We start from the raw sequence: 57,119 nt of genomic DNA on the forward strand, positions 1-57,119 counted from the left end.
TTAAAATAGATTTCAAATAATTTTTGAATTCTCAAATTTTCTTTTTCAATTTTTTCATCTTCTTTTGTAAAACGATATGGTTGCATTCCAGCTCTTTGAGCAAGCATTTTTACCGCTTCTCCAAAATTTAAATTTTCTAATTTCATAATGAAATCAAAAATATTTCCATGTTCCGCTGTACTGAAACAATGATAAAACCCTTTTTCATCATTGACAGTAAAGGAGGGAGTTTTTTCATTTTTAAAAGGAGAGAGCCCAATAAATTCTTTTCCTCTTTTTTTTAAATTAACTTTTAATCTAACTACATCAGAAACTTTTAACCTATTTCTAATTTCATCAATGTAAGTTTTTGGATACTTCATTAACCTTTGAGCTTATCTTTTAATATCTTGCCGGCTAAAGAAAAATCCATTTTGCCCAAATATTTTTCTTTTAATACTGCCATTACTTTTCCCATGTCTTTAAGGCTTGATGCACCGATATTTGAAATTGCCTCATTGCAAACTTTCTCAACCTCTTCTTGGCTGAACTGTTGTGGTAAAAATTCTTCTATGATCTTGATTTCAGCATTTTCTTTATCGACCAAATCTTGTCTGCTTGCTTTTTGGTACATTTCTATTGACTCTTTTCTTTGTTTTAGCATTTTATTTAAAATAGAAATCATATCTTCATCTGTAACCTCTTTCTTATCCTGAGTTCTTTTTTCGATTTCTTTGTCTTTTTTTGCTGATACTATTGCCCTTAAAGTGAGCACCCGATCACTTTGCTTGCTTTTTAGCGATTCACTTAAAGCGTTGTTCACATTTTCAAAAATTGTCATGACGATTATTTAATTTAGTTTCTTGACGAGTGTAAGACTTTTTCATAATTAACGCCAAAGTTTTTTTGTAAACTTTGATTCTTAACCTATGAGTTGTATTTTTGTTTAATAAGGAAAAAAAGGCAGATTTAAATTTTTTATCATCACAACCCACAGGTATTTTAGTTTTCGAAAATGGATTATCTATTTCTGCAATAGGGATAGGTCATGAAGGCCATTCTATTGGAGAGGTTTGTTTTAATACTTCAATGACTGGCTACCAGGAAATTATAACTGACCCATCTTATTCTGATCAAATCATAAACTTCACTTTTCCTCATATTGGAAATGTTGGGACAAACTTTGAAGATATAGAGTCAGAAAAAGTTTGGCTAAAAGGAGTTATATTTGCAAAGGAAATAACTGAACCTTCAAATTATAGATCATTTGAAAAACTAAATGATTGGTTAAAAAAAAATGAAGTTGTAGGAATTGCAGGCGTCGACACCAGGGCTATTACAAACTTAATTAGAAATAAAGGCGCTTTAAAAGCAACAATTGTAAATGGTGATACCAATGAAATAAAAAAATATCTTGAAGAATGCAAAAGCTGGCCTGGCTTAAAAGGAATGGAACTTACCAAGAAAGTTACCACACAACAGATTTATAATTGGAATGATGAAGGATTATGGTCAAAAGAAAAGGGTTATAATAAAAATAATGAACATAAATACCATGTTGTAGTTTTGGACTTTGGCTGTAAAAAAAATATTTTAAGAAATTTCTCTAATTTAAAAACAAAATTAACAGTTGTGCCAGCCGATACAAACTTTAATAAAATATCAGAATTAAAACCTGATGGAGTTTTTCTGTCAAATGGACCAGGAGACCCTGCAGCTACTTCAAAATTTGCAAATGAAACTATAAAAAAAATATTAGAGAGTAATATTCCAACTTTTGGTATTTGCTTAGGTCATCAATTACTTGCACATGCTTTAAACTGTAAAACAAAAAAAATGCATCAAGGACATAGAGGAGCAAATCATCCTGTAAAAAATTTAAATAATAATCTTGTGGAAATTACATCACAAAATCATGGTTTCGAAGTTGATAAAGATAATATTCCTAATGATGTAGAGGTAACCCATATATCTTTGTTTGATCAATCTATCGAAGGTATTAAATCAAAAAAATATAAAGCTTTTTCAGTACAATATCATCCAGAAGCAAGTCCTGGTCCTCATGATAGTCATTATTTGTTTTTAGAGTTTATTAAAGAAGTGGATAAAAATGCCAAAAAGAACTGATATCAATAAAATCATGATTATTGGCGCTGGTCCTATTGTGATAGGACAAGCTTGCGAATTTGACTACTCTGGATCACAAGCATGCAAAGCATTAAGACAAGAAGGATATAAAATTATTTTAGTTAATTCTAATCCTGCAACCATAATGACCGATCCTAATGTTGCAGACATTACTTATATTGAACCTATAAACGATCAGGTTCTAGAAGAAATTATAAAAAAAGAAAAACCTGACGCAATACTGCCAACCATGGGTGGTCAAACTGGGCTTAATGCTGCAATGAGTTTAGATCAAAAAGGAATATTAAAAAAATATAATGTTGAATTAATTGGAGCCAATGCTGAAGCTATTGATAATGCAGAAAATAGAGAAAAATTTAAAAAAAATATGAATGAAATTGGTCTTGAGTCGGCAAGATCATACATATGCAGAAATGAAGAAGATGCAAAAGAGGCTTACAAAAAAATTGGAGTTCCTTCCATCATTAGACCTTCATTTACTCTCGGAGGCACAGGTGGAGGAGTAGCAAACACAGAACAAGAATTTTTTCAAATTATAAAAAACGGTCTAGATTTATCTCCAACTAACGAGGTTCTAGTTGAAGAGTCTTTGGTTGGTTGGAAAGAATTTGAAATGGAGGTTGTAAGGGACAAAAAAGATAATGCAATTATTGTTTGTTCAATTGAAAACCTAGATCCAATGGGAATACATACGGGTGACTCGATTACAGTAGCCCCTGCCCTAACCCTTACGGATAAAGAGTACCAAGTCATGAGAAACGCATCGATTGCATGTCTTAGAAAAATTGGAGTTGAAACAGGAGGTTCAAATGTTCAGTTTGCCATCAATCCAAAGGATGGAAGAATGATTGTAATCGAAATGAACCCAAGAGTTTCAAGATCATCAGCATTGGCATCGAAAGCCACTGGTTTTCCTATTGCAAAAGTCGCAGCCAAGTTAGCAGTAGGCTATACATTAGATGAGATACAAAATGATATCACAAGGGTAACACCGGCATCATTTGAACCAACTATTGATTATGTTGTTACTAAAATTCCAAGATTTGCATTTGAAAAGTTTAAAAAAAGTAAAGCAGAACTAGGAACTGCAATGAAATCAGTTGGTGAAAGTATGTCAATTGGAAGAAATTTTAAAGAGTCTTTACAAAAGGCATTAGTCTCGCTTGAAGTTGGACTATCTGGTCTTGATAGTATTCACTGTGATTTAAATACCATAAAAGATCAATTGAAAAAAAATATACCTTTAAGAATTTTATATGTTGCTGAGGGATTTAGAAAAGGACTAAGCTTAGAAAATATTCATCAACTCTGTAAAATTGATCCATGGTTTTTAAGACAAATAAAAGAAATTGTAGATACTGAAAATGAAATTATTAAAAGCCAATTCCAAAAAGATACATTCAAATTAATTAAATCAATTGGTTTTTCGGATCAAAAAATTTCTGAGCTATCAAATAAAACTTTAGATCAAGTTGAAAAATATAAAAAAGATAACAAAATTAATATTACATATAAAAAAGTTGATACATGTGCTGCTGAATTTTCCTCATTAACACCATACATGTATTCAACTTATGACCATGGTTTAATGTCAGACGGAGAATGCGAAGCTAATCCATCTGATAAAGAAAAAGTCATAATAATTGGTGGCGGACCTAATAGAATTGGCCAAGGTATTGAATTTGATTATTGTTGTTGTCAGGCAAGTTTCTCATTAAAAGAAATGGGATTTGAAACAGTTATGATTAATTGCAATCCGGAGACGGTTTCAACAGATTATGATACTAGTGACAGACTTTATTTTGAACCTCTTATTGATGAATATATTATTGAAATACTTAAAAAAGAAAGTTCGTCTGGAAAAATAAAAGGTGTAATCGTTCAGTTTGGTGGACAAACACCAATCAAATTAGCTAAAAAAATTCATGAGTCTGGTTTTCCTATTTTAGGAACGCAACTCGAGTCAATTGATACTGCTGAAGATAGAGAAAAATTTAATCAAATTGTTAGTGAACTAAATTTAAAACAAGCAGAAAGCGGCCTAGCAAGAGGCAAGGAAGAAGCAAAAACTATTGTTGAAAAAATTGGCTACCCGATAGTAATTAGGCCTTCTTACGTATTAGGTGGTCGTGCAATGGAAATTGTTCACGATGACGAGCAATTTAATACATATATTGAAGAAGCTGTCCAAGTCTCCGGTGATAGTCCAGTATTGATTGATAAATTTTTAAATGACGCAATTGAGATCGATGTTGATGCTGTTTGTGATGGTCAGGATGTATTTATCGCAGGCATTATGGAACATATTGAAGAAGCTGGAATTCACTCTGGTGACTCGGCGTGTTGTATTCCTCCATTTTCATTAGATGAAAAATTAATTCAAGAATTAAAAAAACAAACGACATCTCTTGCTAAAAAATTAAATGTAATTGGTCTTATCAATATTCAATTTGCAATTAGAGGAAGTGATATTTATATTCTTGAAGTAAATCCAAGAGCAAGCCGAACTGTACCTTACGTTTCAAAAGCTCTTAATATTCCAGTTGCAAAAATTGCCTCGCAAGTTATGGCAGGTAAAAAATTAAAAGAATTTAAAAATTTAGACAAAAAGCTAGATATATTTGCAATCAAAGAAGCTGTATTCCCTTTCAATAAATTCCCAGAAGTCGATACGATTTTGGGTCCTGAAATGAAATCAACCGGAGAAGCTATGGGAATTGATAGTGATTTTGGAATGGCATTTGCAAAAAGTCAAATGTCAGCTGGAAATGACCTTCCAACACAAGGATCTGCATTCATATCTGTAAAAGATGAAGATAAAGAAAAGGTTTGTGAATATGCAAAAAATCTTTTTGATATTGGATTTAAAATTTTTGGAACAGGCCGCACTGCCGATACTTTAAATAAACATGGAATTGAATGTACAAAAATTAACAAAGTAAACCAAGGAAGTCCTCATATCGTTGAGTATTTAGATGATAAAAAAATCTCTCTCGTCATTAACACTACATCGGAAAAAAAGTCTATTGAAGACTCATGGTCACTACGTAGAGCAGCTCTGAATAATAAAATCCCTTATTTTACAACTCTTGCAGGCGCAAAAGTATGTACTCAAGCTATAAATTCTTTAAAAAAGAATTCCTTAAAAATTAAAAGAATTCAGGAATTATAATTATTTTTGAACAGGATAATCAGTTTCAAAAGTTACGTAATTGAGTTGTAGACAACGTCTTTCATCTTTAATTACTTTTTTATCCAGACCATGCCAACTATTCTCATCAGTTGTAAATATATAACCATAGTTATCTTTATACGGAACAGTATAAACTTTTTCCAATTTCTCATTATAAAAATCAGTTCCAAGTTCTTCTGACTCTCCATTTCTATTTACAAATAACATCGAAGACATTAATTTTTCTTTGATATCGCAATGAGGCTTAAGCCAAAAACCTTTTCTATCACAACAAATTTCTACTCTTACAAAAGATTTTGATAAATCTTTTCCTATCATTTCACCTATGAATTGATGAGTTTCTTTTTTTTGAAGATCTTTTACTAATTTTAACAATTCGGGATAGTTTTGTTCATTTTCTTTACTTATGAAACATCGAAATTTTAAAGCTTTTCCACCAGACTTTATTCCCTCTCTTAATTTTCCATCTCCGCCATCAATTGCTCGAGTACCATCATATTCGATGTCATGAGCCGTTGGATCATCAAGTTTAGCATCGTAAAGTTCTTTGATCATATCTTCGGTCAATGGTTTATCAAATTCCCAATATCTAAATGGTTTGACACCATGTTTGCTTGTTTTCAAAGAATTTAAAATGCTCATTTATTCAAATTTAATTTTTCTATAATTATTTTAGCTATTCTTTTACTCTCATATAATTTTTCATAAGTCCAGTGTTCTAAATTACCATTGAACTCCTTTATGATGTTTAAATCTTTAAAGCTTTGTAAAAATTTTTCAAAACGATAGTCATTCCTAAAATTGGGTAATTTAGCTACATATAATGGTTTTCCAGTTATAGCCGCTTCAGAAATCATTGAAGTTGAATCACAAGTTACTACTATGTGAGAAGCTTCAGCATAAGCATTTGTATAATTTTTTTTATTTAAACTAAAATCATAACAAAATTCTAGGCGATTAAATTTTGAACTTAAAAAATCAAAGACAGATTTAGGTGTTCTTCTTGATGCTATAACATTAATTTTTTTTAAATTTTTATTATTATCAATTTTTTCAAAATGAACTTCTAAATCTTCTTTTTTAAAATTATAATATTTATTTGGTCCACCTAGTACAAATGTAATAATATTTTCTCCATTATTTTTATTTATAACCTCCTCTTCATTTAGATAATGCAATGCCCCAACTGATCGAATTATATTTTCAGAGTTAATTTTATTATCGTGCTGTGGAGTGATAATAAGGTCAAAGTTTTTAGGTGATATCTTTGGGTCTTGAATATGAATATTTTTTAAATCTCTATCAAATTTTTTTTTAAAATATTTTTTTAAAACAATATTTGGAATTACACTCTTTCGTCCACAGGATATAATGATGTCTGGAACTGAGCTGTCATCTTTAACTATTTCATTAAAATTAAAACTTTGTTGAATTTTTGGAGTTAAGAATGGAGGTAAAAATTTAAATAAAACTGGCAGATCAATTGTATGATGATCGAAAGTTGTATTTAAAGATTTTGCTAAACCCTCAACTTGACTAATCATGCCATGGGCGCCCTCTGTTAATAACCAGCAGTGTAATGCTTTCATTATAATAAATTATATTTTATTAGATTGTTTCTATAAATTAATCAAATGAGTCAAAATAAAGAGTTTAAAACCAAAGTACTAATTATAGGATCAGGTCCGGCAGGTTATAGTGCGGCTGTTTATACATCAAGAGCAATGCTGAAACCTATAATGGTTACTGGTATGGAACCTGGTGGTCAGTTAACTACGACCACTGATGTTGAAAACTACCCTGGATTTGCGAAAGCTATTCAAGGTCCATGGTTAATGGAAGAAATGAAGAAACAGGCCGAAAATGTTGGTACAGAATTTGTAACAGATATAATTAGTGATGTTGATTTTTCAAAAAGACCATTTGTTTGCAAAGGGCAAAATGGAAATACATTTGTATCTGATACAGTAATTATCTCTACTGGCGCCCAGGCCAGATGGCTTGGAATTGAAAACGAGGAAAGTTTCAAAGGTTTTGGTGTAAGTTCATGCGCTACGTGCGATGGTTTTTTTTATAAAGGCAAAGAAGTAGCGGTAGTCGGAGGAGGAAATGCAGCTGTCGAAGAGGCAATCTACCTTTCTGGTATAGCATCAAAAGTATATTTAATTCACCGAAGAGATGAATTACGTGCAGAAAAAATGTTGCAAGAAAAAATATTTAAAAATAAAAAAATTGAAATTATTTGGAATACCGTTGTTGAAAAAGTAAACGGAACTGATAATCCAAAAAATTTAGAGTCCGTTACGATTAAAAATATAAAAGATAATCTGACAAAAGAATTAAAAATTCATGGTTTTTTTGTTGCTATAGGACACAATCCAGCAACAAGTATTTTTAAAAATCAAATTAAAATGGATGATGAAGGATATATCATCACAAATCCAGACTCAACAGCAACAAATATAGAAGGTGTTTTTGCAGCAGGTGATGTTAAGGATAAAATTTTTAGACAAGCAATTACAGCAGCAGGCATGGGATGTATGGCTGCACTAGAAGCAGAAAAATTATTAAATCATTAACTTAATTTAGAACAGAAATCAGATATTCTTTCGACTGCCTTTTCAAGGTTTGTCATTGATGTAGCATATGAAATTCTAAAAAAACCTTCTAAGCCAAAAGCTGACCCTTGAACAACTGCAACCCCAGTTGACTCTAGTAGTTTACTTACAAAATCAGTATCGTTTTTGATTTCTCCAAGCTCAGAGTGAGTTTTACCTATACAACCTTTGCAGCTTGGAAATACATAAAATGCACCTTGTGGATTTAAACATTCAATTCCATTAATTTTATTCAATTTAGAAACAACAAAATCTCTTCTCTCTTTAAATGCATCAGATCTATCTTTAATAAAAGATTGATCTCCATTTAAGGCTTCAACTGCTGCAGCCTGGCTAATTGATGAAGGGTTAGTTGTAGATTGAGATTGTATCTTTGCCATAGCTTTAATTAAATCTTTTGGACCACCAGCATATCCAATTCTCCAACCCGTCATTGCATATGATTTGCTAACACCGTTGATGGTTAACGTTCTATCAGTGACATTTTTATTTTGAGCAATAGTATAAAATTTAAAATTATCATAAACTACATGCTCATAAATATCGTCGCTCATTACCATAACTTCTGGATAATCTTTTAAAATATCTGCTATTGCATCAATTTCATCTTTTGAATAGCACGATCCAGTTGGGTTTGATGGAGAGTTTAAAATAATCCATTTCGTTTTACTGTTTAAGTTTTTCTTCAGTTTTTGAGATGTGATTTTGAATTCATCTTTCTCATCACAAATAACAATCTTAGGGGTACCACCTGCTAATAATACAATATCTGGATAAGATACCCAGTAAGGCGCTGGAATTAATACTTCGTCTCCTGGGTTTATAGTAGATAAAATAGCATTAAAAATTACTTGTTTACCACCTGCGCCGACATTAATTTGATCTTTTGAAAACTCTAGACCATTTTCTTTTTTAAATTTGTTTATTATAGCTTCTTTAAGCTTAGGAGTTCCATCAACAGCAGTATATTTTGTATCACCGCTATTAATTGCTCTGATTGCGGCTTCTTTCACATTATCAGGAGTGTCAAAATCAGGTTCTCCTGCTCCTAAAGAAATCACATCAACACCTTTTTCCTTTAACTCTCTAGCTTTTTGAGTAACAGCTATTGTTGGAGAAGGTTTTATTCTTGATAAAGAACTTGATAAGATGCTCATAAAATATGTCAGTATTAAATACAATTAATAAATCAGAAAGCAAGGATACAAATAAATTATCCTTAAACAAGCTTGAGGGTGGGAAAGATTTTAAAATAACAAGTAACTTCAAACCATCGGGTGATCAACCTATGGCTATAAAAGAGCTTTGTTCTGGTCTCAATGATCAACAAAAAAATCAAGTGCTTTTAGGGGTCACTGGATCAGGCAAAACTTTCACTATGGCTAAAATTATAGAAACATTAAATAGACCAGCGATCATTTTGGCTCCCAATAAAACTTTAGCAGCTCAACTTTATGGTGAAATGAAGAGTTTTTTTGCAAATAACTCTGTTGAGTATTTCGTATCTTATTATGACTACTATACCCCAGAAGCTTATGTTCCAAGATCAGATACTTATATTGAAAAAGAGTCATCTATAAATGAGCAAATAGATAGAATGAGGCACTCAGCTACAAGATCTCTTTTAGAAAAAGATGATGTAATCATCGTATCAAGTGTTTCTTGCATCTATGGTCTTGGATCAGCAGAGTCATACAGCAAAATGACATTTACATTTATCAAAAATGAAAATTATGAAAGAGAAAATGTAATCAAAGGTTTAATAGAACTTCAGTATAAAAGAAATGACCAAAACTTTCAAAGAGGAACATTTAGAGTCAGGGGAGAAAACATAGAAATTTTTCCATCTCACCTTGAGGATAGAGCCTGGAAACTTAGCTTAGATGAAGGTAAATTAGTCTCTATTAAAGAATTTGATCCACTTACTGGAGATAAAACTGAAAATTTAAATATAATTAAAGTATACGCTAATAGCCACTACATCACCCCTCGCCCTACAGTAAATCAAGCAATAAAACAAATTAGAGAAGAATTAAGACTAACCATTGATAAATTTAGAGGAGAAAATAAACTTTTAGAAGCACAAAGAATTGAGGAAAGAACAAGATTTGATCTTGAGATGATAGAGGCAACAGGATCTTGTTCAGGAATTGAAAACTATTCAAGATTTTTATCAGGAAGAAATAAAGGAGAGCCACCACCAACATTATTTGAATATCTACCTGATAATGCACTGGTATTTGTTGACGAAAGTCATGTTACTGTACCTCAATTGAATGGAATGTATAAAGGTGACTACACAAGAAAAAAAACTTTATCTGATTATGGTTTTAGATTGCCATCATGCATGGATAATCGACCATTAAAGTTTGAAGAGTGGGATTTGATGAGGCCACAAACAGTATTTGTATCTGCTACCCCTGGTCCTTGGGAAATGGAACAAACAAAAGGTGTTTTCGCAGAACAGATAATTAGACCAACTGGTTTAACTGATCCCGAAGTTGAAATACGACCCGCAAAAAATCAGGTGGATGATCTTTTAAATGAATGTCAGGGAATAATAAAAAAAGAGCAAAGAGTTTTGGTCACTACACTTACAAAAAAAATGGCTGAAGATTTAACAGAGTACTTTGACGAAAATGGTATTAAAGTTAGATATATGCATTCGGACATAGATACACTAGAAAGAATAGAAATAATCAGAGATTTAAGGCTTGGTCACTTTGATGTTTTAGTTGGCATAAATCTTTTAAGAGAAGGGCTTGATATCCCTGAATGTTCATTAGTTGCCATCTTAGATGCAGATAAAGAGGGTTTTCTTAGATCAGAAACTTCATTAGTTCAAACAATCGGAAGAGCGGCTAGGAATGTTGAAGGAAAAGTCATCTTATATGCGGATAAGAAAACAAAAAGTATAACTAAAGCAATTGAAGAGACTGACAGAAGGAGAACAAAACAACAAGAATATAATAAAAAAAATAATATAAGCGCATCATCAATTAAAAAAGAAATTGGGGATATACTAGAGAGTGTTTATGAAAAAGATTATTTAAATACAGATAAATTCACTAAACCTGGACATAATTTAAAAAAACATATGAAGGCATTGAAAAAAGATATGCAAAGTGCTGCTGATAATTTAGAGTTTGAAAAGGCAGCTGAAATAAGGGATGAAATTAGAAAATTAGAGCAGTCTGATATGGGTCTAACTGTAAATTCATTTACCAAGAACTATAAATCTAAAAATGCTGGTAGATCCACACAAGGAAGAGCTGGTACAAGAGCTGGTAAAAGGTACAAAAAAAAATGAATATACTGATTACAGGTGCCGGGAAAAGAATTGGTAAAGAAATCGCGGTTGGATTTGCAAAAAAAGGTGCAAATATAATACTTCATTATAATAAATCAAAAATAGATGCTGAAAATACAAAAAAATATATTTCAAAATATAGTAAAGCAATTCTAATAAAAGCGAATTTAGAAAAATATCAATCTGTAAAAAAACTTTTTCATGATGCTAAAAAAAAAGTTGGTAAAATTCATCATTTAATTAATTGTGCTTCAGTTTTTGAAAATGACGATATCCTAAAATTTAATGAGAAAAGTTGGAACAAACATCTAGATACAAATGCTAAAGCACCGGCAATTTTAATTTCTAATTTTGCTAATCAAAAGCTTAATAAAAGTGATAATGCGACAATAACAAATATACTTGATCAAAGAGTTTTTAAACTTACTCCTTATTTTTTTTCTTATACTGTAAGTAAATTAATATTATTTAATATGACAAAAACAGCAGCGATGCGATTGGCGCCAAAAATCAGAGTAAATGCTATTGCACCAGGTCCAGTAATTAAAAATACTAGGCAATCAACAAAACATTTTAAAAAACAGTATTTAAATACCTTGTTGAAAAAACAAGTAGATAAAAAAGAAATTTTTAATGCTTGTAATTTTTTTATTCAGAATCAATCTATAACTGGTCAATCAATAGCGATCGATAGCGGTCAAAGTTTAAATTGGCAAACTAAAGATTTAATAAATATTAATGAGTGAAAAAAAAGTAATTAAAATAAAAAATAACATCAAAACCTCTGAAGAGGTAATCATTATTAAAAACTTAAAATTAAATGCAAAATTTGGGTATTATCCTCATGAAAAAATTACAAAACAAGAATTAGTTTTTAATTTAAAAATTTTTACAAATGAAAATTTATATCAAGATAATTCTTTAAATGAAATTATAGATTATGACCAAATCATAAAAATTATAAAAAAAATTTTAAATGAGGATATTAATTTTCTAGAGACTTTGTCTGAGAAAATTATCACTAAGATATTTGACGATCAAAGAGTGAACAAAGTCAAAATTAGAATTGAGAAAACTCAGGCTGTAAAAGAATGCGAAAGTGTTGGCTACGAGATAACAAAAAAAAGAATTTAGAAATATGAACTCTTTAGAACAAGGTAAAGAGATATTTAAAAATAAATCTAAACTATGCTCTAATAGTCCTGGGGTTTATCAAGTATTTGATGAGAAAAATAAAATCATTTATGTTGGTAAAGCTAAAAACTTACCAAACCGATTATCGAATTATTCCTCCAGTTCTACACAGCCAATTAGAACAGAGAGAATGATAGCATCGACAAATAGAATAGATACAATTAGCACTTTAAATGAATCTGAAGCACTCCTTTTAGAAGCAAATTTAATAAAAAAAAATAAACCCAGATATAATGTCTTGCTTAAAGATGATAAATCTTTCCCATATATTCAGATTAGATCAAGCCATGACTATCCTCAGATAACTAAATTTAGAGGTAAACATAATGATAAGGATATTTATTTTGGTCCTTTTGCATCAATCGCGTCAGCTAATTGGACAATTAAAATGCTTCAGAAAGTTTTCCAGATAAGGGTTTGCGATGATAACACTTTCAAAGGAAGGTCACGACCCTGTATTTTATATCAAATTAAAAGATGCTCAGGACCATGCACTGGAGAAATTACAAAAAGCGAATATTCTAAAACTGTTGATGAATGTTCAAGCTTTTTAAATGGAAAATCAAGAGATATACAAAAAAAAATGTCACAAGAAATGGAAAAAGAAAGTGACAGACTTAATTTTGAAAAAGCAGCTATATTAAGAGATAGAATTAAATCCTTAACTTACATCCAATCATCTCAAAATATTCAAAAAAATAATTTAAAAGATGCAGATTTAATTGTTAGTTATAGAAAAGAAAATATAACGTGTGTAGTAATATTTTTTTACCGATCTAAACAAAACTGGGGCAGTCAATATTTTTACCCAAAACATGATCATGAGGATAGTGATGAGCATATCCTAAAATCTTTTTTAACTCAGTTTTACGAAAACAAAGAACCTCCGTCTGAATTAGTTCTAAATTTAACTCCTGAAAATCATGAGTTAATAAAATCTGCATTTGAAAAAAAATATAATAAAAAAATTTCAATTAAAATATCACCAAAAAATTCAATTGTGAAAAATGCTGTTAAAAATGCACAAGAACAACTTCAAATTAAAATACTATCACAGGAAAAAAATAATGATCTACTTATTTCAATGGGTGAAAAATTTAAATTAGGTTTTACCCCATCTTTAATAGAAGTATACGATAATAGTCATAATCAAGGAGATAGTAATATTGGTGCATTAATTGCCTTTGGAAAAGATGGATTTATTAAAAATAGATATAGAAAATTTAATATCAAAAATACTAAAATAAAATCAAACGATGATTATGGTATGATGACCGAAGTCATACAGAGACGTTTCTCAAAAGTAGACTCACTCACAGATGAGAATGTACCTGATTTATTGCTCATTGATGGAGGCAAAGGTCAGTATTCAGTTGTGAGAAATAAATTAAATGATTTAGGATTTCATGGTCTTAAGATTATCGCAATATCTAAGGGAAAAGAACGTAATAAAGGTAATGAAAAATTTATTAGTGAAGATGGTGTTATAGAGTTAGACAAAAATGATCCTGTGCTATTTTTAACTCAAAGAATAAGAGATGAAGCTCACCGATTTGCAATTACTACTCATCGAAAGAAAAAAACTAAACAAATGTTTAAATCTCCTTTAGATGAAATTGATGGAATTGGATCAAAAAGAAAAAAGGCACTTTTAAGTCATTTTGGATCTGCAAAAGCGATAGAAGGTGCTAGTTTAGATGATATCAAATCTATTGATGGAATTAATGACAGTTCAGCAGAAAAAGTTTATAATTTTTTTCATAAAAAGAAAAATATCCTTTAATGTTAAAAATACCAAATATATTAACTATAGGACGAATAATTTTAGTTCCCATATTAGTCTTTGTATTTTTTTTACCCGGTACACTTGGTGACTGGCTTTCATGCGGAATTTTTGTTTTGGCAAGCTTTACTGATTTTGTTGATGGCTTTCTTGCAAGACTTCTCAAACAACAATCTAGACTTGGAGAGATGCTAGATCCAATTGCAGACAAAATTATTGTAGTTACAGCTTTAATTCTATTAGTTAAAAATGATACGATTACAAATACTAACATAATCGCAGCAATAATAATTTTATGCAGAGAAATTTTAGTATCAGGTTTACGCGAGTATCTTGCTAAATTTAAATTAAAAATGCCAGTTTCTCAACTTGCAAAAGTTAAAACTTTTTTTCAAATGTTTTCGATTTCAATTTTGCTGGCGGGAAATTCTGGAGATAAATTATTAGGGGGTTATGGTTTGGAAATAGGTATTACTTTGTTATGGCTCTCTGCAATTCTTACTGTTTATACTGGTTATGATTATATAAAAAAAGGCATTGATCATGCCCTTGATTAAGCAAGAACTTTTCGATTAACTATTTCTAAGTACTTATCAAAAAAACTTCCTATAGAGTTCGTAACTTTAAAACTATAATCCCCAATTTGAGAAACAGGTGTTACTTCAGCTGCTGTTCCAGTTAAAAAGCAAGCTTCAAAATTTTTCAATTCTTCTAGCTTAATTTTTCTCTCTATAATTTTAAAACCTTTTTCTTTTGCAATATCAATTATAGTTCTTCTCGTAATCCCATCTAAAAAACAGTCAGGTATTGGGGTGTGAATTTCTTTAGTTTCTTCATTCAAGAAAAAAATATTTGCACCTGTTGCTTCAGCTACAAAGTCCTCATGATCAAGCATCAGTGAGTCATTAAATCCATCTTTTTCTGCTTCATGTTTTGAAAGTGTACAAATCATATACAATCCTGCAGCTTTTGTATCCCAAGGTATTGTATTTGGAGCTGGTCTTCTCCATTTAGAAACATTTAATTTAATACCATGCTCTTTAATTTTTGGATCAAAATAAGATCCCCATTCCCAAGTAGCAATTGCAAAATGGATTTTATTTTTTTGTGCGGATATTGCCATCATTTCACTACCTCTCCATGCAACAGGTCTTACATAACCATTTTGAACATTTTGAATTTTAATAATCTCATTACAAGCTTCATCAATTTGATCTACAGTGTAGGGTATTTCAAAACCCATTCTTTTAGCTGAATAAATTAAACGATTGGTATGTTCTCTTAATTTAAATATTTCACCATTATAAACTCTCTCCCCTTCAAATACACAGCTGCCATAATGTAATCCATGGGTAAGGACATGAAGCTTGGCGTCTTTCCAATCTATAACTTGGCCGTTAAACCAAATTTTTCCATTTCTTTTATCGTACGGGACAGGTTCCATATTGAGGTAGATAGAAATTATATTTGAATGTAATATATGTCAATAATACTGACTAATATCTTATGCTAAAAGATTTTCTTTACCTCAAAGAACAAAACCTTAAAGATGTTGTTGAGCTATTATTAAAGGCCTATACAGCCTCATTTTCTGACAGCGAACAAACATTAAAAAGAAATGCTTTAGGTAAAGCTCACCACAGATTAATTATTCTGATTAATAATAACCCGGGCATCAAGGTTACTGAAATTTTGAATAATTTAAAAGTTACTAAACAGAGTTTAAACAGAGTATTGCAAGATCTAATCAAAAAAAATTTAATTTTACAAAAGAAAGCTGAAAAAGATGGAAGAGAAAAAGAAGTATATTTATCGGAAAAAGGCTTAGAACTTACTAATAGCTTATTTAATTCTCAAAAAAATAGAATACTAAATGCATTCAAAAAATCGTCACCAGATGAAGTTAATTACTTTAAAAATGTGTTAAAAAGAATCATAGGATGAGTGAAGAAAAAAAACATATATTAATAATTGATGATGAAGAAGGTATTCGTGAACCATTAAAAGAATATCTAGAAAGTGAGAATTTTTTTGTGTCTACTGCAAAAGATGCTGAAGATGCAAAAAATAAAATTCAACTTTTGGAATTTGATCTATTAATTGTAGATATTATGATGCCTGGTCAATCTGGTTTAGAGTTAACCAAAGAAATTAGAAAAGATAAAGACACACCTATAATTTTTTTAACTGCAATGGGTGAGTCTGCTAGCAGAATTCATGGGCTAGAAACTGGAGCAGATGATTATGTTCCAAAACCTTTTGAGCCAAAAGAATTAGTCTTGAGAATTAAAAATATTCTAAAAAGAGTTAAAAATTTAAGAGAAGGCATGCATCTCATAAAATTTGGTGAAAGAAAAGTTGACTTAAAAAAAATGACTATAACTTTTAAAAAAAATGTTGAAAAAATTAATCAATCCGAAAAGCTGCTACTTGAAAAGATGATAATGTCTTTGGGTAAAGTATTTCAAAGAGAGGATATATCCAAAATTATTAATTTAAACAAAGAACGTGCTGTTGATGTAGTAATAACCAGATTAAGACAAAAAATAGAACCCGATCCAAAAAATCCAATATACCTTCAAACTGTTAGAGGTAATGGGTATGTTCTTTGGGCCGACTAAATGATTAAAAAGTTTTTACCTAAAACTTTATTTTTTAGATATTTTCTTATCATAATAGCACCCGTAATTTTATTTCAGATTTTGCTTTCTGTTGTTTTCTTTGACAGTCTATGGCTGAAAACAAATAAAGGCTTAGTTAATTCTTTATCAGATGAAATTGTAACCTTCATTAAGTTATATGAAAATGAAAAAGATACAGAAAAAAAAGGAATAATTCTAAAAGCATTTCAAGATAGTCAACCTTATGTAATAAAGGTATCGGTTGGAAAAATATATCAAGAACCAAATTATTCCAAATTTGCTTTTTATGACAGGTTGCTAAATGAAGAGTTTCAAAAAAATTTAAATTATAAATTTTGGTTTAATACCAAAATACATAAAGATTATGTTAAAATTTTAGTAGAATTTAATAATCAAATAATTGATTTAATTGTACCTAAATCAAGAATAAGAAATACTTCAGGAAGAATTTTTCTACTCTGGATACTAGTTCCAGCTTTTTTACTCATTATAATTTCCTTATTATTTTTAAGAAACCAAATTAGACCAATAACAAACTTGGCTTCTGCAGCTGAGAAATTCGGAAAAGGTCAATATGTTGCCGAAACAAAGCCATCTGGAGCAATAGAAATTAGAAAAGCAATAAATGAATTTGAAAAAATGAAACAACGAATATTAAGGCATATTAGCCAAAGAACATCTATGCTTTCGGGAATAAGTCATGACTTAAAAACACCATTAACAAGATTAAAACTACAAATAGAAATTTTAAATAAAGATGGAAAATTAAATAAAATAAAAGAAGACGTAAACGAAATGCAGAAAATGATTACTGATTATTTAGATTACTCAACATCACAATCTGAATTATCCTCAAATAAATTTAATTTATCAATTATGTTAAATGAAATTTTCCATAAATTTAGTGGTTCAAAAATAAAACTTGATTGTAATAAAAATTATTTTCTCACAGGCAGACAACACCTAATTAAAAGATGCATTCTCAATGTTGTTGAGAATGCTTTGAAATATGGTAATTCAGTAGAAATAAAGGTTAAGGATACTAAAGATAAAGTAGTAATTATAATCGATGATGACGGTCCAGGAATTCCAGATCGCGAAAAGGAAAGAGTTTTAAGACCATTTTATAGATTAGATAAAAGCAGAACTTCAAGCTCTGGGAGTGTCGGACTTGGATTATCAATTGTACAAGATATCGTCAATTCTCATGGTGGACAAATAGAGCTTCAGGACAATCCTAAAGGCTCTGGCTTAAGAGTAAATTTAATATTCCCATCATAATGTTTGTTAATAATTTTGATCCAGTTGCTTTTGAATTTTTTGGATTTGCTATTAGATGGTACTCTTTGGCATATATCTTTGGTTTAGTATTCGCAATTCAATATGGAAAGTATTTAATTAAAAATAATCATTATTTTAATTTTGAACCTAAAATACTCGACGACTATCTACCATTTGCAATTATTGGAATAATTATTGGAGGAAGGATTGGCTATGTATTATTTTATGATTTTCAATTTTACTTAACTAATCCAATTGAAATATTCTATGTTTGGCGTGGTGGCATGTCTTTTCATGGAGGTCTTATTGGAGTTATTTTAATTTCAATTTATTTTTCAAAAATTAAAAATTTAAAATTTTTAATTTTTACGGATTTGTTAGCCATCATTACTCCAATTGGCCTTTTTTTAGGAAGAATAGCAAATTTTATAAATTCAGAGCTAATCGGTTCACCCAGTAATTTGCCTTGGTCTGTAATTTTTATAAAAATAGATCAAATACCACGACACCCATCGCAACTTTACGAAGCTATTCTTGAGGGGCTAGTATTATTTTTAATTTTAAATCTAATCTATAAAATTAAAAAAACTACAGGTTTTGTATCCGCCTCTTTCTTAATTTTTTACAGTTGTTTTAGAATTTTTGCTGAGCAATTTAGGTTACCAGATGAACATCTGGGCTATATATTTGGATTGTTTAGCATGGGAACAATTTTAAGTTTATTTATTTTATCATTAGGATTGATACTTATAGTTAATGTTAAAAATAATAAATAATTTAAAGAAAAAAAAAATACCATTAGATGATTACATTAATACTTGTCTATACAAATATAAATCTAGTTACTACGAAAAGAAAAAAATATTTGGACCCAGAGGCGACTTTATTACATCGCCATATATTTCAAGTATATTTGGAGAAATTATAGCAATTTATATAACTAATTTTTTTTTAGAAAAAAAATTATATAGTTTTTCAATTCTTGAAATTGGTGCTGGAGAAGGTGTAATGGCAAGAGATATCATTGATACTATTAATAAATTTAAAAATATTAACTTCTCATATTTTATATTAGAAAAAAGTGAAAATTTAAAAAAGAAACAAAAAAAAAATTTAAATAAACTTAAAGTTAATTGGATAAAATCACTTGATGATTTAAAATGCAAAAACTTATTTATAGTATCAAATGAACTTTTAGATGCATTTCCAATCAAGCATTTAAAAAAAATTAAAAATGATTGGTATGAAAAATATGTATGCTATGACAATAATAAAAATAAGATTATTTCAGAATATGCTAAACTCAAAAACAAAAATCAAAAAATTTTCAAACTAGTAAGTAAGAATAATGATTTTATTGAATTTTCACCATTAGTAATTCAATTTTTAAATCAAATTATAAAAGTCTTAAAAAAAAATAAAAATAATTGTTTTTTAACTTTTGACTATGGTTACCAAGATAATAAATTTAAAAATACACTACAAGGACTAAAAGATCATAAAAAAGTAAGTATTTTTGAAGATCCTGGAAATGTTGATATAACCTACCTAATCAACTTTAATTTAATAAAAAAAATTTTTAACAACAAATCCTTTAATAACATAATTATGTCTCAATCAGAGTTTTTAACTAGGGCTGGGATTATTGAAAGGTTGAGGCAAGCAACTAATATTTTAACCTCTGAAAAAGATAAATTAAAACTAGAGATGTCAGTAGATAGACTAATTCATCCTAAGAAAATGGGGAGTTTATTTAAATGTTTAATTGTTACTAATGCAAATTAAGTCTCAAAAATTATCTAAAGTTAAAAATATTTCTCATGGTTTTTTTTCAAAAAAAGGAGGTTGCTCCAAGGGTATTTATGAGTCTTTGAACTGTGGTTTAGGATCAAAAGATAAAAAAATAAATGTCATCAAAAATATTGAAGTTATTAAAAAAAAATTTAGCTGTAATAACATAAATTTATTAAATCAAATCCATAGTAACAAAATAATACATTTGAAGAGAAAAAATAAAAATATAAGACTTGGATATGCCGATGGTATTTTTACTTCATTAAATAAAATTATTATTGGAGTATTAACTGCAGACTGTGTTCCTATACTTTTTTCATCAAGATGTGGAAAATTTATTTGTGCTGTACATGGAGGTTGGAGGGGTTTGCATAAAAATATCATAAAAAATGCTTTAAAATTATTTATAAAAAATAAAATAAAAAAAAAAGATATCATTTGCGCTATCGGACCGTGTATTGGATTTAAAAGCTATGAGGTAAAATCAGATTTTAAAAGCAAAATAATAAACAAAAATAGCAAATATCAAAAATTGTTTAAAATGAAAAAAGACAAGTTATTCTTTAATATTAAACAATACGCATTTACAAAATTAATTGAGCAAAAGATAAGTAGAAAAAATATTCAAATGATTGATAAGGATACATACTCAAGTCCTAAATTTTTTTTTAGTTTTAGGAGATCTGTGCATAAAAAAGAAGATGATTATGGAAGAAACATTTCAGTCATAGTAAAAGATTCGTAATTCATGAAAATAATATCTTGTACTAATAACGTTAGCCTATCAAAAGATATCGCAAAAAAATTAGGAAAAAAACTTGTTGATACAAAAATTACAAGATTTGCTGATGGTGAAGTCTATGTTGAAATTAATGAAAATATGAGAGGTCAGGATGTTTTTGTCATTCAGAGTACATCTACACCTGTCAATGATAGTATCATGGAATTATTAATTTGTGTTGATGCTTTAAGAAGAGCATCAGCAAAAAGTATTACTGCAGTACTTCCTTATTTTGCTTATGCGAGACAAGATCGTAAAGTGACACCAAGATCGCCAATTAGTGCTAAGTTATTTGCTAATCTATTAATTGGATCTGGTGTAAATCGTATTCTTACAATGGACTTGCACGCTAATCAAATCCAAGGATTTTTTGATATTCCAGTTGATAATTTATTTGCTGCTCCAACATTTGTAGGGCACATAAAAAAATATATTAAATCAAAAAATATAGTTTGTGTTGCGCCTGATGTGGGTGGGGTTGAAAGAGCAAGGGCAATAGGTAAAAGATTATCTGCAGATCTTGCCATAATTGATAAGAGAAGGTCAGGCCCTGGAAAATCAGAAGTTATGAATGTAATTGGAAATGTAAAAAATAAAACCTGTATAATTATTGATGATTTAGTAGATAGTGGTGGTACAATTGTAAATGCAGCTACTGCTTTAAAAAATAAAGGTGCAAAAGATGTTTATGCTTATGTTGTACACGGAGTGCTTACTGGAGAAGCCGTAAAAAAAATAAATAAATCAAAAATTAAAAAATTTGTAATTTCAAATTCAATTTTGAATGATAAAAAAATCGGGCGATCAGCAAAATTTCAAATTATCAATGTGGGCACTTTACTTGCTGAGGCAATTAAACGTATTTCTATATCAAAATCTGTTTCAAAACTGTTTAAATAGGTCATTTTTTTACAATAAATCTCACTTGTCTTTTTTATACTTTATTGTAAAAACCTGCCAATCATGAGTTCAGAAAACAATACTATAGAAGCTTTAGTAAGATCAACAAAAACTAAATCAGAGCTTAACAAACTTAGATCTGAAGGATTTGTACCAGGAATATTATATGGTGATATTGATAAGAATATTAATTTAAGCGTTAAAAAAAGCACTTTAGATCATTTTTTAAAAACAACAAATTTCAAAAGTAAAGTATTTAAAATTAATTTAGATGGAAAAGAGTATGAGGTATTGCCGAGAGATATAGAGTTCGAAAACATCTCTAATCAACCAATTCATGTTGATTTCCAAAAACTATCAGCCAACACTAAAGTTATCGTTTGGATTCCAGTGAAGTTTTTAAACGAAGAGACTTGTCCAGGATTAAAAATGGGAGGAGTGTTAAACATAGTGAGACGTAAAGTAGAACTTGATTGTCCTGCAGATAAAATTCCATCAGAATTGATTGTAGATTTAGCAAAAAGAGAAATTGGTGAAAGTATTCATATATCAGCAATTAATTTACCTGAAGGAGTTGTTCCTACGATTAAAGATAGAGACTTTACTATAGCCACAGTGGCTGCACCAACAGTAGTCAAAGAACCAGAGCCTGCTGCAGAAGGAGCTGAAGCTACAGCTGAGGGTGGCGAGGAAGAAAAAACTGAAGAAGCTAAATCTGGAGATGCTGATAAATCTGGTGAAGAAAAAAAAGAGAGCACTGACAAGAAATAATGTTCTTGTTGGCTGGCCTTGGTAATCCAGATCAAAAATATCAAAACAATCGACACAACGTTGGATTTGCGTTCCTAGACTTTCTAGTATCAGCGGAAAATTATAAAAAAAAATTTAAAGGTCTTCTTGCTGAAAAAGAAATAGATAGCCATAAAACATTTTTATTAAAACCAATGACATATATGAATTTATCTGGAGAATCTTTGTTTGAAATTAAAAAATTCTATAAACTTGATAATCAAAATATTTTTGTAATTCACGATGATTTGGATCTCGAGGTCGGTAAAATTAAAGTTAAAAATGGCGGTTCTAGTGGTGGTCATAATGGGATAGAATCTATCTCAGAACATATCGGTAATGATTTTAACCGAATTAGAATTGGGATCGGGCATCCGGGCGAAAAAAATTTAGTTGATAATTATGTTTTAAATGATTTCAAAAAAGAAGAAGTTAAACTTATTGAAAATTCTTTTGTGTCTATAAAACAAAACTTTCAATTAGTATTTTTAAAAAAATTTGGCGAATTTTCAAGCAAGGTAAATAATATTATATGAGCTTTAAATGCGGAATAGTTGGTCTACCAAATGTTGGTAAATCAACAACTTTCAATGCTTTGACAAAATCTAAAAACGCTGAAGCAGCAAATTTTCCTTTTTGTACCATAGAGCCAAATGTTGGTGTAGTTGCAGTTCCAGACTCAAGGTTAGATAAAATATCTAAAATAGCAAAATCTGAAAAAGTAATTAATACATTGATTACCTTTGTTGATATTGCGGGACTAGTTGAGGGCGCATCTAAAGGAGAAGGTTTGGGAAATAAATTTTTATCACACATAAGAGAAGTGGATGCAATAGTACATTTATTAAGATGTTTTGACTCAGATGATATTCAAAATGTAAATAAGACTGTTGATCCTAATCGTGATCTTGAAATTATTGAAACTGAGCTAATGTTAGCAGATTTAGAATCATTGGAAAAAAGATTAGACAAAAAGAAAAAAAATAAATCTGAAAATGAAGAATTAGATAGCTTACTATCAAGCGCTATGGAGTTACTGAAAAAAGGTGATTCAATAAATCATCTAAGAGAAAAATTCGATGAGAAAATTATCAATATGTCTAATTTATTGACGTTAAAACCAAAAATTATTGTCTGTAATACAGATGAGGGAAGTGTTGCAAAAGGAAATAAATATACGGAGAAAGTTTTAGAGAAAAACAAAAATAATGAGGTAGTACTAATATCCGCTGAAATAGAACAGCAAATTAACGATTTAAGTAATGCTGATGCAAAAGAATTTATGAAAGAAATTGGTTTAAGTGAAACTGGCTTAGATAGATTAATTAAATCTAGTTACAAATCACTAGACTTGTGTACTTACTTTACAGCAGGACCCCAAGAAACAAAAGCATGGACTGTAAAAAAAAATAGCAAAGCGCCAGATGCTGCTGCTGTAATACATACTGATTTTAAGAAAGGTTTCATTAAAGCTGAGGTTATTGCGTATGAAGAGTATATTAAGTTTAATGGTGAGTCAGGGTGTAGAGATAATGGAAAATTAAGAATTGAAGGCAAAGATTATAAAGTTCAAGATGGTGATATCTTACACTTTAGATTCAACACGTGACCAAATCTTTTTCATCGAAAAGAATACAAGAACACTAAAAATTAACAAATAAAGAATGGTTTTAAAGCCAATTCTTTTTCTCTTTTCTAAATGAGGCTCTGCCGCCCACGTTAGGAAAGCAGTTACATCTTGTGACATTTGAGAAACTGTAGCTTTCGTTCCGTCAGAATATTCTACGCTACCGTCGCTCAGCGGCGCAGCCATTCTAATTTTATTGCCCGCCATATATTTATTGTAGTAAACACCCTCCTCTATTTTCATATCTGAAGGTGGATTTTCATAACCCATTAGAATTGAGTAAATATAATTAGCTCCACCAGATCTAGCTTTTACTAGCACTGACATATCTGGAGGATATGCACCACCATTAACAGCTCTTGCGGCTTTCTCATTTGGGTATGGACTGATAAATTTATCTTTTGGTAATCCAGCTCTCTCAAACATTTCTCCATCTTCATTTGGCCCATCTTTAACAGTAAACCCGGCTGCAATTGCCTTTACTTCTGCATCTGAGAATTCAGGTCCACCTGTTTCACCTAGATTTCTATAACTTAGATATTTCATTGAATGACAAGATGCACAAACTTCTTTATAAACTTGATAACCTCTTTGTAGTTGAGCCCTATCAAACTTTCCAAAAAAACCATTAAAAGACCAGTCTACTTTCATAGGCTTTTCTGCTTCACCTGCCGCAAATGAATTAAATGAAATTAAAATGGATACAAATATTGATAATAGTAATTTCATTTACTGAAGGTCTTTATCTATCTTTTTAGCAAAAGCAGGGTTGCCTGAGCCTGTAAATATTGGATCAGCAATACTTGTAGGTATTGGTTTTGTTTTTTCAGTGAAACCTAAAATCGGTAAAATAATTAAAAAATGAGCAAAATAATAAACTGTTGCAACTCTACCAATTGCTACGTACATGCCCTCTGCAGGCATTGCACCGATATAACCTAGCACTAAAACATCTATCACTAATATCCAAAAAAACTGTTTATAAATTGGTCTAAAAACTGCTGACCTTACTTTAGATGTATCTAACCATGGGAGTGCTGCTAATATTAAAATTGCACTAAACATTAAAATTACACCACCTAACTTATCTGGTACTGATCTTAAAATTGCATAAAATGGTAATAGATACCATTCTGGCACAATGTGCGCCGGTGTTACTAGTGGGTCTGCTTGTATGTAGTTATCTGAGTGACCTAAAACATTTGGTGCATAAAAAACAAAGCCTGCAAAAACTATCATAAAAATTACAAGTGCAAATAAATCCTTAATTACAATGTATGGATGAAATGGAACTGTATCTGAACCATCTTTTTTTAAATCAATTCCAACTGGGTTATTGTTACCCGGAACATGTAGTGCCCAAATATGAAGTATTACTAAACCTAAAATTAAAAATGGTATTAAATAATGTAAACTAAAAAATCTAGTTAACGTTGGGTTGTCAACTGAGTAACCGCCCCAAAGCCATTGAGTAATACTTTCACCTACTAGCGGTATTGCACTAAATAAGTTTGTAATAACAGTAGCGCCCCAGAAACTCATCTGACCCCATGGCAAAACATAACCCATGAATGCAGCCGCCATCATTAAAAGATAAATTAAAATACCTAAAATCCAAATTACTTCTCTTGGTGATTTGTATGAACCATAAAATAAAGCTCTAAAAATGTGAATGTAAACTGCTAAGAAAAACATTGATGCACCATTTGCATGGATATATCTAATTAACCAACCGTAATTCACATCTCTCATAATATGTTCTACGCTAGAAAAAGCTAAATCAGCATGCGCAGTGTAGTGCATAGCTAATACGATACCTGTTATAATTTGTGTAACTAAACAAAAAGTTAATATTCCACCAAATGTCCACCAATAATTTAAATTTTTAGGTGTTGGATACTGCATTAAGTGTCCATTAAATAATGTTAATAATGGAAGTCTTTCATCAAACCATCTTCCAAGAGCTGATGTAGGTTTATAATTTGTATCACTCATAGTTATTTTTAACCTATTACTAATTTTGTATCTGAGACAAACTCATAGTTTGGGACTTCCATGTTTACCGGTGCTGGACCCTTTCTAATTCTTCCAGAGATATCATAATGCGAACCGTGACAAGGACAAAACCATCCACCATATTCTCCTTGTTGCTTTAAAGGAACACAGCCTAAGTGAGTGCAAACACCGACCATCACTAACCACTCGTCTTTGCCTTTTTTAACTCTCTCTTCATCCTTTTGTGGATCTTTAAGTTCTTTGAGACTTACCTGTCTAGCTTTCATCACTTCTTCATCTGTTCTTCTTCTAATAAAAATTGGTTTACCTCTCCACATTACTGTAACTTCGTTACCTTTATCAATCTTGCTGATATCAACCTCAACTTTAGCCAATGCTTTAACTGATGCATCAGGATTCATTTGAGTAACTAATGGAAGAGCTACACATCCAGCGCCTACTGCTCCAACTGTTGTTGTGGCAATATGAATAAATTCCCTTCTAGTAGGTTTATCTTTATTATTATCTTCTTCTGACATTTTTTAAATTTTGTGATGTAAGATATATATTATTAATTTAATGTATTTTTCTAATACAACAATGACGCAGATTGGATAAAATATGATCAATATTGCTTTATATCAGCCAGATATTCCTCAAAATACTGCAGCTATAATTAGGACTTGTGCATGCCTAGGTCTGAAACTAGAAATTATTAAGCCAGCAGGTTTTGTTCTTAACGAAAAAAAACTAGACCGAATCTATATGGATTACTTGAAAGATTGTGAAATTTTTTACCATGAAAGCTTTGATACCTTTGTGAAGAGCAAAAAAAAGGAAAGAGTAATATTATTTACGACTAAAACTAAAAATAACTATACTAAATTCACTTTTGAAAAAAATGATACCTTGCTTTTTGGAAGTGAAAGCAAAGGTGTAAGTGAAGAAGTTCATGAGACCATTAAAAATAAACTGAATATTTCAATTAAAAATAATACACGTTCGCTCAATTTAGCCACCAGTGTAGCAATAGCTTCATCCGAAGCCTTAAGGCAATTTGGGTAAATTTAATTAAGTTATGTCTTTTTTGAACTAAGACAAAATGTTAATATAAATCATGGATAAGCAACCAATAACAATATCAGGTTTACAAAAAATTAGAGTAGAACTTGATGATAGAAAAAATAATACAAGACCTAAAATTGTACAAGCAATTGCTGAAGCAAGGTCTCATGGAGACTTGAAAGAAAATGCTGAATATCATGCAGCAAAAGAAGAGCAAGGTTTGAACGAAAGAAGAATTAAAGAGCTTGAAACAACTATCGCGACAGCAAATGTCATTGATGTTACAAAATTAAAAAAAGACGATAAAGTAATTTTTGGTGCAACCATCACTGTCAAGGATTTAGAAACTGACAAAGAAAGTAAGTATAAAATAGTTGGCAAAGATGAAGCCGACGTAAAGAACGGACTTTTATTTTATCAATCACCTATGGGAAGAGGATTTATTGGAAAAACTAAAGGAGAATTTGCTGAGATAAAAACTCCCTCTGGTGAAAAAAATTTTGAAATAACAAATGTTCAATATATTTAATTATTTAAATAATTGAATGGCGTCGTCTATATCCTTATCTCTAATTTCATAATTATTTGCTACCCACCTTTGCTTTAAAAAATTAATTGCATTCCCTAAATTTGCATCTTCTTTAAAACCTTTTTTGATAAGGATATTTGCATCAAATTTAAATTCTGGAGGTTTTGTTTCCTTTATAACTTTAAGATTACTCTCATATAAATCATAGTGATATTTTTCATTAACCAAATATTGAAAATGAATAAAATCAATAACTGATGCAACTCCATATTTTAAAACAGCTTTTTTTAAATTTTCAATTTTTTCAATTGTATCTGTTGTTTTAAAAGTAAATTGCAATTGAAGATTATTTAAACGATTTTTAATTTCATTTGATAAATGAAAATCTTTTACAAATCTTTCAAAATTTCTTGTTTGGTCAATTAACAATAGCGATATTAAAACTACCCAATCAACTTCTTTTTTTAAAATTCTTTTTTTTCTTTTGAATTCTAGGCGTGTTAAATATTTTATTCCTTTATAAACTGATAAAAAAAGATCTTTAGAAAAATTATTTGAAAATAATTTATAACCAAGTCCACTTATTAAGATTTTACTCATTTCGCCAATTAATCTCTCTTTAGACAAATTCTCTATATTATCTTGATTTTGACTAATATATTTTAAGACATATTCTTCATGATCATGTTTTGAAAATTGGATATGAAATCTAAAATATCTTAAAGCTCTTAAATAATCTTCTTTAATTCTTTTGGCTGGATCTCCAATAAATTTTATATATCCATTTTTTATATCATCAACACCTTTAAAAGGATCATAAACCCTGCCATCAAGATCGCAATAAATAGAATTAATTGTAAAATCTCGTCTAAGCGCATCTTGTCTCCAATCTTTGGTGAACATTACGCTTGCGTGCCTGCCATCTTCATTAAAATCTTTTCTTAAAGTATTAACTTCAAAAAATTTATTATTGATAAATACTTTTATAGAACCATATTTTTCAAATGTGTCATCATAAGTAATATTAGATTTATTGAGTTTATTTTTTACTTGCTCAGGTTCTAATGAAGTTGCAAAATCAATATCAGAAAGTTCTTTATCAAAAAGCAAATCTCTTACACATCCGCCAACAAATAAACATACAACATCTTCTTCATCTGAATTAATTATATGAAAGACCTTTTTCGCTTCCTCATATTCATTCAATTTTATAAGATTAGAAATCATTTTTGTTGGCTGGGGCACTAGGATTCGAACCTAGGAATGGCGGTACCAAAAACCGCTGCCTTACCGCTTGGCTATGCCCCAATTAATTTAACAATTAAATTGTTTTAGCTATCGTAGTCCAAAAAGCTTTTTTCTGCTTTTTAATCATTTTTTGAATATTTAAAAGTGATTTTTTAGTATCGCAAATAACAAAAAAAGCTGAACCGCTTCCAGTCATTGAATAATATAAGATGCTATCAAGTTTATCTAGTATTTTACTCAAATCTATAATTTTTTTTGAAATTCTAGATGCTGGAGCAAATAAATCATTTTTATAAAGTTTGCATAAATTTATTAATGAAAGTTTTTTTGCCAAATTAATTTTTTTATTAATACTAATTTTTGAAAATTTGTTTAATTTGTTAAAAACTTTTTTTGTTGAGATGGATTGATTTGGAAAAATTATAAGTAATTTTAAGTTTAACTTATGATGAAATTTTACATATCTTTCCCCTGAAGATTTTATTAATTTTACTTTATTATCAATAAATAAAGGGCAGTCTTTTCCAATTTTTGCTAATAATTTAAGACTCTCTTTATATGAGATTTTTAGTTTATATTTTTTTTTTAAATGTTTAAAAACAGTTACTGCATTTGAGGATGCTCCACCCAGTCCAGAACCATTTGGTATATTTTTTTTTATTCGTACAATAAAGTTTTTATCTTTTAAATATAAAAATTTTTTTTTCATTAAATAAATTAAATTAGAAATAGTGTTTTTTTCTGATTTGATTTTGAAAGGTCCTGTAAATAAAAATTTACTTTTTTTTGCTGATGTTTCTTGAATTGATATTTCATCAAATAAGTTTATTTGAGAAATTAAACTATAGAGATTATGATAATTTTTAGATTTTCCGACAACTTTTAAAAATAAATTTACCTTGGCAAATGATTTAATTTTATTCACTAATTTTTAACCCATTTACAATTTTATCTTTTATTCTTTTTTCTCTCTCAGGATCAATATTTTCTAAATTTAGTGCATTTTTCCAAACGTAACGTGCTTGTAAATACTTATTGTTCATCCACAAAACATCACCGTAATGATCGTATACCTCGCTTTCTGATGATACTTTTTCATAGGCAATTTTTAATAATTTTTCTGCTTTATTAAAATCTTTTTGTAGAAAATAAGCCCAACCTAAAGAGTCTATAATATAGCCCAGCTCCCACTTGCTTAATTTTACGGCATCTTCCAACATCCTAGTTGCCTCATTAATATTTTTATTTCTTTCTAGCCAGCTGTAAGCTAAATAATTAATTACTGAATATTCTTTTGGAGAAAGAGATAAAGATTTTTTTAAGTTTTTTTCTGACAATTCCCAATTTTTTAATCTTTCATAACAAATTCCTACATAATAATAAAAAGACCAATCAAGATCTAAATTCATATTTTCAATTCTCTTATAATAATCTAAAGCTAGTTCATAATTTTTTTTTACTCTAAAATAATTTGCCAAATCAAAATATTTATCTTTCAAAAATAAATCATTTTTAACTATAGTTTTTTCTAAAAAATTTATATTTTTTTTTTCTTCTTGAACTGCCATTTGATAATTTACATACCATTTATATTCTGTTCCAATATTTTTTAGTTTGCTGACTGATAAATAATTTATTCTTTCCAAATTATTTTCTATTATATGGTTTTCAAAAGAAGCTAGATGATTTGATAAAAATCTTTCATTAAATTTTAATGATAGTGATAGAAGTAATTTTGAAAAATCGTCATCCCTCTGCATATATAAATTTGAAAATAAATAAAAAATTTCAGCGATGTTATCTTCAAATTTTTTTGGATCAAAAAAAAGTAAAACTTGATTATTATTTTTATTAAAATCAACTATTGACTGCTTTAAAAGTAAATTTCTATCATCATTAATAAAAGCATATTCTAATATGCTCAAAGCTTTTTTATTATTACCTATTTTTTTTTCATTCCAAGCAGAAAAGATTTGGTATCTTATTAGCTCATTTGAATTGAGAATTTTTTTGTTATAGTAATTGTATAAGTCTAAATCTTCAATGTATCTAGATGATAAAAATTTATTGATTAAACCTATACTTAGATTTCTCGATTTAAATTTCTTAATAGCATTAAATTGATTTTTGCTCTTATCTCTAATTTCAATCCAAAAAATTAACGAATTTTGAAATTCTTGAAAAACCAAATCATTACTCTTAATTTTTTTTATTTCTATTAACGCTTCTTTATATTTTTTTTGTTTCAAAAAATTAACTGACCTAATAAAATCAAATAAAAAAATACCAGAGTATATTTTTTCAGTTTCAGATATTACTTTTGCAGCTTCGCTTAGTTTGCCGCTAATTACTAAAGAACTTATATATTTAATGTCATATTCAATATGTCTTCCTGTCAGCTCATTTATTTTGTCTAAGTTTTTCGCTGCCAAGTTGTGTTTATTTTCATCGTATAAAATTGAACTATACAAATAATTTTTAATATAATCATCTGATTGAATAATTGTTTTATTTTTGAAAATAAAAGCTGTTGCCTCAATAGTGGATAATGCAAATAAAATACTACAAATTATTAAAAATTTTTTTAAGTTCATGAATATGATGCAAAATAAAAATATCTTTGATTTCTATCAATCATCGGGTGTTTATGACAGAGTTATTTTTAATAAAAAAATCAGCAATAGTTGTCTAACTTTAAATGACTTAAAGAAAAAAATTAATAACTTAAAAGACTTCTATAATAAAAAACAAGATCAACTTGTCTTTTCTGATGGAAATTCTAAATCTAAAATAATGATTATTGGTGATGCGCCTGGAGTTTCTGATGAAATTAATGGAAAACCATTTTCTGGTGAATCTGGTGAGCTTTTAGATAAAATGCTAATGGCGATTAATCTTGATAGAAACAAAGTATATCTTACAAATATAATAAATTTTAGATTGCAAGATAATAAGAAATTAGGTCCTGTCGAAATTAAAAACTACAGATCCATAATATTTGACCATATTACAATAATAAATCCAAAAATTATTTTTATTTTAGGATCTGTGACATTTAATTTTTTTTTTGAAAATACTCAGTCACTCACTAAATCAAGGGGTCATTGGAATAAAATTAAAATAAGTAATAATGAATATGATTGCTTGCCGAGCTATCATCCGGCTTTTTTGCTTAGACAACCCTCGCAGAAAAAAGCATCGTGGAAAGATTTAAAAAATTTAAAACAAAAGATTATCGAACAAAATTTGTGCTAAGCATCTTAGAAGAAAAAAAAATATCTAATTTTATTGTTGGAGTTGATGAAGTTGGCAGAGGCCCACTCGCGGGCCCTGTAGTATCTGCAGCTGTAATTTTACCTTTAGATTTCGATTATAAATGCCTTGATGATTCTAAAAAATTATCAAAGGTTAAAAGAGAGAAAGTTTTTGAAATATTAAAAATAAAAAGTAAATTTAAATTAGGTATAGCCGAAGTAGATGAAATTGATAAAATTAACATTCTTCAGGCTTCGCTAATTTCAATGAAACGAGCAGTTGACCAATTTGATTTACCAAAAGATCATAAAATACTAGTGGATGGCCCTTGGTCATTCGATAAAACAAACCAAAACATAATTACAAAAATCAAGGGTGATGCTAAGTACCCGTCAATTGCTGCGGCTTCTATAATTGCAAAAGTGTATAGAGATCAAATAATGTCGAAACTCTCAAAGAATTTTGTTCAATATTCATGGGATACAAATTCAGGTTATGGCACTCAAAAACATTTAAAGGCTATTAAAGAACACGGTATTACAGTTCACCATCGAAAATCATTTGCTCCAATACACAAAATATTGAGTCTATAAAAAACTTTAACACTATTTGATAATTGAAGGTCATTGACAAAAAGAAGTATATTTAGTCTATTCTACCTCCGGTTGAAATATGACTTTTGCAAAATTATATAATCAAGATTGTTTAGATAAGCTTAAAGAAATCGAATCTGAAAGTGTAGATTTAATTTTTGCTGATCCTCCATATAATCTTCAATTAAAAAATAAACTTTTCAGACCTGATGCTTCTAAAGTATCTGCAGTAAATGACTACTGGGATAAATTTGATTCTTTTAAAACATATGATGATTTTACAAATAGTTGGTTGAAAGAATGCAAAAGAATTTTAAAAAAAAATGGATCTATTTGGGTCATAGGTAGTTATCATAATATTTTTAGAGTTGGAAAATTAATACAAGATAATAGCTATTGGATTTTAAACGATGTCATTTGGAACAAAAGAAATCCGATGCCTAATTTTAAAGGTACTAGACTCACAAATGCCCATGAAACATTAATATGGGCAGCAAAATCCGAAAAATCAAAATATACTTTCAACTATCATTCAATGAAAACTTTTAATGAAGATAAACAACTAAGGTCTGATTGGGATATTCCAATATGTAATGGATCAGAGAGAATAACATCTAAAAATAAAAAGATTCATTCAACTCAAAAGCCAGAGGCTCTTCTCTATCGAGTATTACTTTGTGCAAGTAACAAAAATGACATTGTTTTAGATCCTTTCATGGGAACTGGAACAACTGGAGCAGTAGCGAAAAAATTAGGAAGAAACTTTATAGGTATAGAAAAAGAAAAAAAATATTTCAAGGCAGCTGAACAAAGAATTAAAAGAATTAAAGAGATTGATGAAAATTTCAATATTCCTATGACTAATAAAAAGAAAGAAAAAAGAATTCCTTTTGGATACTTGGTAGAGACGGGTATCGTAGAACCTGGTTTAAACTTATTTGATTTAAAAAAGAGATACAAAGCAAAGGTAATGTCGGATGGTTCAATATATTGCAACAAAATTCAAGGGTCTATTCATAAAGTTGGCGCTGAAATTCAAGGAATGCCGTCTTGCAATGGATGGTCATACTGGCATTTCAATATTGAAGGTAAGCTTGAACCGATTGATTATTTAAGAAAAAAAATTAGAAGTTCTTTATAGATTTCTTTCAATTTTATAATCAAATATAAAGGAGTTAAATTTTTTCGTCAAAAATTTATATTTACAAATTATTCTAATAATAAAATTTCTTATTAATCTGTTAATTAATAAACTTTGATGAAAAATAAATAAATTATTTTCAGATTTTTTTTTAATTTTTTTTACCCTATCTAATCTTAATTTAGAAAACCGTCTAACTGATAAATTCTTGCTCGAAATAATTTTATACAAAGCAAATGAATCTTCTATAGCCTGTGCAGCTCCTTGGGCTCTAGATGGAATAAATCCATGAGCAGAGTCGCCAATAAAAAAAGTGTTATCATTTCCATAAAATATTTTATTTAATGAGTAAATTGGCCAAGATTTTATATTTTCACAAATACAAACTTTTTTAAATCTTTCTGGTAGCAGATCCTGAAACATTTCACTAAAGTTTGTAGCTAAATTATTATAATTATCATCATCAGGATTTTTTTTTGTTTTTGAAACTAGAGTGAACGAATTATTTTTCATTTGATCTATTGGATAAGTTACCAAATGAAAATTTTTACCCATTAAAAGATTGATATATTCCTCCTGTACAGAATTAGAAAAAAAACCTCTATACGCACAGAAACCAGAGTATAATGGTCTTACAAATGCAGGCCTTAATTTTGAAAATATACCGTCAGCAACAACAATAATATCAAATTCGAAATTAGATTTATCTTTCAAAATCACTTTATTATGAATGATTTCAGATACACTTTTATTAATTATATTTTTTTCTAAAGAATAATTTTTAATTAAAAAGCCAATTAAATCTGATCTATTCATAGTTAAATATTGATTTGAATTTAAATAATTAAATTTCATTGAGGCAATTTTTTCTTTTTCGAAAATATCAAAAAAATTAATTCCTTTAACTGAATAAAATTTATTATGATCGAGTCGATCAAAATCCAAACTATTTAAAATGTGTAAGGCATTTGGTGAGATTTGAATTCCATTTATATTTTTATTATTAATTAAATCTTTTTCAAAAATTGTAATTTGATAGTTGTCATTTTTCTTTAAAAATGATGCTAGTACTAACCCTGAAATTCCTGCTCCAACTATAGCTACGTTTTTCATTTTATAAATTTAATCTTTTTTAATATTTTTTTTAAAAAGCTGGAAATAAATTTACTCTTAAGCTCTGTAGCATTCATAAAATAATATGGACGATTAACTTTTATCATTTTCTTTGTTTCAAGACATAATATTTCTGCCTTAAAATTTGATATAGATATATTTAATATACCAAGATTTTGATAATTTTTATTTTTCTTTAGAATTTTTTTATAATTACGACCCTCTTGTGATATCTCGGGAACCAAAGGCACATTCAAAAACTCTTTTAATGGACCAAGATTTTTTTCATGTCTCAACAATATTTTTTTATTTTTACGAAAAATAATAGCTATAAATTTTTTTATTTTTTTTTCTGTTTTTACTTTCTTATCTGGATTAAATTTTTTATTTGATGAATATTTACAATTTTTATTTAAAAAGCAATCACTACATAGCGGCAATTTTGGTTTGCAAATTAGTGCACCAAGCTCCATTAAACCTTGCATTAAAAAACTGGATTTTTTTTCAACTTTTAATCCCTCAACATACTTTAAAATTTTTTTTTTACCGGAAATATTAAAAATTCTAGTAACAACTCTTTCTACATTCCCATCTATTCCAATTTCATTTTTGTCAAACGCAATTGATAATATTGCTTTTGCGGTATAGTCTCCGATACCAGGTAATGCTATCAAATCCTCATATTGGCTTGGAAGTTTATAATTATATTTTTTTTTAATAATCTTTGATGTTTCTAATAAAAATTTTGCTCGTCTATAATAACCTAAACCTTGCCACAATTTATTTACTTTTGTCTGACTTGTTTTCGAAAGTTTTTCCAAAGAATTAATTTTCTTGTAGAAGTTGTTAAAAAAAGGCAATGCCGTTTTTACCTGAGTCTGCTGCAGCATGAATTCACTAAGTAAAACTTTATAATGCCTATCTTTTTGATTTTTATATTTTCTCCAAGGTAAATCTCTTTGATATTTTTGATACCAAGCTAAAATTTTTTTTGATATTGATGAGTGCATAACAAAATGAAAAAAAATAGATCTTTTAGTACTTTAAAACCTATTCACACTTTATTACCAGAAAATTTGAAGAAATTAATTAAAAACCACCCCACAAGTAATTATGAAAATCTTAAAAAATCTTGGAAAAAAATAGTTGGTGAAAATCTATCCAAAAAGTGTGAATTAGTTAAAGTTCAAAAATATAATAGTGAAAATTCTATTTTTTTAAAAGTAGATAGAAACTATCTTATCGAAGTTGATTACTCTAGAGACGAGATTATAGAAAAGGTTAACTCTTTTTTAGGGTTTAAGTTTGCAAGTAAAATTTTGATAAATATTAAAGAAAACAAGAGTCCACAAGGTGTCAAAAAGGGTTTAAAATTAAACAAAAAAATGGAGAATTTGATAGATTCATTAAATGATGAAGAGTTAAAAAATAAACTTAAGAATTTTAGTAATGATAAAAAATAAAATATTTATATGTATCTTTGTTGCATTTTTTTCAATGTCAGCAAATGCCAAGGATGACTTTCCGTATTATGGTAAATTAGATCCAGAACCTAAAATAGTTGTACAAGTTTTTTCATCTTTGACTTGCCCTTATTGTGCAGACTTCCACTTAAATGTTTTACCTGAATTATTAAAAAAATATGTATCTAATGAAAAAATGTTAATTAAGCATATGGATTTCCCTTTAGATTTACCTGGATTAAAAGCTGCTCAAATTCAAAAATGTCTGCCTTTAGAATCACAAAAATCCTATTTAGATGAAATTTATAAAACGCAACCACAATGGACAAATGCAAAAACTTTAAAGGAATTAGAATCAAACATTGAAAAAATAACGAGTAAACTTGGGCTGCAAGGAAAAGATTTTCAAGACTGTTTAAAAAATAAAAAGAATGAAGATGCTGTTTTACAAAACCGAATAAAAGCACAATCAAAATATGAAATAGACGCTACACCAACTTTAATTATAAATGAAAAAAAATTTAAAGGTTCCACAAAAGAACTTGAAAAATATATAGATAAATTACTTTAATAAATGAAATTTAAAGAAATAGAAGTCTCTGGATTTAAATCTTTTGCTGATAAAACAAATTTTTATTTTGAAAAAGGTCTCACCGGAATAGTTGGGCCAAATGGTTGCGGTAAGTCAAATGTTGTTGAAGCTCTTAGATGGGCAATGGGTGAAACTTCTGCTAAAAGTTTGAGAGGATCTGGAATGGAAGATGTTATTTTTAATGGAACATCTAATAGACCATCAAAAAATATTTGTGAAGTTTCTATAAAACTTGAAAATAACGATGATGTTGTACAATTTAAAGGTATTCCAGAAATAGAAATAAAAAGAAAGTTAGAAAAAGATAAAGGCTCAAAATATTATATTAACGGTAAAGAAGTTAGAGCCAAAGATGTTCAAATTGTTTTTGCCGACCTATCTACTGGACCGCATTCTCCATCAATGGTTAGTCAAGGACGTGTCGGAGCTTTAATAACTGCAAAGCCGACTGATCGAAGAGCAATATTAGAAGAAGCAGCAGGTATTGCGGGATTACACGCCAGAAGACATGAGGCAGAGTTAAGATTAAATGCAGCTGAGAATAATTTAAAAAAGGCTGACGATTTAATGAAGCAAACAGAAAATCAACTTAAGAATTTAGTTAAGCAAGCAGAAGAGGCATCAAAATATAAGGAAATTTCAGATGAAATTAGAAGATATGAAGCAGCTATTATATTTTTAAATTCTACCCAGGTTGAAAAAGAAATTGAAGAAAACAAAGATAAGCTAAATGAATTTGAAGACGAAATAAGCGCTGTAAATATTGAAAAAAACTTTAATGAGAATGAAATTGAAAAACTTAAAGCTGAAATTCAACCAATAAATATTAAATCAAACGAGTTAAGCTCAAATTTGCAAAAATTAAAAATTGAATTTGATCAAATCAATAAAGATGAGGAAAGAGTCAAAATTGAAATTGAAAAAATAAAAAAGGATATAAAATTAACTTATTCAGATATTAGCAGAGAAAAAGAAATCATAGCAAATTCAACTAATAATGAGGAGAGGCTTATTAAAGAGAGAAATGATATTGCTGAAGTTGAAAAAAATTATTATGAAATTGAGAAAGCAGCAACAGACGATTACAAGGATTCTTTAAATCAACTAAACAAAGCAAAAGAAGCTCTTAAAAGTTTTTTTAATAAACTGATTAATATTGTTAAAAATAAAGAAGAAATCAATGAAGATACTATTCAACAAGAATTTAAAAAAGAATTTGAAAATATTGAAAATCAACAGGAAAAATATGCATCAAGATTTGGTAAATATGATTTAGTAAAGCAAGAAGCAATCAAAAGAAAAGAAAGGCTCAATAATATTGATAAAGAAATTCAAAACTGGAGAGATTTAAAAGAAAATTCAACAAATAAACTAGGTGAGCTTAAAGAAAAAGTTAACTCTTTAGAAAATGGATTAGAAAAAGAAGAGGATAAACCAAGACAAATTGCAGAAAAAAGAGGTTCGTATCAACAGAATATTAAAAATATAGAAGAGGATATTGAGGGTATAAAGTCAAATCTCATCATTAAAGAAAATAAAATTAATGAGTTAAATTTAGCTTTAAAAAAAATTAACGAAAGTACACTGCAAAAAACTGAGTTTAGAGTGCGATCACAAACAATTATTGAAGGTTTAAGATCTAAACTAAAAGAATTGCAGCAAAAAAGTTTAATTGATTTTAACATAGATTTAAATGGCATTGCTGACTTTTCAAAAATTGAAAATCTAAATCAATTATCAATAGAAGATGCCCAAAATCATTTGGAACTTCTAAAAAAAAGTAGAGAGTCAATGGGTGCAGTAAATTTGAGAGCAGACAACGAAACTAAAGAACTGCAAGATAAAATAGATAAAATGATGAATGACAGAAAAGATTTAGTTCATGGACTTCAAAAACTTAAATCAAGTATCAATGATTTAAACCAAAAAGGACGTGAAAGATTGTTAGATGCTTTTGAGAAAGTTAATAGAAAATTTAATGATGTATATACAAAATTATTTGCAGGTGGAAATGCAAGATTAGAACTAATAGAGTCCGATGATCCTCTAGAAGCAGGCCTTGAACTTTTAGTCAGTCCACCAGGTAAAAAACTTCAATCGATCACACTATTATCTGGTGGGGAGCAGGCTTTAACAGCGCTTGCATTAATTTTTGCGGTATTTTTGATTAATCCTGCACCAATATGTGTCTTGGATGAAGTCGATGCACCTCTAGACGATGCTAACGTCACTAGGTTCAATGGATTAGTAGAAGAACTTACAAGACTTACAGAAACAAAATTTGTAATCATAACACACCATGCGCTTACCATGTCAAAAATGAATAGATTGTACGGAGTGACTATGGCTGAAAGGGGTGTAAGCCAATTAGTTGCTGTTAATTTAGATAAGGCTGAAGAATTAGTAGCATAAATTAATTAATGGAACTCAAAGAATTAAAAGACAAAGTTAAAGAAATTCAATCTGAGTTAAAAAAAAAAGAAATCAAAGAAAAAAATGCTAGTCCTCTAGGGATTGCAATGAAAATGGGCACAGAGTTTGTTGCTGCCGTTTTTGTCGCAAGCTTCATAGGATTTTATGTTGATAAATGGCTTGAAACTACGCCAGTTTTTATAATAATTTTTTTTATTATCGGATCAGTTGCAGGCATATTTAATGTTGTGCGATCTTCTAAAATGATTAATAAAGACTAAATTTTATGGCAAATCCGATGAATCAGTTCGAGGTCAAAACCATTGGCCCAAAGATAGAAATAGGAAACTTTGATATTTCATTCAGTAATGCAAGTTTATTTATGGTAATTACAGTAGCTACAATTTCTTTATTATTTATATTTGCGACACAAAAAAAATCGTTAGTACCATCAAGGCTACAATTGCTAGCTGAAATGGCCTACGAATTTGTTGCAAAAATGATTTCTGAAACTGCAGGCAGTAAGGCGAGACCTTATTTTCCATTTATTTTAACTTTATTTCTTTTTGTATTATTTTGTAACATGATTGGAATGGTCCCCTACTCGTTCACGGTTACAAGTCACATTATTGTCACTTTTGCACTAGCAATTTTTATTTTTATAGGTGTTACAATTATAGGTTTTGTTAAACATGGCTTTGGTTATTTAAAATTATTTGTACCTTCAGGAGTACCAGTAGTATTGCTTCCAATTATAGTTGTAATTGAAGTGATATCTTACCTAAGTAGACCCGTAAGTTTATCAGTAAGACTTTTTGCAAACATGATGGCTGGTCATACTATGATGAAAGTGTTTGGTGGTTTTGTGATTAGTTTAGGTTTAGTAGGTGGTTGGTTACCATTAGGTTTTTCTGTTGCATTAACTGGCTTAGAGATACTTGTTGCTTTTCTACAAGCGTATGTTTTTGCAATTTTAACATGCATCTATTTAAATGATGCGCTCAATTTACATCATTAACAAAGGAGGAAAAAATGGAAGTAGCAGCAGCAAAATTAATTGGAGCAGGACTTGCAGCGATAGCATTAGCTGGAGCAGGTGTAGGTATTGGTACTATTTTTGGTAATTACCTTTCTGCAGCAATTAGAAATCCATCAGCGGCTCAAAAACAATTTCCAAATTTATTACTTGGTTTCGCATTAGCAGAAGCTACAGGATTATTTGGATTGGTTGTTGCATTAATTATCTTATTTGCATTTTAAATAATTTTTTAATGTTAAGGGTTTTAATATTTTCAATTTTTACCTCTTCAGCAGCTTTTGCTGCTGAAAGCGGTGGAATGCCCCAACTTGATCCAAATAGTTGGGTGCCTCAAATTTTTTGGTTAATTATAACATTTGGAGGCCTGTATATTGTTATATCCAAAATAGTTTTCCCAAGACTTTCTGAAAGTATTGAACAAAGAAATGATTACGTAAGTGATCTAGTAGATGAAGCAAAAACTTTAGCTGAGCAAACTGAAAAATTAAATAATGAATATAAAGAATTAATTTCTAATTCAAAAAAAGAAGCTCAAGAAATTATCACTAACGGAAGAAAAAAATTAAATGCTGAGTTTGATAAAAAAAAGAACGAATTAGATAAAAACATTTCAGAACTTACTGAGAAAGCTGAAAAAGAAATACAAAGTTTTAAATCTAATTCAATTAAAGATGTGCAAACGATTGCAAGTCAAGTATCTGGGGAATTACTTAAAGAGCTATCACTTAATGATGAAATTGATCAAAACATTATTATTAAAAAGATTGAAGATATCAGTAAAAAGAAAATGGGAGAATTAAATTAAATGTTTGATGCAAGCTTTTGGGTAGCTATCGCATTTTTTCTTTTTGTGCTCCTTTTAGTCTTTAAAAAAGTTCCACAAATTGTGTTGGGACAAATTGATAATAAAATAAATGAGTTAAAAAATAAAATTAATGAAGCAGAGGAGTTAAAATCAAATAGTGAAAAACTTCTAAGTGAGGCAAAAAGTAAATTAGAAAAATCTGATGAAGAAAATTCAAATATTTTGGCTAAAGCTCAAAAAATAAGTGACGATGAAATTTCAGCTTCATTGGAAAAAATGAAGATTTCTTTAGAAAATAAAGAAAAAGCAGCACAAAATAAAATTGAACAAGCTAAAAATGATGCAATTAATCAGGTAAAAAAATTGGCAACAAAGGTTGCTCTTGAAACTGTCGAAAAAGTTTTAACTGAAAATCTAGATGGTAAAAAACAAGAAGAAATTAATCTTTCTAAAGTTAAACAATCCATAGAAAAGTTAAAAAATATTAATTAATTATATTTTTAAGAATTATGTGAACCATCACAATATGGTGGGTTCTTAGTTAATTTGCATGTACAAAGATAATACTCCTTCGTCTCTTCAACTCTAAAACTTTGAGATTTTTTTTCTGACTTACCTTTGTGCGATCCATCACACATTGGTTGTTTGTCTGATAGCCCACAGGTGCACCAAAAATATACACGATCTTTATCAAGATTTACTTGAATCGGTTGTTTAACTTTTTTGTCCATAAGTCTATACATACCTATGCTAAAATTTAAAAATGTAAAATAAAAAATGGCTGTATTTACAAAACTAAAATTAATCGACATAAAAAAAATTATTGATAATTATGATATCGGTAAATTAGAAAAATTTCATGGCATCAAAGAAGGAATAGAAAATACCAATTACTTTATCAAAACATCAAAACAAAAATTAATACTTACGATTTTCGAAAAACGAGTTCGTAAACAAGATGTACCATTCTTTGTTAATTTAATGGATGCGCTAAACAAAAAAAAAATTAAATGCCCAAAACCTATTAGAAATAAAAATAATAGAACAATCTTTCAAATTAATAATAAACCAGCAATTATTGTGTCTTTTCTAGATGGAAAGTCAAAAAGAAAGCTTTCATACAAAAACTGTTTAAATGTAGGAAAACAAATTGCAAAATTTCATCAAATTTCGTCACGGATAAAACTTAAAAGAAAAAATACTCTTGATTTTAATGAATGGGTAAAAATATTTAATAAAACCGAAAAAAATTACCCTAATTATTCAAAAAAATTAAAAAAGTATCTAAAAATATATAAACAAAATAAACCAAGAAAAATCTCTGGTGGAATAATACATGCAGATCTATTTCCAGATAATATTTTTTTCAAAAATGATAAATTTTCTGGATTTATAGATTTTTATTTTTCTTGTAATAGTCCTTATTTGTACGAACTTGCTGTATGTATTAATGCATTCTGTTTTAATCAAAATAAGATTAACAAATTAAAAATCAAAAAACTTTTACAAGGATACCTGTCTATCAAAAAAATAAGTAATAAAGAATTAAGATCACTTAATATACTGTGTCTTGGTGCAGCTATTCGGTTTTTTGTAACAAGATTATATGATTTAAAAAACACACCAAAAAATGCAGAGATTAAGAAAAAAGATCCACGCGAATATTTAATTAAAATGGATTATTTTTATAAGAATTTACATAAAACTTTATATGATTAAAATTTATACTGATGGAGCATGTTCTGGAAATCCTGGTCGCGGAGGTTGGGCTGCAATAATATTAAATGGTGAAAAAATTGAGAAAATTTCTGGCTCGAAAGATAATACTACAAATAACAGAATGGAACTGACTGCTGTGATATCTGCTCTCAAATACGTTAAAGATAAAGATTTAGAAATTTATACAGACTCAAAATATACTAAAGATGGCATTGAGAAATGGATCTCGAATTGGAAAAAAAACGGCTGGAAAACAGCAAATAAACAAGATGTAAAAAATAAAGATCTTTGGAATGAATTAGATCAATTAAATTCTGAGAAAAATGTACAGTGGAATTGGGTAAAGGGACATGCCAATAATCAATATAATAACATGGCAGATGAGTTAGCTAGATCTGAAGTTGAGAATTAAATTTTTTTTAAAATATATTCTTTAACAGTATTTATATTATTATCTAGAATATCAAATTTTTCTATTTTGTTATCAATCCCATTGAATTCATTAGGTAAATTAGGAAATTCATTAATAGCTTTATTAATTGCAAGCGGAAATTTTGATGGGTGCGCTGTCTCAAAACAAAAACACTCATCATCTTTATAATTTTCTTGTTTTAGTGGTTTGACAGCAGTTGCGGTATGAGGATCAATAATATATTTATGATTATTGTAAATATCTCTTATAATATCAAGAGTTTCATCTTCGCTGCAGCTACTTGCTGAAAAATCCTTTTGTAAATTTTTTAACTGAGTTTGTGAAAGATTAAAAAATCCTTTAGTTTTTAAATCATTCATTAAATTACTTAGTTCATCGGAATTTTGTTTACATAAATAAAATAAAATTCTCTCAAAATTACTAGCAACTTGAATATCCATACTAGGAGATATAGATCCAACAACTTCTAAAGGCTTATATTCACCGCTTTTAATACAGCGTTCTAAAATATTATTCTGATTTGTTGCAACGATTAGATTTTTTATGTTTAAGCCCATCTGTTTTGCTACATATCCTGCGTAAACATCTCCAAAATTTCCTGTGGGAACTGAAACTACAATAGAGTCTTTTTTGTTACATTTGTAAAAAATGTAAAAATAATAAACTATTTGCGCAATAATACGCGCCCAATTTATAGAGTTTACACCAGACATATTAATATGATTTGAAAATTCTTTATCGACAAACATGTCCTTAACGATTTTTTGACAATCATCAAAACTACCTTTGATTGCTATATTAAAAACATTGTTTGCATCATAGGTAGTCATGAGTTTTCTTTGGACCTCAGAAATTCTATTATCCGGATGTAAAACAAAAATATTAATATTTTTTTTATTTTGAATTGCATCAATAGCTGCTGCTCCTGTGTCTCCAGATGTTGCAGTAACAAGATTAATTTTTTGATTTGTCTCCTTTAAAAGAAACTCATACATTTGACCTAGAACTTGCATGGCAATATCTTTAAATGCCAATGTTGGTCCGTGATGAAGCTGTACAAAAGAGATGTGATCAAGCTTTTTGATGTCTACAATATTATCATTTCGGAAAGTTGCGTATGCTTTATCAATTATAGATCTTAATTCATCTTGAGAAAATGTATCACCTACAAATAAGCTAAATATTTCATAGCTCATTTCTTGAAAATTATAATTGCTAAACTTTTTTAAATCTGAAGATGAGATTACTGGAATATTTTTTGGTAAAAATAAACCTCCATCTTGCGAAAGACCTTTAAAGAATATTTCTTTAAATGTTAAATCTAAGTTTTTGTCTCTTGTACTAAAATATTTCATATTTTTTTTCTGTAAACTAAGAATGCTATAATTATCACAAAACATAAACTGTACCATGTTAAAGCATATTGCAAATGATTATTTGGTAATTTAATTTTCTCTGTTTTTTTTAGATTATACTCTTTTAAAAGATTTGAATTATTTTCTGCAATTAGAGGAAATAGTTTTTTTTTATAATTTAACTCAAGTAATGACATATCCAAAAAGAAAATAAGATCAGTGGAATTATCAGGAGTAAATGCATTTTTTCTTTTTGGTTTTAATAAAATAGCATCAAAAACTTTGACGTCTTTGAAGTCCTTTTTAGCTAATTTAAATTTTTTTGGTGACCAACCTGCCTTGGATAATACAATTGTGCCTACAGTTTCAATCGGTAAATATACATCATACCCATAACTACCTTTTGATCCCAGCGAGTAAACAAATATGGGTTCATGAAGAATCTTTCCTGTAATTTGAACTTTAGAGTATAATTCTGAATTAGAACTAAAATTTTTAGATGGCTTTAAGTATGACTTTGATATTTCTGATATTAGTTCATTTTTCCATTGAAGCCTATAAACTTGCCAAGACCCAAGTGAAAAGAGTATGAGAATTATAAAATAAGTAAATAAATTAAAAAATTTGGACTTCAGAAAATTTTAACTGCCCCAAATGTAAACTGCAGCAAATAAAAATAGCCATACAACATCAACAAAATGCCAATACCATGCAGCTGCTTCAAATCCAAAGTGATGATCTGGTTTATAATGTCCAGCATTTACTCTGAATAAACATACTAATAAAAATAATGTTCCAACTAACACATGAAATCCATGGAAGCCTGTCGCCATATAAAATGTAGCTCCGTAAATTCCTGATGATAGATTAAATGGTGCAACCACATATTCATACGCTTGGAACATTGTAAATATTGCACCTAGTATAACTGTTAAAATTAAACCTTGTTTTAAACTCTTTCTGTCATTTTCTAATAGAGCGTGATGAGCCCAAGTTACAGTGGTTCCAGATAATAATAAAATTAATGTGTTAATTAAAGGGATATGCCATGGGTCCAATGTTTCAATTCCTTTTGGCGGCCATACTGACCCGCCAACTGCATCAGGGTAAAGACTTGCATCAAAATACGCCCAGAACCAGGCTACAAAAAACATGACCTCAGAAACAATGAAAAGTATCATTCCATATCTCATACCAATTTGCACAACCGGAGTGTGATCTCCATTATGCTCAGCCTCATTAATGACATCTCTAAACCACATAAACATACCGTATAGCGTTACTGCTGCCCCTACATAAACCAACCATAAATTTTTAGACGTAAAATAATAAACTGCACCAACTGCTAAAATTAAAGCTGCAAATGAACAGAAAATCGGCCAAGGACTTGGGTCAACTAAATGGTAATCATGTTTTTTTTCAGCTGCCATAATAATTCTCAATCTTTTACTTTAAATAGACTGTAAGATAAAGTTATCTCACTGGTCCCTTTCGTCGCTGGGTCTTCTACAATTTTTGGGTCTATATAATATGCGACTGTAAATTCTTTAATTTCATTGGGTTTTATTGTTTGTTTTTCAAAACAAAAACACTGCAATTTTTGAAAATACTTACCAACAATTGGGGGACTAGTATTAAAAGTTGATATCACTTTTTCTGGTTCAGGTTGCTGATTCTCAACTAAAAATTTAATAGTATTAACTTCTCCTATTTTAACCTCACTCAAATTTTTAGCAGGTTTAAAGTTAAAAGATAAATCAGGGCTGGTATTCGCATCAAATCTTATTTTAATTTTCTGATCCAAAACGACCTTTGACTCTTTATTAGTCTTTTGAGTAGTTCCACCAAAACCTGTAACTCTACAAAATAGATCATAAAGCGGAACTGAAGCGAAAGATAAACCTATCATCGCTACAACTAATACTACTAAGTATTTAGGATTGATTTTAAAGGTTTTAGACACTTATTTTAGTGAAACGCCAATTTGATAAATTGTAATAAAAAATAAGAAAATCATAATAACAACTAATATTCCAAGAGTGATATAATTTTTTTTCTTAGTTTTTTTATCCATTTAAATGCCGAGATAATTATCAATTAAGATTGTTGAAAATATAAAGAATAAGTAAAAAATTGAAAAAACAAAAATTTTTGTAGCTATCTTGTCATAAATTTTTTTATCAACTTCTTTAAAAAGTTTGTATGATAAATAAATATAATAAAACCCAAAACCTATTGCGATAATCAAATTTATTATTCCTGCAAAACCTAAAAAGTATGGCAAAATTGTAAATGGAAATAAAAGAACTGAATAAATTAGAATATTTTTTTTTGTGTAATTTTCTCCAGCTACAACTGGTAGCATTGGAATGCCTGCATTTTTGTAATCTTCATTTTTATATAGGCTTAACGCCCAAAAATGAGATGGGGTCCATAAAAAAATAATTAAAAATAAAATAACTGGTTCAATTGAAATACTATTCGTTGCGATAGTCCATCCAATAACTGGTGGGAAAGCACCAGCTGCTCCACCTATGACAATATTTTGAGGAGTTTTTCTTTTAAGCCAAACTGTATAAACAAAAAAATAAAAACCGATTGTAATAGTTAATACTAAAGCAGATAAAAAATTAGAAAAAGAATAAAGTCCAATTATTGATAGAATTGACATTGATAAGCCAAACCACATAGCATGGTCTTGTTTTAACTTGCCTAGTGGTAAAGGCCTAAGACAAGTTCTGCTCATTAATTTATCAGTATCAGACTCATACCACATATTTAATGCTCCGGCCGCACCAGCGCCAATTGCTACAAAGAAAAGTGAAATAACAGAATTTAAAAAATCTACTTTTACAGGAGCAATAACTAAACCGACTAAAGCAGTAAAAATCACGAGTGACATCACTCTTGGTTTCATTAACTCATAAAAGGAAATAAAAATCTGCGAGAAACTTACTGTTGTATTGTTTAATTCAGTTGTTCTCGCAGACACTTCAAATTATTTAATTTTAGGTAACTCGTTAAATTGATGGAAAGGTGGTGGAGAAGATAAAGTCCACTCTAATGTTGTTGCACCTTCACCCCAATAATTTGCTTCCACAGCTTTCTTTCTCATAAACGCGTGAGTAACTGCAGCAAAAAATACGACTAAACTTACTACTGAAAGCATAGATCCTAGTGATGAAATATAATTCCACCCTGCATAAGCATCAGGATAATCTGCATATCTTCTTGGCATTCCTGCTAAGCCTAGAAAGTGTTGTGGGAAAAATACTAAATTAACTGAGATAAAAGTTAACCAAAAATGCAGCTTTCCTAAAAATGGTGAAATTTCGTAACCTGACATTTTACCGAACCAATAATAAAAACCTGCAAAAATTGAGAATACCGCACCTAATGAAAGCACATAATGGAAATGTGCAACAACATAATAAGTATCATGTAGCGCAGTATCTACACCTGCATTAGCCAGAACTACTCCAGTAACTCCACCAACTGTAAATAAAAAGATAAATCCTAAAGCCCAAAGCATCGGGGTATCAAATCTAATTGAACCTCCCCACATTGTAGCTATCCATGAAAATACTTTAATTCCTGTAGGAACTGCAATGACCATAGTTGCAAAAGTGAAGTAGGCTCGAGTATCTGCACCCATACCCACAGTGTACATGTGGTGAGCCCAAACGATAAAACCTACAAAACCAATTGAGACCATCGCATAAGCCATTCCTAGATATCCAAAAACAGGTTTTTTTGAAAAGGTAGACACAATGTGACTGATCATTCCAAAGCCCGGTAGAATTAAAATGTAAACTTCTGGATGACCAAAAAACCAAAATAAATGTTGGAATAAAATTGGATCTCCGCCGCCTTCAGGATTAAAGAAAGCAGTTCCAAAATTTCTATCAGTTAATAACATTGTAATACCTCCAGCTAATACAGGGACAGCAAGTAATAATAAGAATGCCGTAATTAGCATTGACCATACGAATAATGGCATTTTGTGTAGAGTCATCCCAGGGGCTCTCATATTAAATATTGTAGTAATAAAATTAATTGCTCCTAAAATTGAAGAAGCACCAGCCACGTGTAAACTTAATATCGCTAAATCCATCGCTGGACCTGGTTGAGCTGTTGTAGAAAGCGGAGGGTAAATTGTCCAACCTCCTCCAACACCAGTTTGACCTGGAGGGCCTTCAACAAAAAGTGAAGCTATCAAAAGTATAAGAGCTGTAGGTAATAACCAGAAAGAAATATTATTCATTCTAGGAAAAGCCATATCTGGTGCACCAATTTGAATTGGGACAAACCAATTTCCAAATCCACCAATCATTGCAGGCATTACCATGAAGAAAATCATTAATAAGCCATGACCAGTAACCAAAACATTATATAAGTGATAATTACCACCTAAAATTCCATCACCTGGATACATTAGCTCAGCTCGAATAATTACTGAAAATGCAAAACCAATAACTCCAGCGATTAATGCGAACCACAAATAAAGTGTTCCGATATCTTTATGGTTTGTTGACAGTAACCATCTTCTCCAACCTGTAGGGTTGTGATCATGCGCATGATCTGCAGATGCAGTATATGTTGACATTACATTTTCTCCTTAATTTTATTCTTTTTTACAATTCTAGAATTATTATCTTCTTCCATTGCATATTTCTTTTTTGCTTCAACTAACCAAGAGGCGTATTTATCTTCTGAAACAACATGAAGCTCTATTGGCATGAACGCATGCTTAATCCCGCAAAGCTCTGAACACTGCCCATAATAAACACCTTCTTTCTCAGCCTTAAACCAAGTCTCATTTATTCTTCCCTTTATTGCATCACGTTTAACTCCAAAGGCTGGCATAGCCCACGCGTGATTTACATCGGCAGATGTAATTAAAACTTTTACAACTTTATTTACCGGAACTACAATTTTTGTATCTGTTGCCAATAATCTTGGCTGACCTGGTTTTAAATCTTTATCTTCAATCATCACAGATTCAAAAGCAATTTTTTCATCTGGATACTCATAACCCCAGTACCATTGATAACCTATAGCTTTTAAAGTTACGTCAGCTTTTGGAATAGTTTCTTCTTTATAAAGTAATTTAAAAGATGGTACTGCAATGACGACTAATATTAGACATGGAATAACAGTCCATAAAACTTCTAACATAACATTGTGGGTTGATTTGGATGGAGTTGGATTTTTAGACTCTCTAAATTTTACCATTAAATATAACATTAAGAATAAAACAAATACGCTTATTCCAATAATCACTGGTAATAAGATGTAGTTGTGCATCCAAGTTATGTCTTGCATTATGGATGTTACCGCAGGCTGAAAACCTAATTGCCAATCTTTGGGCTGCGCTGACTGAGCAGAAAAAGATATGAAAATAAAAAATAAAGTATACAGTTTTTTCATGATTTTGATTTTGCTTTTATAGCAAAAACATCTAAATTGTACTTTGCGACACTTTGACAAAACACTAATATATGAGCGACTTTTTTAACAATTCTGACATTTCTCAACAGCAGGCTGAGCAAGTTGTGTCAGAGACTTTAAACAACTGTGATGATGGTGAACTATTCTTAGAAAATTCTAAAAGTGAGTCTCTCGTACTGGATGATGGTAAGATTAAAAATACAAGTTTTGACTCAAGTTTAGGTTTTGGTTTTAGGGCGGTCCAAGACGACAAAACTGCATTTTGTCACTCTAATATTATATCAAAAAAATCTCTAAATGATGCTTCTCAAAATTTGGTTTCAAACATGAACAATGGTTCAAATAAAGTTCAAAAACAAAGTAACCCAAAAAGAACAAATGTAAAATTATATGAAGACAAAGATCCAATTGAAAATAAACCTTTTAAGGAAAAAGTGGAGCTTTTAAAAAAAATAGATGATTATGTAAGACAAAAAAATCCAAATATAAAGCAAGTGACAGCATCTTTTTTTGGTGAACACCAATCAGTAGAAATTATAAAATCTGACAACCAAGTTTACAAAGATCAAAGACCATTAGTCAGATTTAATGTTTCTGTGATGATGGAAAGAAATGGAAAAAAAGAAACAGGATCTTATGGTACCGGTGGCAGAATGGATTATGAAAATTATCTTGGTAGCGATAACTGGAAGACTATTTGCGATGAGGCAATCAGACAAGCTGAAGTCAATTTAGACAGTAAACCAGCTCCTGCAGGTGAAATGAAAGTTGTCTTAGGTCCAGGCTGGCCAGGCATCATCTTGCATGAAGCTATCGGGCACGGTCTTGAGGGAGATTTTAATAGAAAAAAAACATCTGCATTTCATAATTTGGTAGGGCAAAAAATTGCACACGAAAATGTAACTGTAGTTGATGATGGAACAATTGCAAGTCGAAGAGGATCATTAACAATTGATGATGAAGGCACTCCAACATCAAGAAATATCTTAATTGAAAACGGTATATTAAAAAATTTCATGCAAGATCGGATGAATGCAAAACTAATGAAAGTTGAACCAACCGGAAATGGAAGAAGAGAAAGTTTTGAATATGCACCAATGCCTAGAATGACCAACACATTCATGATTAATGGAAATCATACACAAGATGAAATGATTAAAAGTGTAGATAAAGGTATTTTCGCAGTTTCGTTTGGTGGAGGTCAGGTAGATATAACAAATGGTAAATTTGTATTTTCATGCACTGAAGCTTATGAAATTAATAATGGAAAGATTGGAGCTCCATTAAAAGGCGTTACTTTAATTGGTAATGGTCCAGATATTTTAACTAAAGTTTCAATGGTTGGAAATGATATGAAACTTGATCCTGGTATTGGAACTTGTGGCAAAGCTGGTCAATGGGTGCCTGTTGGAGTTGGACAGCCATCGATCTTAGTTGATCAAATTACTGTTGGCGGAACAAGTATCTAGTTTAGTTAAAAAAGTTATTAAATAAAACTAAAGAAGCAATAGCAGCAGTTTCACTTCTTAAAATTCTTTTTCCTAAAGAAAAACTTATAAAATTATTGTTTGATCTTAAAGTCTTTAATTCCTTTGATGAAAAGTCACCCTCTGGTCCAATCAAAATTGAATTATTTTCTTTTAAATTAATTTTTAATTTAGAAAAATTAATACCTGACTGTATATCTGCAAAAAATACTTTGTCCTTTTGTTGATTTAGAAACTTATCAAAACTTATCGGATCAAATATATCTGGAATATTAAGCTGATTAGATTGCTCTACCGCTTCTTTAATAATCTTTCTAATTCTATTTAAATTTAACTTTCGATTTTCTGTGTGGTCAGAGATCACAGGTATAAAACTTTTAACTCCTATTTCAGTACATTTTTGTATTAAAGTATCAAGTTTGTGAGATTTTGGAGGGCAGAAAATTAAATTAATATTATTTTGGATTTTTTCATACTCTGCTTTTTGAACAACTTCTAAAATTAGTTTTTTTTTATTTATTTCAATGACGCGGCATAAATATTCTCCATTATTTTCATTAAAAAGAAAAATATCAGAACCAACTTCACATCTCATTACATTTGAAAGATAATGATAATCATCATCAATAATATTAATTGTTTTTTTTTCTTCTAGAGATTCATTGAAAAATAATCTAATTTTAGTCATTAAATCAATTTATATCTCATTATGAAAATTGAAAATATTAAAGTTTGTGCTTTTGATGCTTACGGAACTTGCTTTGACATTAATTCTGCAGCTCAAGAACTATCCAGCGAAATTGGGGAGGATTGGCTTTCTTTTTCTTCAACTTGGAGAACAGTACAGCTTGAATATACATGGTTAAGATCATTAATGAAAAAATATGTTGATTTTTGGAAAATCACAGAAGACTCTTTGGATTTTGCAATGGATGCGCACAAAATTAATATTAAATTTAAAAATCAATTATTGAATCTATATAAAAAATTAAATGCTTATCCCGAGTTATCAAATTGTTTAGAATATTTAAGAGACAAAAAAATTAAAACCTGCATTTTATCCAATGGCTCCCCTATTCTACTTAATGACTTAGTAAATCACGCTAATGTGAAAAATTTATTTGATAATATTTTATCAGTTGATGAAATTAAAGTTTATAAGCCAGATCCTAAAGTTTATGAAATGGTAACAAAAAAATACAAGTGTACGCCAAATGAAGTTTGCTTTATGAGTTCAAATACCTGGGATGTCGTAGGTGGAGGAGTATACGGTTTTCATACATGTTGGGTTAATAGATTTGAAAAAGAGTTTGATAGACTTGATTATCAACCTGATAAAATTATTAAAGATCTGTCTGATCTCTCCAAACTGCTTTAATAAATGAAAAATTATTTACTTTTGATGCGACTTGATAAGCCAATTGGTTTTATGCTTTTATTTTGGCCATGTTCATGGGGGTTTGCAATTGCCTTAAACAAAAGACCCATGGATAATGAATGGTTTTTATACTTATTATTTTTTTTCATTGGCTCTGTTTTAATGAGAAGTGCAGGATGTATTTATAATGATATTGTTGACAGAAAAATTGATCAAAAAGTAGAAAGAACAAAATCAAGACCGATTGCTTCTAATAAAATATCTTTAAAGAGTGCCTGGATTTTAATTATTGCTTTATGCTCTCTTTCATTAGCAATACTTCTACAATTTAATTTAAATACAATCTTATTTGGCTTAGCATCTGGCTTATTGATTATATGTTATCCGTTTATGAAACGAATAACCTACTGGCCTCAACTTTTTTTAGGTATTGTTTTTAATTGGGGTGTAATTTTGAGTTACTTAGTATTTTTTGAGGAAATTAATTTAGAAATCATTCTTCTTTATCTATCAGCAATTTTTTGGACCTTAGGTTATGATACTATTTATGGAATGCAAGATTTGGAAGATGATCTAAAAATTGGAGTTAAATCAACTGCAATAAAGTTTAAAAAAAATATTAAGCTATTTTTGACTTTGGTTTATTCTTTTAGTTTTATAATTTTAATTATTTCTAACCTGCTGATAGTGGATTTGTTTAAATTTGAATTCATTTTTTACCTGATACCAATGTTTTTTTTAATATTTCAAATTAAGTCGGTAAAAATTAATAATAATAGTCAAAACTTAAGTCTTTTTAAAATAAATAATTATTATGGGTTGTCTATTTTTATAATTCAAATACTTGTTTTTAAACATGCTTAAAACTAAAGATTTCCTATCAGATCTGGCAACAAAATGTATTTCAAAATCCAAAAATTTAGGTGCCACTGATGTTGAAGTAGGCTTAAGTAATAATATTTCTGAAACATTAAATTTTAGAAATGGAAAAATTGAACATTTTGATCGATCAGAAACTCTTTCACTTGGCCTTACTACTTACATAAATAAAAAAAAATCAAATGTTTCAACATCAAATCTTGATCAAAATAATCTTATTTTATTAATAGAAAAATGTATTGAGTGTACAAAAATTTCTCCTGAAGATAAATATGTAGGTCTTCCTGATAAAAAAGAACTAGAAAATAATAAACAGGACCTGGATCTTTATGATGATAAAGAATTATCGAACGATTTTAAGCAAGACTATTTAAAAGAAATAGAAAATGAAATGTTTTCATTTCCAAAAATAAAGAATTCAAATGGTTCTTCCTTTTCTGAAAATAAATCAAATTTTATTTTTGCAAACAGTAACGGATTTTGTGATGGTTATTATACTTCTTCATTTTCAATCTTTTGCGAGGCACTAGCTGAAGAAGATGGTGAAATGGAGAGGGATTATGAGATGTCAATATCTCGTTTTTATAAAGATTTAGAAAATGCAAAAACAATTGGAAAAATTGCTGCTGAAAAAGCTTGTAAAAGACTTGGAGCTAAAAAAATAGAATCTGGGAAAATGCCAGTTATTTTTGACAAAAGAGTTTCTAAATCTTTACTCTCAACTTTTGCATCAGCTATATCTGGTTCATCATTTGTGAGAGGAACATCTTTTTTAAAAGAATATTTAGGGAAAGATATCTTTTCAAAAGAGGTTAACATAATCGATGATCCATTAATTGAAAGGGGGCTGGGTTCTCAAGCATTTGATGCTGAGGGGGTTAAAAATAAAAAAATAAATGTCGTAAAAAATGGCAGATTTAATGAATTACTTTTAGATACCTATAATTCTAAAATTCTAAATATGACCTCTAATGGCAGATGTGGAGGCACAACAAATTTTTACCTTGAAAATGGCAATGAGGACTTAAAAAAAATTATATCTGAGCAAAAAAAGGCCTTTTTTGTAACAGAACTTATTGGACGAGCTGGAGATATTACAAATGGTAATTATAGTGTAGGTGCATCTGGAATTATGATTGAAAATGGTGAGTTTGCCTACCCTGTAAATGAAGTGACCATAGCTAGTAATTTAAAATATATGTTTAAGAATTTAATACCATGCAATGATTTAGATTTTAAAACATCAACTAATAGTCCATCAATTATAATTGATGGTTTAACAATTGCAGGTAAATAAAATGGAGCTAAGTAATCAAGAAGTAGCGATAAGAATATTTAAAACACAAATCAAAAAATATTTTAAAGAAATTTTAATTATTTTTTTATTTGTAATTATTACTTCCCTAACAACGGCTTTTATAGCCTGGTTGCTTGATCCAGCTATAAAAAAAATATTTATTGAAAAAAATACATCAATGCTCATTCTAATACCAGTAGCAATCATAGTAACTTTTTTGATCAAAGCTTTATCAATATTTATCGTGAGAATGACAACTATTAAAATAGCTTTTAATGTTTTGAGAAATATACAAGTGTTAATGACAGGAAAAATATTAATATCTGACCTATCCTATCTAATTGAAAAACATTCTGGAAAATTTATATCAAATTTTGCAAACGACACCCGCATTCTATTAAGTACAATAATGGCCTTTTCACTCAGCTTGGTTAAAGAAAGTTTCACATTAATAGCCTTGCTAGGAGTAATGTTTTATCAAGATTGGCAATTATCTTTGGTTGCGATTACTATGATTCCATTTGCAGCTTATGCTTCAAAGAGAATTGGTAAAAAAATGCAAAAAGCTGCTTCTGAAAATTTAGACGCATTTGGAAATTTTACAAAATTTTTATCAGAAATTTTAAGAGGTACATCTGTAATTCAAATATATCAAAGAGAGAAGGAAGAATTAAAAAAATTCTCTGAAATTATAAATTTAAGATTAAAAAAAGAAAAAAAAGTTGAACAGACGAGACATCGCGCTGGACCAATCATGGAGACTATAAATGCGATAGCAATTGCTTTGGTAATTTTATTTGCTGGATATAGAAGCATTCAAGGTGCGATGGAAATTGGTCAGTTTGTATCTTTCCTTACAGCTTTAATGATGGCATATCAGCCAATTAAGGCTCTAGCCGGAATAAACCTAACAATACAAGAGGGTTTAACTGCAGCAAAAAGAATTTATAAAATTATAGATCAAAGTAATGAAATTGTTCATGATAGTAAATTGCCATTATTATCTATTGGTGAAGGAAAAATTGAATTTAAAGATATAAATTTTTCTTACCCTGATGGTACTATTGCATTAAAAAAACTAAATTTTGAAGTAAAGGGTAAATCATCAGCTGCACTGGTGGGTTTAAGTGGAAGTGGAAAATCAACAATTTTAAATCTTATTCCTAGATTTTATAATTTAAAGGATGGGAGTATTAAAATCGACGAACAAGACATAAATAAAGTTCAGTTAGAGTCTTTAAGGAAAAATATATCACTAGTAAGTCAGGACATCATGCTTTTTGATGATACTGTGAAAGCAAACATAGGATATGGAGATATCTTGGCTAACGAAAATCAAATAAAAGAGGCGGCCAAAAAGGCAGCAGCTGACGAATTTATTAAAAATTTAAGCAATGGATATAATACAATCATTGGAGAATCTGGAATTAAATTATCTGGTGGGCAAAAACAAAGGCTGTCTATAGCAAGGGCCATTTTAAAAAATAGTCCCATAATTTTGTTAGATGAGGCCACTTCTGCCTTAGATACAGAATCAGAGTCTCAAGTTCAAAAAGCAATCGAAAACCTTATCGAAAATAAAACGACTATTATAATTGCTCATAGATTATCTACAGTCAAAAATGTTAATAAAATTTTCGTTATCGAAAATGGAGCAGTTATTGAGCAGGGTTCTCATAATGAATTAATTAATGATTCAGTTGTTTATAAAAAACTTTATAATCAACAAAATCTTAATAATTAATGAAAATAATTTATCTAATTTTAACCTACTTAGCCCATCCTTTCCTGCCACTAATATTAAAATTTAGGGTTAAAAAAAATAAAGAAG

General features: G+C 29.3%; 63 protein-coding genes and 1 tRNA gene (1 of these 64 running past the window's edge). 39 read left to right on the top strand and 25 right to left on the bottom strand.

Annotated elements, in window-relative coordinates; all coding sequences use genetic code 11:
* Positions 1–362: CHC2 zinc finger domain-containing protein (locus tag ACTTAQ_RS03390; RefSeq protein WP_440695558.1), on the bottom strand; the 362-nt coding region annotated here is incomplete at its 3' end.
* Positions 362–820 (bottom strand): GatB/YqeY domain-containing protein, encoded by a 459-nt coding sequence (locus tag ACTTAQ_RS03395; RefSeq protein ID WP_440695560.1) that lies wholly within the window; start codon positions 818–820, stop codon positions 362–364. The genes ACTTAQ_RS03395 and ACTTAQ_RS03390, both read right to left, overlap by 1 nt.
* 101 nt (positions 821–921) lie before the next feature.
* On the opposite strand from ACTTAQ_RS03395, the gene carA reads away from it, so the two are divergent.
* Together carA and carB are read left to right on the top strand one after the other, a co-directional pair.
* Complete coding sequence (carA, locus tag ACTTAQ_RS03400) at positions 922–2,106, top strand: glutamine-hydrolyzing carbamoyl-phosphate synthase small subunit (RefSeq protein WP_440695562.1); 1,185 nt, start codon at positions 922–924, stop codon at positions 2,104–2,106.
* Positions 2,090–5,299 carry a carbamoyl-phosphate synthase large subunit gene (gene carB / locus ACTTAQ_RS03405; protein ID WP_440695564.1) on the top strand — a complete coding sequence of 1,070 codons (3,210 nt, stop codon included), beginning with the start codon at positions 2,090–2,092 and terminating at the stop codon, positions 5,297–5,299. Before carA ends, carB begins: the two co-directional genes overlap by 17 nt.
* On the opposite strand, the gene ACTTAQ_RS03410 is transcribed toward carB, so the two are convergent.
* Both ACTTAQ_RS03410 and ACTTAQ_RS03415 read right to left on the bottom strand, forming a co-directional pair.
* The gene (locus ACTTAQ_RS03410; protein WP_440695566.1) at positions 5,300–5,962 is read right to left on the bottom strand and encodes a hypothetical protein; all 663 of its coding nucleotides are present in this window, start codon (positions 5,960–5,962) and stop codon (positions 5,300–5,302) included.
* Positions 5,959–6,909 carry a mitochondrial fission ELM1 family protein gene (locus ACTTAQ_RS03415; protein WP_440695568.1) on the bottom strand — a complete coding sequence of 317 codons (951 nt, stop codon included), beginning with the start codon at positions 6,907–6,909 and terminating at the stop codon, positions 5,959–5,961. Before ACTTAQ_RS03415 ends, ACTTAQ_RS03410 begins: the two co-directional genes overlap by 4 nt.
* Before the next feature lie 45 nt (positions 6,910–6,954).
* Here ACTTAQ_RS03415 and trxB point away from each other — a divergent pair, with 45 nt between their 5' ends.
* Entirely contained in the window at positions 6,955–7,899 is a 945-nt protein-coding gene (trxB, locus tag ACTTAQ_RS03420; RefSeq protein WP_440695570.1) for a thioredoxin-disulfide reductase, read from the top strand.
* Here trxB and ACTTAQ_RS03425 read toward each other — a convergent pair.
* On the bottom strand, positions 7,896–9,095 hold the full coding sequence (locus tag ACTTAQ_RS03425; protein ID WP_440695572.1) for a pyridoxal phosphate-dependent aminotransferase: 1,200 nt from the start codon (positions 9,093–9,095) through the stop codon (positions 7,896–7,898). The genes trxB and ACTTAQ_RS03425 overlap by 4 nt on opposite strands.
* A gap of 5 nt (positions 9,096–9,100) precedes the next feature.
* Here ACTTAQ_RS03425 and uvrB point away from each other — a divergent pair, with 5 nt between their 5' ends.
* The 5 genes from uvrB to pgsA are packed head-to-tail and all read left to right on the top strand — an operon-like array spanning position 9,101 to position 14,782.
* Complete coding sequence (gene uvrB / locus ACTTAQ_RS03430; RefSeq protein ID WP_440695574.1) at positions 9,101–11,248, top strand: excinuclease ABC subunit UvrB; 2,148 nt, start codon at positions 9,101–9,103, stop codon at positions 11,246–11,248.
* Positions 11,245–11,994 carry an SDR family oxidoreductase gene (locus ACTTAQ_RS03435; RefSeq protein ID WP_440695576.1) on the top strand — a complete coding sequence of 250 codons (750 nt, stop codon included), beginning with the start codon at positions 11,245–11,247 and terminating at the stop codon, positions 11,992–11,994. Before uvrB ends, ACTTAQ_RS03435 begins: the two co-directional genes overlap by 4 nt.
* Positions 11,987–12,382 carry a dihydroneopterin aldolase gene (locus tag ACTTAQ_RS03440; RefSeq protein WP_009359866.1) on the top strand — a complete coding sequence of 132 codons (396 nt, stop codon included), beginning with the start codon at positions 11,987–11,989 and terminating at the stop codon, positions 12,380–12,382. The genes ACTTAQ_RS03435 and ACTTAQ_RS03440 overlap by 8 nt, the downstream gene beginning before the upstream one ends.
* 4 nt (positions 12,383–12,386) lie before the next feature.
* Positions 12,387–14,225, top strand: coding sequence for an excinuclease ABC subunit UvrC (gene uvrC, locus ACTTAQ_RS03445; protein WP_440695578.1), 1,839 nt, complete (start codon positions 12,387–12,389; stop codon positions 14,223–14,225).
* A complete protein-coding gene (gene pgsA / locus ACTTAQ_RS03450; protein WP_440695580.1) occupies positions 14,225–14,782 on the top strand; it encodes a CDP-diacylglycerol--glycerol-3-phosphate 3-phosphatidyltransferase in 558 nt (185 codons plus the stop codon). Before uvrC ends, pgsA begins: the two co-directional genes overlap by 1 nt.
* Here the strand turns inward: pgsA and ACTTAQ_RS03455 are convergent.
* Complete coding sequence (locus ACTTAQ_RS03455; RefSeq protein WP_440695582.1) at positions 14,779–15,669, bottom strand: branched-chain amino acid aminotransferase; 891 nt, start codon at positions 15,667–15,669, stop codon at positions 14,779–14,781. The two genes, pgsA and ACTTAQ_RS03455, sit on opposite strands and share 4 nt — an antisense overlap.
* A 62-nt stretch (positions 15,670–15,731) precedes the next feature.
* On the opposite strand from ACTTAQ_RS03455, the gene ACTTAQ_RS03460 reads away from it, so the two are divergent.
* From ACTTAQ_RS03460 to ychF, 10 genes are all read left to right on the top strand, one after another.
* Positions 15,732–16,169: a MarR family winged helix-turn-helix transcriptional regulator gene (locus ACTTAQ_RS03460; RefSeq protein ID WP_440679960.1), complete on the top strand. Its 438-nt coding sequence runs from the start codon at positions 15,732–15,734 to the stop codon at positions 16,167–16,169.
* Positions 16,166–16,846, top strand: a complete 681-nt coding sequence (locus ACTTAQ_RS03465) for a response regulator transcription factor (protein ID WP_440695584.1) — start codon at positions 16,166–16,168, stop codon at positions 16,844–16,846. The genes ACTTAQ_RS03460 and ACTTAQ_RS03465 overlap by 4 nt, the downstream gene beginning before the upstream one ends.
* The gene (locus ACTTAQ_RS03470) at positions 16,847–18,148 is read left to right on the top strand and encodes an ATP-binding protein (protein WP_440679958.1); all 1,302 of its coding nucleotides are present in this window, start codon (positions 16,847–16,849) and stop codon (positions 18,146–18,148) included.
* The gene (lgt, locus tag ACTTAQ_RS03475; protein WP_440695586.1) at positions 18,148–18,924 is read left to right on the top strand and encodes a prolipoprotein diacylglyceryl transferase; all 777 of its coding nucleotides are present in this window, start codon (positions 18,148–18,150) and stop codon (positions 18,922–18,924) included. Before ACTTAQ_RS03470 ends, lgt begins: the two co-directional genes overlap by 1 nt.
* On the top strand, positions 18,905–19,933 hold the full coding sequence (locus ACTTAQ_RS03480) for an SAM-dependent methyltransferase (RefSeq protein WP_440695588.1): 1,029 nt from the start codon (positions 18,905–18,907) through the stop codon (positions 19,931–19,933). The genes lgt and ACTTAQ_RS03480 overlap by 20 nt, the downstream gene beginning before the upstream one ends.
* Positions 19,923–20,687 (top strand): peptidoglycan editing factor PgeF, encoded by a 765-nt coding sequence (gene pgeF, locus ACTTAQ_RS03485; protein WP_440695589.1) that lies wholly within the window; start codon positions 19,923–19,925, stop codon positions 20,685–20,687. Before ACTTAQ_RS03480 ends, pgeF begins: the two co-directional genes overlap by 11 nt.
* Before the next feature lie 3 nt (positions 20,688–20,690).
* Positions 20,691–21,623: a ribose-phosphate pyrophosphokinase gene (locus tag ACTTAQ_RS03490; RefSeq protein WP_440695590.1), complete on the top strand. Its 933-nt coding sequence runs from the start codon at positions 20,691–20,693 to the stop codon at positions 21,621–21,623.
* A gap of 63 nt (positions 21,624–21,686) precedes the next feature.
* Complete coding sequence (locus ACTTAQ_RS03495; protein ID WP_440695591.1) at positions 21,687–22,394, top strand: 50S ribosomal protein L25/general stress protein Ctc; 708 nt, start codon at positions 21,687–21,689, stop codon at positions 22,392–22,394.
* A complete protein-coding gene (pth, locus tag ACTTAQ_RS03500; RefSeq protein WP_440695592.1) occupies positions 22,394–22,948 on the top strand; it encodes an aminoacyl-tRNA hydrolase in 555 nt (184 codons plus the stop codon). The genes ACTTAQ_RS03495 and pth overlap by 1 nt, the downstream gene beginning before the upstream one ends.
* Positions 22,945–24,021, top strand: a complete 1,077-nt coding sequence (gene ychF / locus ACTTAQ_RS03505; RefSeq protein ID WP_440695594.1) for a redox-regulated ATPase YchF — start codon at positions 22,945–22,947, stop codon at positions 24,019–24,021. Before pth ends, ychF begins: the two co-directional genes overlap by 4 nt.
* On the opposite strand, the gene ACTTAQ_RS03510 is transcribed toward ychF, so the two are convergent.
* The 3 genes from ACTTAQ_RS03510 to petA are packed head-to-tail and all read right to left on the bottom strand — an operon-like array spanning position 23,998 to position 26,573.
* Positions 23,998–24,768, bottom strand: coding sequence for a cytochrome c1 (locus ACTTAQ_RS03510; protein WP_440695596.1), 771 nt, complete (start codon positions 24,766–24,768; stop codon positions 23,998–24,000). The genes ychF and ACTTAQ_RS03510 overlap by 24 nt on opposite strands.
* Complete coding sequence (locus ACTTAQ_RS03515) at positions 24,769–26,034, bottom strand: cytochrome b (protein WP_440695598.1); 1,266 nt, start codon at positions 26,032–26,034, stop codon at positions 24,769–24,771.
* An 8-nt stretch (positions 26,035–26,042) separates the two neighbouring features.
* Positions 26,043–26,573, bottom strand: a complete 531-nt coding sequence (gene petA / locus ACTTAQ_RS03520; RefSeq protein WP_440695600.1) for a ubiquinol-cytochrome c reductase iron-sulfur subunit — start codon at positions 26,571–26,573, stop codon at positions 26,043–26,045.
* 82 nt (positions 26,574–26,655) lie between these two features.
* Between petA and ACTTAQ_RS03525 the strand changes: the two genes are divergently transcribed.
* Both ACTTAQ_RS03525 and greA read left to right on the top strand, forming a co-directional pair.
* Positions 26,656–27,099, top strand: a complete 444-nt coding sequence (locus ACTTAQ_RS03525; protein ID WP_440695602.1) for a tRNA (cytidine(34)-2'-O)-methyltransferase — start codon at positions 26,656–26,658, stop codon at positions 27,097–27,099.
* 52 nt (positions 27,100–27,151) lie between these two features.
* Positions 27,152–27,628 carry a transcription elongation factor GreA gene (gene greA, locus ACTTAQ_RS03530; RefSeq protein WP_440679946.1) on the top strand — a complete coding sequence of 159 codons (477 nt, stop codon included), beginning with the start codon at positions 27,152–27,154 and terminating at the stop codon, positions 27,626–27,628.
* On the opposite strand, the gene ACTTAQ_RS03535 is transcribed toward greA, so the two are convergent.
* The 4 genes from ACTTAQ_RS03535 to ACTTAQ_RS03550 form a co-directional block, all read right to left on the bottom strand.
* A complete protein-coding gene (locus ACTTAQ_RS03535; RefSeq protein WP_440695604.1) occupies positions 27,629–28,855 on the bottom strand; it encodes a CCA tRNA nucleotidyltransferase in 1,227 nt (408 codons plus the stop codon). It lies immediately after the preceding gene.
* 6 nt (positions 28,856–28,861) lie between these two features.
* Positions 28,862–28,936, bottom strand: a tRNA-Gln gene (locus ACTTAQ_RS03540).
* 13 nt (positions 28,937–28,949) lie between these two features.
* Positions 28,950–29,801: a 4-(cytidine 5'-diphospho)-2-C-methyl-D-erythritol kinase gene (gene ispE, locus ACTTAQ_RS03545; protein WP_440695606.1), complete on the bottom strand. Its 852-nt coding sequence runs from the start codon at positions 29,799–29,801 to the stop codon at positions 28,950–28,952.
* The gene (locus ACTTAQ_RS03550) at positions 29,794–31,470 is read right to left on the bottom strand and encodes a tetratricopeptide repeat protein (RefSeq protein ID WP_440695608.1); all 1,677 of its coding nucleotides are present in this window, start codon (positions 31,468–31,470) and stop codon (positions 29,794–29,796) included. The genes ispE and ACTTAQ_RS03550 overlap by 8 nt, the downstream gene beginning before the upstream one ends.
* A gap of 4 nt (positions 31,471–31,474) precedes the next feature.
* On the opposite strand from ACTTAQ_RS03550, the gene ACTTAQ_RS03555 reads away from it, so the two are divergent.
* From ACTTAQ_RS03555 to ACTTAQ_RS03565, 3 genes are all read left to right on the top strand, one after another.
* Positions 31,475–32,131, top strand: coding sequence for a uracil-DNA glycosylase (locus ACTTAQ_RS03555; RefSeq protein WP_440695610.1), 657 nt, complete (start codon positions 31,475–31,477; stop codon positions 32,129–32,131).
* Complete coding sequence (locus ACTTAQ_RS03560) at positions 32,125–32,724, top strand: ribonuclease HII (RefSeq protein ID WP_440695612.1); 600 nt, start codon at positions 32,125–32,127, stop codon at positions 32,722–32,724. Before ACTTAQ_RS03555 ends, ACTTAQ_RS03560 begins: the two co-directional genes overlap by 7 nt.
* A gap of 79 nt (positions 32,725–32,803) precedes the next feature.
* Positions 32,804–33,865: a site-specific DNA-methyltransferase gene (locus ACTTAQ_RS03565; protein WP_440695614.1), complete on the top strand. Its 1,062-nt coding sequence runs from the start codon at positions 32,804–32,806 to the stop codon at positions 33,863–33,865.
* Here ACTTAQ_RS03565 and ACTTAQ_RS03570 read toward each other — a convergent pair.
* Positions 33,860–34,978: an FAD-dependent monooxygenase gene (locus ACTTAQ_RS03570; protein WP_440695616.1), complete on the bottom strand. Its 1,119-nt coding sequence runs from the start codon at positions 34,976–34,978 to the stop codon at positions 33,860–33,862. The two genes, ACTTAQ_RS03565 and ACTTAQ_RS03570, sit on opposite strands and share 6 nt — an antisense overlap.
* On the bottom strand, positions 34,975–35,988 hold the full coding sequence (locus ACTTAQ_RS03575) for a hypothetical protein (protein WP_440695618.1): 1,014 nt from the start codon (positions 35,986–35,988) through the stop codon (positions 34,975–34,977). Before ACTTAQ_RS03575 ends, ACTTAQ_RS03570 begins: the two co-directional genes overlap by 4 nt.
* Before the next feature lie 6 nt (positions 35,989–35,994).
* Between ACTTAQ_RS03575 and ACTTAQ_RS03580 the strand changes: the two genes are divergently transcribed.
* From ACTTAQ_RS03580 to ACTTAQ_RS03615, 8 genes are read left to right on the top strand one after another with little or no spacing between them, the layout of a single operon-like run.
* The gene (locus ACTTAQ_RS03580; protein ID WP_440695620.1) at positions 35,995–36,441 is read left to right on the top strand and encodes a DciA family protein; all 447 of its coding nucleotides are present in this window, start codon (positions 35,995–35,997) and stop codon (positions 36,439–36,441) included.
* Positions 36,428–37,012 (top strand): DsbA family protein, encoded by a 585-nt coding sequence (locus ACTTAQ_RS03585; protein WP_440695622.1) that lies wholly within the window; start codon positions 36,428–36,430, stop codon positions 37,010–37,012. Before ACTTAQ_RS03580 ends, ACTTAQ_RS03585 begins: the two co-directional genes overlap by 14 nt.
* A 3-nt stretch (positions 37,013–37,015) precedes the next feature.
* The gene (locus tag ACTTAQ_RS03590) at positions 37,016–39,445 is read left to right on the top strand and encodes a chromosome segregation SMC family protein (protein ID WP_440695624.1); all 2,430 of its coding nucleotides are present in this window, start codon (positions 37,016–37,018) and stop codon (positions 39,443–39,445) included.
* Between the two features lie 8 nt (positions 39,446–39,453).
* Positions 39,454–39,726: an AtpZ/AtpI family protein gene (locus ACTTAQ_RS03595; protein ID WP_440695626.1), complete on the top strand. Its 273-nt coding sequence runs from the start codon at positions 39,454–39,456 to the stop codon at positions 39,724–39,726.
* A gap of 5 nt (positions 39,727–39,731) precedes the next feature.
* On the top strand, positions 39,732–40,463 hold the full coding sequence (locus ACTTAQ_RS03600) for a F0F1 ATP synthase subunit A (RefSeq protein ID WP_440695628.1): 732 nt from the start codon (positions 39,732–39,734) through the stop codon (positions 40,461–40,463).
* Positions 40,464–40,477: 14 nt separating this feature from the next.
* A complete protein-coding gene (locus ACTTAQ_RS03605) occupies positions 40,478–40,705 on the top strand; it encodes a F0F1 ATP synthase subunit C (protein ID WP_009359834.1) in 228 nt (75 codons plus the stop codon).
* Between the two features lie 11 nt (positions 40,706–40,716).
* A complete protein-coding gene (locus ACTTAQ_RS03610) occupies positions 40,717–41,289 on the top strand; it encodes a F0F1 ATP synthase subunit B family protein (RefSeq protein WP_440695630.1) in 573 nt (190 codons plus the stop codon).
* Positions 41,290–41,781 carry a F0F1 ATP synthase subunit B family protein gene (locus ACTTAQ_RS03615; protein WP_440695632.1) on the top strand — a complete coding sequence of 164 codons (492 nt, stop codon included), beginning with the start codon at positions 41,290–41,292 and terminating at the stop codon, positions 41,779–41,781.
* Positions 41,782–41,789: 8 nt separating this feature from the next.
* Here the strand turns inward: ACTTAQ_RS03615 and ACTTAQ_RS03620 are convergent, their stop codons facing one another.
* The gene (locus ACTTAQ_RS03620; protein ID WP_440695633.1) at positions 41,790–42,020 is read right to left on the bottom strand and encodes a CDGSH iron-sulfur domain-containing protein; all 231 of its coding nucleotides are present in this window, start codon (positions 42,018–42,020) and stop codon (positions 41,790–41,792) included.
* Between the two features lie 46 nt (positions 42,021–42,066).
* Between ACTTAQ_RS03620 and ACTTAQ_RS03625 the strand changes: the two genes are divergently transcribed.
* A complete protein-coding gene (locus tag ACTTAQ_RS03625) occupies positions 42,067–43,008 on the top strand; it encodes a homoserine kinase (protein ID WP_440695635.1) in 942 nt (313 codons plus the stop codon).
* On the top strand, positions 43,001–43,420 hold the full coding sequence (gene rnhA, locus ACTTAQ_RS03630) for a ribonuclease HI (RefSeq protein ID WP_440695637.1): 420 nt from the start codon (positions 43,001–43,003) through the stop codon (positions 43,418–43,420). The genes ACTTAQ_RS03625 and rnhA overlap by 8 nt, the downstream gene beginning before the upstream one ends.
* Here rnhA and thrC read toward each other — a convergent pair.
* From thrC to coxB, 8 genes are read right to left on the bottom strand one after another with little or no spacing between them, the layout of a single operon-like run.
* Positions 43,417–44,796 (bottom strand): threonine synthase, encoded by a 1,380-nt coding sequence (gene thrC / locus ACTTAQ_RS03635; protein ID WP_440695639.1) that lies wholly within the window; start codon positions 44,794–44,796, stop codon positions 43,417–43,419. The two genes, rnhA and thrC, sit on opposite strands and share 4 nt — an antisense overlap.
* A complete protein-coding gene (locus tag ACTTAQ_RS03640) occupies positions 44,793–45,431 on the bottom strand; it encodes an SURF1 family protein (protein ID WP_440695746.1) in 639 nt (212 codons plus the stop codon). Before ACTTAQ_RS03640 ends, thrC begins: the two co-directional genes overlap by 4 nt.
* A 6-nt stretch (positions 45,432–45,437) precedes the next feature.
* Positions 45,438–46,226 (bottom strand): cytochrome c oxidase subunit 3, encoded by a 789-nt coding sequence (locus ACTTAQ_RS03645; protein ID WP_009359827.1) that lies wholly within the window; start codon positions 46,224–46,226, stop codon positions 45,438–45,440.
* An 8-nt stretch (positions 46,227–46,234) separates the two neighbouring features.
* On the bottom strand, positions 46,235–46,759 hold the full coding sequence (locus tag ACTTAQ_RS03650) for a cytochrome c oxidase assembly protein (protein WP_440695641.1): 525 nt from the start codon (positions 46,757–46,759) through the stop codon (positions 46,235–46,237).
* Positions 46,760–46,870: a serine protease gene (locus ACTTAQ_RS03655; protein WP_156798299.1), complete on the bottom strand. Its 111-nt coding sequence runs from the start codon at positions 46,868–46,870 to the stop codon at positions 46,760–46,762.
* Complete coding sequence (cyoE, locus tag ACTTAQ_RS03660) at positions 46,871–47,788, bottom strand: heme o synthase (RefSeq protein ID WP_440695643.1); 918 nt, start codon at positions 47,786–47,788, stop codon at positions 46,871–46,873.
* A gap of 6 nt (positions 47,789–47,794) precedes the next feature.
* Positions 47,795–49,402, bottom strand: coding sequence for a cytochrome c oxidase subunit I (ctaD, locus tag ACTTAQ_RS03665; RefSeq protein WP_009359824.1), 1,608 nt, complete (start codon positions 49,400–49,402; stop codon positions 47,795–47,797).
* Positions 49,402–50,226: a cytochrome c oxidase subunit II gene (gene coxB, locus ACTTAQ_RS03670; RefSeq protein WP_440695645.1), complete on the bottom strand. Its 825-nt coding sequence runs from the start codon at positions 50,224–50,226 to the stop codon at positions 49,402–49,404. The genes ctaD and coxB overlap by 1 nt, the downstream gene beginning before the upstream one ends.
* Positions 50,227–50,297: 71 nt before the next feature.
* Here coxB and tldD point away from each other — a divergent pair, with 71 nt between their 5' ends.
* Positions 50,298–51,716, top strand: coding sequence for a metalloprotease TldD (tldD, locus tag ACTTAQ_RS03675; RefSeq protein WP_440695647.1), 1,419 nt, complete (start codon positions 50,298–50,300; stop codon positions 51,714–51,716).
* 1 nt (position 51,717) lies between these two features.
* On the opposite strand, the gene ACTTAQ_RS03680 is transcribed toward tldD, so the two are convergent.
* Entirely contained in the window at positions 51,718–52,422 is a 705-nt protein-coding gene (locus ACTTAQ_RS03680) for an RsmE family RNA methyltransferase (protein ID WP_440695649.1), read from the bottom strand.
* Between the two features lie 21 nt (positions 52,423–52,443).
* Between ACTTAQ_RS03680 and ACTTAQ_RS03685 the strand changes: the two genes are divergently transcribed.
* The 5 genes in view from ACTTAQ_RS03685 to ACTTAQ_RS03705 are tightly spaced (at most 3 nt apart) and all read left to right on the top strand, a layout consistent with a single transcriptional unit that may run on beyond the window.
* Complete coding sequence (locus ACTTAQ_RS03685; RefSeq protein WP_440695651.1) at positions 52,444–53,112, top strand: haloacid dehalogenase type II; 669 nt, start codon at positions 52,444–52,446, stop codon at positions 53,110–53,112.
* Between the two features lie 3 nt (positions 53,113–53,115).
* A complete protein-coding gene (ubiA, locus tag ACTTAQ_RS03690; RefSeq protein WP_440695653.1) occupies positions 53,116–53,976 on the top strand; it encodes a 4-hydroxybenzoate octaprenyltransferase in 861 nt (286 codons plus the stop codon).
* The gene (locus ACTTAQ_RS03695) at positions 53,969–55,288 is read left to right on the top strand and encodes a TldD/PmbA family protein (protein ID WP_440695655.1); all 1,320 of its coding nucleotides are present in this window, start codon (positions 53,969–53,971) and stop codon (positions 55,286–55,288) included. Before ubiA ends, ACTTAQ_RS03695 begins: the two co-directional genes overlap by 8 nt.
* A gap of 1 nt (position 55,289) precedes the next feature.
* On the top strand, positions 55,290–57,032 hold the full coding sequence (locus tag ACTTAQ_RS03700) for an ABC transporter ATP-binding protein (RefSeq protein WP_440695657.1): 1,743 nt from the start codon (positions 55,290–55,292) through the stop codon (positions 57,030–57,032).
* Positions 57,032–57,119, top strand: partial view of a 3-deoxy-D-manno-octulosonic acid transferase gene (locus ACTTAQ_RS03705; RefSeq protein WP_440695659.1) — the beginning only. The gene runs 1,139 nt beyond the window's last position; only the first 88 of its 1,227 coding nucleotides appear in the window; it begins with the start codon at positions 57,032–57,034; the stop codon falls past the right edge of the window. The genes ACTTAQ_RS03700 and ACTTAQ_RS03705 overlap by 1 nt, the downstream gene beginning before the upstream one ends.

Origin of the sequence: Candidatus Pelagibacter sp. HIMB109 (assembly GCF_052048155.1) — a bacterium.
GTDB lineage: Bacteria > Pseudomonadota > Alphaproteobacteria > Pelagibacterales > Pelagibacteraceae > HIMB114.

Bases quoted from the DNA above. Each gene is read 5' to 3' on its own strand.
- ACTTAQ_RS03480 (WP_440695588.1), top strand. From the start codon at position 18,905: ATGTTAAAAATAATAAATAATTTAAAGAAAAAAAAAATACCATTAGAT.
- rnhA (WP_440695637.1), top strand. From the start codon at position 43,001: ATGATTAAAATTTATACTGATGGAGCATGTTCTGGAAATCCTGGTCGC.
- uvrC (WP_440695578.1), top strand. From the start codon at position 12,387: ATGAACTCTTTAGAACAAGGTAAAGAGATATTTAAAAATAAATCTAAA.
- ACTTAQ_RS03695 (WP_440695655.1), top strand. From the start codon at position 53,969: ATGCTTAAAACTAAAGATTTCCTATCAGATCTGGCAACAAAATGTATT.
- ACTTAQ_RS03465 (WP_440695584.1), top strand. From the start codon at position 16,166: ATGAGTGAAGAAAAAAAACATATATTAATAATTGATGATGAAGAAGGT.
- ctaD (WP_009359824.1), bottom strand. From the start codon at position 49,402: ATGTCAACATATACTGCATCTGCAGATCATGCGCATGATCACAACCCT.
- pgsA (WP_440695580.1), top strand. From the start codon at position 14,225: ATGTTAAAAATACCAAATATATTAACTATAGGACGAATAATTTTAGTT.
- ACTTAQ_RS03435 (WP_440695576.1), top strand. From the start codon at position 11,245: ATGAATATACTGATTACAGGTGCCGGGAAAAGAATTGGTAAAGAAATC.
- ACTTAQ_RS03440 (WP_009359866.1), top strand. From the start codon at position 11,987: ATGAGTGAAAAAAAAGTAATTAAAATAAAAAATAACATCAAAACCTCT.
- ACTTAQ_RS03620 (WP_440695633.1), bottom strand. From the start codon at position 42,020: ATGGACAAAAAAGTTAAACAACCGATTCAAGTAAATCTTGATAAAGAT.
- ubiA (WP_440695653.1), top strand. From the start codon at position 53,116: ATGAAAAATTATTTACTTTTGATGCGACTTGATAAGCCAATTGGTTTT.
- ACTTAQ_RS03625 (WP_440695635.1), top strand. From the start codon at position 42,067: ATGGCTGTATTTACAAAACTAAAATTAATCGACATAAAAAAAATTATT.
- ACTTAQ_RS03460 (WP_440679960.1), top strand. From the start codon at position 15,732: ATGCTAAAAGATTTTCTTTACCTCAAAGAACAAAACCTTAAAGATGTT.
- ACTTAQ_RS03700 (WP_440695657.1), top strand. From the start codon at position 55,290: ATGGAGCTAAGTAATCAAGAAGTAGCGATAAGAATATTTAAAACACAA.
- ACTTAQ_RS03525 (WP_440695602.1), top strand. From the start codon at position 26,656: ATGATCAATATTGCTTTATATCAGCCAGATATTCCTCAAAATACTGCA.
- ACTTAQ_RS03395 (WP_440695560.1), bottom strand. From the start codon at position 820: ATGACAATTTTTGAAAATGTGAACAACGCTTTAAGTGAATCGCTAAAA.
- ychF (WP_440695594.1), top strand. From the start codon at position 22,945: ATGAGCTTTAAATGCGGAATAGTTGGTCTACCAAATGTTGGTAAATCA.
- ACTTAQ_RS03610 (WP_440695630.1), top strand. From the start codon at position 40,717: ATGTTAAGGGTTTTAATATTTTCAATTTTTACCTCTTCAGCAGCTTTT.
- ACTTAQ_RS03570 (WP_440695616.1), bottom strand. From the start codon at position 34,978: ATGAAAAACGTAGCTATAGTTGGAGCAGGAATTTCAGGGTTAGTACTA.
- coxB (WP_440695645.1), bottom strand. From the start codon at position 50,226: ATGAAAAAACTGTATACTTTATTTTTTATTTTCATATCTTTTTCTGCT.
- uvrB (WP_440695574.1), top strand. From the start codon at position 9,101: ATGTCAGTATTAAATACAATTAATAAATCAGAAAGCAAGGATACAAAT.
- ACTTAQ_RS03495 (WP_440695591.1), top strand. From the start codon at position 21,687: ATGAGTTCAGAAAACAATACTATAGAAGCTTTAGTAAGATCAACAAAA.
- ACTTAQ_RS03655 (WP_156798299.1), bottom strand. From the start codon at position 46,870: ATGGATAAAAAAACTAAGAAAAAAAATTATATCACTCTTGGAATATTA.
- tldD (WP_440695647.1), top strand. From the start codon at position 50,298: ATGAGCGACTTTTTTAACAATTCTGACATTTCTCAACAGCAGGCTGAG.
- ACTTAQ_RS03590 (WP_440695624.1), top strand. From the start codon at position 37,016: ATGAAATTTAAAGAAATAGAAGTCTCTGGATTTAAATCTTTTGCTGAT.
- ACTTAQ_RS03415 (WP_440695568.1), bottom strand. From the start codon at position 6,909: ATGAAAGCATTACACTGCTGGTTATTAACAGAGGGCGCCCATGGCATG.
- thrC (WP_440695639.1), bottom strand. From the start codon at position 44,796: ATGAAATATTTTAGTACAAGAGACAAAAACTTAGATTTAACATTTAAA.
- carB (WP_440695564.1), top strand. From the start codon at position 2,090: ATGCCAAAAAGAACTGATATCAATAAAATCATGATTATTGGCGCTGGT.
- ACTTAQ_RS03645 (WP_009359827.1), bottom strand. From the start codon at position 46,226: ATGGCAGCTGAAAAAAAACATGATTACCATTTAGTTGACCCAAGTCCT.
- pgeF (WP_440695589.1), top strand. From the start codon at position 19,923: ATGCAAATTAAGTCTCAAAAATTATCTAAAGTTAAAAATATTTCTCAT.
- petA (WP_440695600.1), bottom strand. From the start codon at position 26,573: ATGTCAGAAGAAGATAATAATAAAGATAAACCTACTAGAAGGGAATTT.
- ACTTAQ_RS03455 (WP_440695582.1), bottom strand. From the start codon at position 15,669: ATGGAACCTGTCCCGTACGATAAAAGAAATGGAAAAATTTGGTTTAAC.
- greA (WP_440679946.1), top strand. From the start codon at position 27,152: ATGGATAAGCAACCAATAACAATATCAGGTTTACAAAAAATTAGAGTA.
- trxB (WP_440695570.1), top strand. From the start codon at position 6,955: ATGAGTCAAAATAAAGAGTTTAAAACCAAAGTACTAATTATAGGATCA.
- ACTTAQ_RS03550 (WP_440695608.1), bottom strand. From the start codon at position 31,470: ATGAACTTAAAAAAATTTTTAATAATTTGTAGTATTTTATTTGCATTA.
- lgt (WP_440695586.1), top strand. From the start codon at position 18,148: ATGTTTGTTAATAATTTTGATCCAGTTGCTTTTGAATTTTTTGGATTT.
- ACTTAQ_RS03410 (WP_440695566.1), bottom strand. From the start codon at position 5,962: ATGAGCATTTTAAATTCTTTGAAAACAAGCAAACATGGTGTCAAACCA.
- ACTTAQ_RS03470 (WP_440679958.1), top strand. From the start codon at position 16,847: ATGATTAAAAAGTTTTTACCTAAAACTTTATTTTTTAGATATTTTCTT.
- ACTTAQ_RS03575 (WP_440695618.1), bottom strand. From the start codon at position 35,988: ATGCACTCATCAATATCAAAAAAAATTTTAGCTTGGTATCAAAAATAT.
- ACTTAQ_RS03555 (WP_440695610.1), top strand. From the start codon at position 31,475: ATGATGCAAAATAAAAATATCTTTGATTTCTATCAATCATCGGGTGTT.
- ACTTAQ_RS03515 (WP_440695598.1), bottom strand. From the start codon at position 26,034: ATGAGTGATACAAATTATAAACCTACATCAGCTCTTGGAAGATGGTTT.
- ACTTAQ_RS03510 (WP_440695596.1), bottom strand. From the start codon at position 24,768: ATGAAATTACTATTATCAATATTTGTATCCATTTTAATTTCATTTAAT.
- ACTTAQ_RS03685 (WP_440695651.1), top strand. From the start codon at position 52,444: ATGAAAATTGAAAATATTAAAGTTTGTGCTTTTGATGCTTACGGAACT.
- ACTTAQ_RS03615 (WP_440695632.1), top strand. From the start codon at position 41,290: ATGTTTGATGCAAGCTTTTGGGTAGCTATCGCATTTTTTCTTTTTGTG.
- pth (WP_440695592.1), top strand. From the start codon at position 22,394: ATGTTCTTGTTGGCTGGCCTTGGTAATCCAGATCAAAAATATCAAAAC.
- ACTTAQ_RS03425 (WP_440695572.1), bottom strand. From the start codon at position 9,095: ATGAGCATCTTATCAAGTTCTTTATCAAGAATAAAACCTTCTCCAACA.
- ACTTAQ_RS03595 (WP_440695626.1), top strand. From the start codon at position 39,454: ATGGAACTCAAAGAATTAAAAGACAAAGTTAAAGAAATTCAATCTGAG.
- ACTTAQ_RS03565 (WP_440695614.1), top strand. From the start codon at position 32,804: ATGACTTTTGCAAAATTATATAATCAAGATTGTTTAGATAAGCTTAAA.
- ACTTAQ_RS03535 (WP_440695604.1), bottom strand. From the start codon at position 28,855: ATGATTTCTAATCTTATAAAATTGAATGAATATGAGGAAGCGAAAAAG.
- ACTTAQ_RS03585 (WP_440695622.1), top strand. From the start codon at position 36,428: ATGATAAAAAATAAAATATTTATATGTATCTTTGTTGCATTTTTTTCA.
- ACTTAQ_RS03580 (WP_440695620.1), top strand. From the start codon at position 35,995: ATGAAAAAAAATAGATCTTTTAGTACTTTAAAACCTATTCACACTTTA.
- ACTTAQ_RS03600 (WP_440695628.1), top strand. From the start codon at position 39,732: ATGGCAAATCCGATGAATCAGTTCGAGGTCAAAACCATTGGCCCAAAG.
- ACTTAQ_RS03490 (WP_440695590.1), top strand. From the start codon at position 20,691: ATGAAAATAATATCTTGTACTAATAACGTTAGCCTATCAAAAGATATC.
- ACTTAQ_RS03680 (WP_440695649.1), bottom strand. From the start codon at position 52,422: ATGACTAAAATTAGATTATTTTTCAATGAATCTCTAGAAGAAAAAAAA.
- ACTTAQ_RS03605 (WP_009359834.1), top strand. From the start codon at position 40,478: ATGGAAGTAGCAGCAGCAAAATTAATTGGAGCAGGACTTGCAGCGATA.